Annotated in this window: 50 protein-coding genes, 4 tRNA genes and 1 pseudogene (1 of these 55 running past the window's edge); 30 read left to right on the forward strand and 25 right to left on the reverse strand. The window is 72.5% G+C overall.

Annotated features, from left to right (window positions below):
• Positions 1-808: pseudogene (locus ACODR5_RS04335) on the forward strand (hypothetical protein); the annotation flags it as partial.
• 36 nt (positions 809-844) lie between these two features.
• On the opposite strand, the gene sucB reads toward ACODR5_RS04335, so the two are convergent.
• From sucB to ACODR5_RS04350, 3 genes are all read right to left on the reverse strand, one after another.
• The gene (gene sucB / locus ACODR5_RS04340; RefSeq protein ID WP_488982850.1) at positions 845-2,617 is read right to left on the reverse strand and encodes a 2-oxoglutarate dehydrogenase, E2 component, dihydrolipoamide succinyltransferase; all 1,773 of its coding nucleotides are present in this window, start codon (positions 2,615-2,617) and stop codon (positions 845-847) included.
• Positions 2,618-2,716: 99 nt separating this feature from the next.
• Positions 2,717-4,090 (reverse strand): dihydrolipoyl dehydrogenase, encoded by a 1,374-nt coding sequence (gene lpdA, locus ACODR5_RS04345; protein WP_460818228.1) that lies wholly within the window; start codon positions 4,088-4,090, stop codon positions 2,717-2,719.
• Between the two features lie 28 nt (positions 4,091-4,118).
• A complete protein-coding gene (locus tag ACODR5_RS04350; RefSeq protein WP_488982851.1) occupies positions 4,119-5,606 on the reverse strand; it encodes a leucyl aminopeptidase in 1,488 nt (495 codons plus the stop codon).
• Positions 5,607-5,740: 134 nt separating this feature from the next.
• Between ACODR5_RS04350 and ACODR5_RS04355 the strand changes: the two genes are divergently transcribed.
• The 3 genes from ACODR5_RS04355 (at position 5,741) to ACODR5_RS04365 (ending at position 8,859) form a co-directional block, all read left to right on the forward strand.
• Entirely contained in the window at positions 5,741-6,679 is a 939-nt protein-coding gene (locus tag ACODR5_RS04355) for a PAC2 family protein (RefSeq protein WP_460818225.1), read from the forward strand.
• A 150-nt stretch (positions 6,680-6,829) separates the two neighbouring features.
• Complete coding sequence (locus ACODR5_RS04360; protein ID WP_449854143.1) at positions 6,830-8,164, forward strand: RNA polymerase sigma factor; 1,335 nt, start codon at positions 6,830-6,832, stop codon at positions 8,162-8,164.
• Positions 8,161-8,859, forward strand: a complete 699-nt coding sequence (locus tag ACODR5_RS04365; protein WP_488982852.1) for a coenzyme F420-0:L-glutamate ligase — start codon at positions 8,161-8,163, stop codon at positions 8,857-8,859. Before ACODR5_RS04360 ends, ACODR5_RS04365 begins: the two co-directional genes overlap by 4 nt.
• A gap of 70 nt (positions 8,860-8,929) precedes the next feature.
• Here ACODR5_RS04365 and murJ read toward each other — a convergent pair whose 3' ends face one another.
• Positions 8,930-10,525 (reverse strand): murein biosynthesis integral membrane protein MurJ, encoded by a 1,596-nt coding sequence (murJ, locus tag ACODR5_RS04370; RefSeq protein ID WP_488982853.1) that lies wholly within the window; start codon positions 10,523-10,525, stop codon positions 8,930-8,932.
• On the reverse strand, positions 10,518-11,573 hold the full coding sequence (locus tag ACODR5_RS04375) for a sugar-transfer associated ATP-grasp domain-containing protein (protein ID WP_488982854.1): 1,056 nt from the start codon (positions 11,571-11,573) through the stop codon (positions 10,518-10,520). The genes murJ and ACODR5_RS04375 overlap by 8 nt, the downstream gene beginning before the upstream one ends.
• A gap of 128 nt (positions 11,574-11,701) precedes the next feature.
• Here ACODR5_RS04375 and ACODR5_RS04380 point away from each other — a divergent pair, with 128 nt between their 5' ends.
• Positions 11,702-12,736: a sugar-transfer associated ATP-grasp domain-containing protein gene (locus ACODR5_RS04380; protein ID WP_449854147.1), complete on the forward strand. Its 1,035-nt coding sequence runs from the start codon at positions 11,702-11,704 to the stop codon at positions 12,734-12,736.
• Between the two features lie 10 nt (positions 12,737-12,746).
• Positions 12,747-14,201 carry an alanine racemase gene (locus ACODR5_RS04385; protein ID WP_488982855.1) on the forward strand — a complete coding sequence of 485 codons (1,455 nt, stop codon included), beginning with the start codon at positions 12,747-12,749 and terminating at the stop codon, positions 14,199-14,201.
• Positions 14,202-14,254: 53 nt separating this feature from the next.
• On the opposite strand, the gene ACODR5_RS04390 is transcribed toward ACODR5_RS04385, so the two are convergent.
• Positions 14,255-14,461, reverse strand: a complete 207-nt coding sequence (locus tag ACODR5_RS04390; protein ID WP_449854149.1) for a DUF7455 domain-containing protein — start codon at positions 14,459-14,461, stop codon at positions 14,255-14,257.
• A 194-nt stretch (positions 14,462-14,655) separates the two neighbouring features.
• Between ACODR5_RS04390 and ACODR5_RS04395 the strand changes: the two genes are divergently transcribed.
• Entirely contained in the window at positions 14,656-16,734 is a 2,079-nt protein-coding gene (locus tag ACODR5_RS04395; protein WP_488982856.1) for a DNA gyrase/topoisomerase IV subunit B, read from the forward strand.
• 103 nt (positions 16,735-16,837) lie between these two features.
• On the opposite strand, the gene ACODR5_RS04400 is transcribed toward ACODR5_RS04395, so the two are convergent.
• Both ACODR5_RS04400 and ACODR5_RS04405 read right to left on the reverse strand, forming a co-directional pair.
• Positions 16,838-17,470: an SRPBCC family protein gene (locus ACODR5_RS04400; RefSeq protein WP_488982857.1), complete on the reverse strand. Its 633-nt coding sequence runs from the start codon at positions 17,468-17,470 to the stop codon at positions 16,838-16,840.
• Positions 17,471-17,573: 103 nt separating this feature from the next.
• The gene (locus ACODR5_RS04405) at positions 17,574-17,819 is read right to left on the reverse strand and encodes a hypothetical protein (protein ID WP_488982858.1); all 246 of its coding nucleotides are present in this window, start codon (positions 17,817-17,819) and stop codon (positions 17,574-17,576) included.
• Between the two features lie 149 nt (positions 17,820-17,968).
• Here ACODR5_RS04405 and ACODR5_RS04410 point away from each other — a divergent pair, with 149 nt between their 5' ends.
• Positions 17,969-18,178 carry a methyltransferase gene (locus ACODR5_RS04410; protein WP_449854153.1) on the forward strand — a complete coding sequence of 70 codons (210 nt, stop codon included), beginning with the start codon at positions 17,969-17,971 and terminating at the stop codon, positions 18,176-18,178.
• 25 nt (positions 18,179-18,203) lie between these two features.
• Here ACODR5_RS04410 and ACODR5_RS04415 read toward each other — a convergent pair whose 3' ends face one another.
• Positions 18,204-20,648, reverse strand: coding sequence for a DNA gyrase/topoisomerase IV subunit A (locus ACODR5_RS04415; protein ID WP_449854154.1), 2,445 nt, complete (start codon positions 20,646-20,648; stop codon positions 18,204-18,206).
• 136 nt (positions 20,649-20,784) lie between these two features.
• Here ACODR5_RS04415 and ACODR5_RS04420 point away from each other — a divergent pair, with 136 nt between their 5' ends.
• Positions 20,785-21,867, forward strand: a complete 1,083-nt coding sequence (locus tag ACODR5_RS04420) for an alkaline phosphatase family protein (RefSeq protein ID WP_449854155.1) — start codon at positions 20,785-20,787, stop codon at positions 21,865-21,867.
• Here ACODR5_RS04420 and sepH read toward each other — a convergent pair.
• Entirely contained in the window at positions 21,864-22,901 is a 1,038-nt protein-coding gene (gene sepH / locus ACODR5_RS04425) for a septation protein SepH (RefSeq protein ID WP_449854156.1), read from the reverse strand. The two genes, ACODR5_RS04420 and sepH, sit on opposite strands and share 4 nt — an antisense overlap.
• A 225-nt stretch (positions 22,902-23,126) precedes the next feature.
• Here sepH and ACODR5_RS04430 point away from each other — a divergent pair, with 225 nt between their 5' ends.
• Positions 23,127-23,420, forward strand: coding sequence for a DUF4193 domain-containing protein (locus ACODR5_RS04430; RefSeq protein ID WP_449854157.1), 294 nt, complete (start codon positions 23,127-23,129; stop codon positions 23,418-23,420).
• A 68-nt stretch (positions 23,421-23,488) separates the two neighbouring features.
• Here ACODR5_RS04430 and ACODR5_RS04435 read toward each other — a convergent pair whose 3' ends face one another.
• Positions 23,489-23,965 carry a DUF3093 domain-containing protein gene (locus tag ACODR5_RS04435; RefSeq protein WP_449854158.1) on the reverse strand — a complete coding sequence of 159 codons (477 nt, stop codon included), beginning with the start codon at positions 23,963-23,965 and terminating at the stop codon, positions 23,489-23,491.
• Positions 23,966-23,977: 12 nt separating this feature from the next.
• Here ACODR5_RS04435 and dut point away from each other — a divergent pair, with 12 nt between their 5' ends.
• The 5 genes from dut to dxs all read left to right on the forward strand — a co-directional run bounded on the left by dut (position 23,978) and on the right by dxs (position 30,924).
• Positions 23,978-24,427, forward strand: coding sequence for a dUTP diphosphatase (gene dut / locus ACODR5_RS04440; protein WP_449854159.1), 450 nt, complete (start codon positions 23,978-23,980; stop codon positions 24,425-24,427).
• Between the two features lie 32 nt (positions 24,428-24,459).
• Positions 24,460-25,056, forward strand: a complete 597-nt coding sequence (locus ACODR5_RS04445; protein WP_488982894.1) for a DUF3710 domain-containing protein — start codon at positions 24,460-24,462, stop codon at positions 25,054-25,056.
• A complete protein-coding gene (locus ACODR5_RS04450) occupies positions 25,053-25,817 on the forward strand; it encodes a DUF3159 domain-containing protein (RefSeq protein WP_460817729.1) in 765 nt (254 codons plus the stop codon). Before ACODR5_RS04445 ends, ACODR5_RS04450 begins: the two co-directional genes overlap by 4 nt.
• Positions 25,818-25,955: 138 nt before the next feature.
• On the forward strand, positions 25,956-28,829 hold the full coding sequence (locus ACODR5_RS04455) for an aconitate hydratase (protein ID WP_488982859.1): 2,874 nt from the start codon (positions 25,956-25,958) through the stop codon (positions 28,827-28,829).
• Positions 28,830-28,968: 139 nt separating this feature from the next.
• The gene (gene dxs, locus ACODR5_RS04460; RefSeq protein WP_488982860.1) at positions 28,969-30,924 is read left to right on the forward strand and encodes a 1-deoxy-D-xylulose-5-phosphate synthase; all 1,956 of its coding nucleotides are present in this window, start codon (positions 28,969-28,971) and stop codon (positions 30,922-30,924) included.
• Between the two features lie 59 nt (positions 30,925-30,983).
• Here dxs and ACODR5_RS04465 read toward each other — a convergent pair whose 3' ends face one another.
• The 4 genes from ACODR5_RS04465 to ACODR5_RS04480 form a co-directional block, all read right to left on the reverse strand.
• Entirely contained in the window at positions 30,984-33,125 is a 2,142-nt protein-coding gene (locus ACODR5_RS04465; protein ID WP_488982895.1) for a 3-hydroxyacyl-CoA dehydrogenase NAD-binding domain-containing protein, read from the reverse strand.
• An 8-nt stretch (positions 33,126-33,133) separates the two neighbouring features.
• A complete protein-coding gene (locus ACODR5_RS04470) occupies positions 33,134-34,339 on the reverse strand; it encodes a thiolase family protein (protein WP_460817733.1) in 1,206 nt (401 codons plus the stop codon).
• Between the two features lie 74 nt (positions 34,340-34,413).
• A complete protein-coding gene (locus ACODR5_RS04475; protein ID WP_488982861.1) occupies positions 34,414-35,613 on the reverse strand; it encodes an HRDC domain-containing protein in 1,200 nt (399 codons plus the stop codon).
• Positions 35,606-36,187 (reverse strand): DUF3000 domain-containing protein, encoded by a 582-nt coding sequence (locus ACODR5_RS04480; protein ID WP_488982862.1) that lies wholly within the window; start codon positions 36,185-36,187, stop codon positions 35,606-35,608. The genes ACODR5_RS04475 and ACODR5_RS04480 overlap by 8 nt, the downstream gene beginning before the upstream one ends.
• Before the next feature lie 25 nt (positions 36,188-36,212).
• On the opposite strand from ACODR5_RS04480, the gene ACODR5_RS04485 reads away from it, so the two are divergent.
• From ACODR5_RS04485 to ACODR5_RS04520, 8 genes are all read left to right on the forward strand, one after another.
• On the forward strand, positions 36,213-37,415 hold the full coding sequence (locus ACODR5_RS04485) for an alpha/beta hydrolase (protein WP_488982863.1): 1,203 nt from the start codon (positions 36,213-36,215) through the stop codon (positions 37,413-37,415).
• A gap of 54 nt (positions 37,416-37,469) precedes the next feature.
• Positions 37,470-38,495, forward strand: coding sequence for a cell division protein ZapE (gene zapE, locus ACODR5_RS04490; protein ID WP_488982864.1), 1,026 nt, complete (start codon positions 37,470-37,472; stop codon positions 38,493-38,495).
• Positions 38,496-38,686: 191 nt separating this feature from the next.
• The gene (locus ACODR5_RS04495; protein ID WP_488982865.1) at positions 38,687-39,928 is read left to right on the forward strand and encodes an ammonium transporter; all 1,242 of its coding nucleotides are present in this window, start codon (positions 38,687-38,689) and stop codon (positions 39,926-39,928) included.
• 128 nt (positions 39,929-40,056) lie between these two features.
• Complete coding sequence (locus ACODR5_RS04500) at positions 40,057-40,614, forward strand: type II toxin-antitoxin system PemK/MazF family toxin (protein ID WP_488982866.1); 558 nt, start codon at positions 40,057-40,059, stop codon at positions 40,612-40,614.
• A gap of 106 nt (positions 40,615-40,720) precedes the next feature.
• Positions 40,721-40,794 (forward strand) — tRNA-Val (locus ACODR5_RS04505).
• A gap of 159 nt (positions 40,795-40,953) precedes the next feature.
• Positions 40,954-41,026, forward strand: a tRNA-Gly gene (locus tag ACODR5_RS04510).
• Positions 41,027-41,084: 58 nt separating this feature from the next.
• A tRNA-Cys gene (locus ACODR5_RS04515) sits at positions 41,085-41,155 on the forward strand.
• A 25-nt stretch (positions 41,156-41,180) separates the two neighbouring features.
• A tRNA-Val gene (locus ACODR5_RS04520) sits at positions 41,181-41,252 on the forward strand.
• 84 nt (positions 41,253-41,336) lie between these two features.
• Here the strand turns inward: ACODR5_RS04520 and ACODR5_RS04525 are convergent.
• The 6 genes from ACODR5_RS04525 to ACODR5_RS04550 all read right to left on the reverse strand — a co-directional run bounded on the left by ACODR5_RS04525 (position 41,337) and on the right by ACODR5_RS04550 (position 46,379).
• Positions 41,337-41,819, reverse strand: coding sequence for a DUF4383 domain-containing protein (locus ACODR5_RS04525; RefSeq protein ID WP_449854170.1), 483 nt, complete (start codon positions 41,817-41,819; stop codon positions 41,337-41,339).
• Positions 41,820-41,924: 105 nt separating this feature from the next.
• Positions 41,925-43,061 (reverse strand): baeRF2 domain-containing protein, encoded by a 1,137-nt coding sequence (locus ACODR5_RS04530; protein WP_488982867.1) that lies wholly within the window; start codon positions 43,059-43,061, stop codon positions 41,925-41,927.
• Positions 43,054-43,275 (reverse strand): hypothetical protein, encoded by a 222-nt coding sequence (locus ACODR5_RS04535; RefSeq protein ID WP_449854172.1) that lies wholly within the window; start codon positions 43,273-43,275, stop codon positions 43,054-43,056. Before ACODR5_RS04535 ends, ACODR5_RS04530 begins: the two co-directional genes overlap by 8 nt.
• Before the next feature lie 125 nt (positions 43,276-43,400).
• Positions 43,401-44,525, reverse strand: a complete 1,125-nt coding sequence (locus tag ACODR5_RS04540; protein ID WP_488982868.1) for an FAD-dependent oxidoreductase — start codon at positions 44,523-44,525, stop codon at positions 43,401-43,403.
• The gene (locus ACODR5_RS04545; protein ID WP_488982869.1) at positions 44,522-45,235 is read right to left on the reverse strand and encodes a methyltransferase domain-containing protein; all 714 of its coding nucleotides are present in this window, start codon (positions 45,233-45,235) and stop codon (positions 44,522-44,524) included. The genes ACODR5_RS04540 and ACODR5_RS04545 overlap by 4 nt, the downstream gene beginning before the upstream one ends.
• Before the next feature lies 1 nt (position 45,236).
• On the reverse strand, positions 45,237-46,379 hold the full coding sequence (locus tag ACODR5_RS04550) for a type III polyketide synthase (RefSeq protein WP_488982870.1): 1,143 nt from the start codon (positions 46,377-46,379) through the stop codon (positions 45,237-45,239).
• A 188-nt stretch (positions 46,380-46,567) separates the two neighbouring features.
• Between ACODR5_RS04550 and ACODR5_RS04555 the strand changes: the two genes are divergently transcribed.
• Positions 46,568-46,954, forward strand: coding sequence for an ankyrin repeat domain-containing protein (locus ACODR5_RS04555; protein ID WP_488982871.1), 387 nt, complete (start codon positions 46,568-46,570; stop codon positions 46,952-46,954).
• A gap of 34 nt (positions 46,955-46,988) precedes the next feature.
• Here ACODR5_RS04555 and ACODR5_RS04560 read toward each other — a convergent pair whose 3' ends face one another.
• Positions 46,989-47,750, reverse strand: a complete 762-nt coding sequence (locus ACODR5_RS04560) for an SDR family oxidoreductase (protein ID WP_488982872.1) — start codon at positions 47,748-47,750, stop codon at positions 46,989-46,991.
• Positions 47,751-47,852: 102 nt separating this feature from the next.
• Here ACODR5_RS04560 and ACODR5_RS04565 point away from each other — a divergent pair, with 102 nt between their 5' ends.
• From ACODR5_RS04565 to ACODR5_RS04575, 3 genes are read left to right on the forward strand one after another with little or no spacing between them, the layout of a single operon-like run.
• Positions 47,853-48,719: a helix-turn-helix transcriptional regulator gene (locus ACODR5_RS04565; protein WP_488982873.1), complete on the forward strand. Its 867-nt coding sequence runs from the start codon at positions 47,853-47,855 to the stop codon at positions 48,717-48,719.
• 54 nt (positions 48,720-48,773) lie between these two features.
• The gene (gene thrS / locus ACODR5_RS04570; RefSeq protein ID WP_488982896.1) at positions 48,774-50,735 is read left to right on the forward strand and encodes a threonine--tRNA ligase; all 1,962 of its coding nucleotides are present in this window, start codon (positions 48,774-48,776) and stop codon (positions 50,733-50,735) included.
• Positions 50,732-51,292, forward strand: a complete 561-nt coding sequence (locus ACODR5_RS04575; protein ID WP_488982874.1) for an HIT family protein — start codon at positions 50,732-50,734, stop codon at positions 51,290-51,292. Before thrS ends, ACODR5_RS04575 begins: the two co-directional genes overlap by 4 nt.
• A 4-nt stretch (positions 51,293-51,296) precedes the next feature.
• On the opposite strand, the gene ACODR5_RS04580 is transcribed toward ACODR5_RS04575, so the two are convergent.
• Entirely contained in the window at positions 51,297-52,652 is a 1,356-nt protein-coding gene (locus ACODR5_RS04580; protein WP_488982875.1) for an aminotransferase class I/II-fold pyridoxal phosphate-dependent enzyme, read from the reverse strand.
• A 76-nt stretch (positions 52,653-52,728) separates the two neighbouring features.
• On the opposite strand from ACODR5_RS04580, the gene pdxS reads away from it, so the two are divergent.
• Together pdxS and pdxT are read left to right on the forward strand one after the other, a co-directional pair.
• On the forward strand, positions 52,729-53,616 hold the full coding sequence (gene pdxS / locus ACODR5_RS04585) for a pyridoxal 5'-phosphate synthase lyase subunit PdxS (RefSeq protein WP_449854180.1): 888 nt from the start codon (positions 52,729-52,731) through the stop codon (positions 53,614-53,616).
• On the forward strand, positions 53,610-54,200 hold the full coding sequence (gene pdxT / locus ACODR5_RS04590; protein ID WP_449854181.1) for a pyridoxal 5'-phosphate synthase glutaminase subunit PdxT: 591 nt from the start codon (positions 53,610-53,612) through the stop codon (positions 54,198-54,200). The genes pdxS and pdxT overlap by 7 nt, the downstream gene beginning before the upstream one ends.
• 176 nt (positions 54,201-54,376) lie before the next feature.
• Here the strand turns inward: pdxT and pdxY are convergent, their stop codons facing one another.
• Positions 54,377-55,228, reverse strand: coding sequence for a pyridoxal kinase PdxY (pdxY, locus tag ACODR5_RS04595; RefSeq protein WP_488982876.1), 852 nt, complete (start codon positions 55,226-55,228; stop codon positions 54,377-54,379).
• Positions 55,229-55,254: 26 nt separating this feature from the next.
• On the opposite strand from pdxY, the gene ACODR5_RS04600 reads away from it, so the two are divergent.
• Positions 55,255-56,157 carry a L,D-transpeptidase gene (locus ACODR5_RS04600; protein WP_449854183.1) on the forward strand — a complete coding sequence of 301 codons (903 nt, stop codon included), beginning with the start codon at positions 55,255-55,257 and terminating at the stop codon, positions 56,155-56,157.
• Positions 56,158-56,166: 9 nt separating this feature from the next.
• Here the strand turns inward: ACODR5_RS04600 and ACODR5_RS04605 are convergent, their stop codons facing one another.
• Positions 56,167-56,588, reverse strand: partial view of an SOS response-associated peptidase gene (locus ACODR5_RS04605; protein ID WP_449854184.1) — the 3' portion only. The gene runs 286 nt beyond the window's last position; the window shows 422 of its 708 coding nt (coding positions 287-708); the start codon falls outside the window, past its right edge — the gene reads right to left on this strand; the stop codon is at positions 56,167-56,169.

Below are 56,588 nucleotides of genomic sequence, written 5' to 3' on the forward strand. Positions count from 1 at the left end.
CCGGACGCGGCGCGAGCTGCGCGCGGCGCGCGGGGCGCGGCGGCGCGCGACGCCGGGCACGCGCGGCTCCGGGGGTGCCACCGCGCGCCTCGACCTGAGGGAGGCGATCGACGCGGCCCTGGCCGGGCGGGTGGCGGAGGGCGTGTCGGACGGCCTGGCCGAGGCCCGTCGGCGCCTCAGGGCCCTGCGCGATCGCCGGGGAGCGCCGTTCGTGCTCGGCGCCGTCGCCGCGGCGGCGGTCGTCGTCGGCGGGCTCCTGTGGCCGAGCGACGAGACGCCCGCGGCCGCCGAGCCCGGAGCGCAGACCGCCGCGCGGGAGGGCGGGTCGCGCGCGGACGAGGACGCCGGAGCGCCCGCGTCGCCCGCCGCCGCGACGGGCGCCGTACCCGAGACGGGCGAGGACGACGACCCTCTCGAGCCTCCATCCGGGCCCGAGGAGGAGGCTCCGGGCGGCGCGGGCGGAACGGCGCCGGGCGCGGAGGATCCGGTCGCCGCGGCCGAGCGGCTCCTCGACGGTCTCGCGGTCTGCCGCGCCGCCGAGGACGACGCGTGCGCCGCGGTCCGCGCGCCCGGCTCCGCTCCGCTCGAGCTGGCGGACGGGGCGGCGGCATCGCTGCCGGCCGACGAGCGCCGCGTCGTGCTGCTCGACGACTTCGGCGATCTGGCGGTGCTGCGGGTCGAGTCGCCGGAGGGCTCCGCCGCGCCTCAGTCCCTCGTGATCGAGCGGGCATCGACCGACGAGCGCTGGATCGTGCGCGACGTGCACGACGGCGCATCCGCGCCCGGAACGACCGAGGGGGACGGATGACGCGTGGTCACCCGTCCCCCTCGGGGAGCGCTCGGATCAGATGCCGAGGTCGCCCGCGAAGTCCGCCGCCTCGAGACGCGCCTTCACGGCCGACAGGTAGCGCGCCGCGTCGGCGCCGTCGATCGTGCGGTGGTCGTACGAGAGCGCGAGGTAGACGTACGAGCGGATGCCGATCGCCTCGACGCCGCCGTCGGTCTTCACCACGCCGGGGCGCTTGAAGACGATGCCCGTGCCGAGGATCGCCGACTGGGGCAGGAACACGACGGGCGTGTCGAACAGCGCGCCGCGCGAACCGGTGTTGGTCAGCGTGAACGTGCCGCCGGCGAGCTCGTCGGGCTTCAGCTTGTTGTCGCGCGTGCGCGCGGCCAGGTCGGCGATCTCGTGCGCCAGCTGGGCGAGGTTCTTCGTGCTCGCGTCGCGGACGACCGGCGTGAGCAGGCCGCGCTCGGTGTCGACGGCGATCGAGAGGTTCTCGGACGGCGGGTACACGATGTTCTCGCCGTCGAGCGTCGAGTTGATGATCGGGTACGCGCGCAGCGCCTCGGCCGCGGCGAGGGCGAAGAACGGCAGGAACGACAGCTTGTCGCCCGTCTTCGCCTGGAAGTCGCCCTTCACCTGGTCGCGGAACGCCGAGAGCTTCGTCACGTCGACCTCGACGACCGTCGTGAGCTGAGCGGTCGACGTCATCGACTCGACGGCGCGCTTGGCGAGCACCTTGCGCAGGCGCGACATCGGCTGCGTGGTGCCGCGCAGCGGCGAGTCCTCGAGCTTCTCGGCGGGGGCCGCGGCGGGAGCCGCCGGGGTCGCGGCGGCGGCCGGGGCCGCCTTCGCCGACTCGGCGGCCTTGAGGACGTCCTCCTTGCGGATGCGGCCTCCCACGCCCGTGCCCTTCACCGTGGCGAGGTCGACGCCCTGCTGGGCGGCGAGCCGGCGCACGAGCGGGGTCACGTAGACCTTCTCGTCGTCGGTCGGCAGCGTGAGCTTCGGGGAGGCCGGCTCGGCCGCCTTCGGCTGCTCCGCCGCGGCGGGAGCGGCCTGCTGCGGCTGCGCCGGCTGGCTCGGCGCGGCGGGCGCCTCGGCCGGGGCCTGGGCAGGTGCCGCGGGGGCGGGCTGCTCGGCCGGGGCCTCAGCCTGCTCGGCCTGCGCGGGCGCGGCGGGTGCCTCGGCGGGCTTCTCGGCCGGGGCGGCGGCGCCGGAGCCGACGCGGGCCAGGACGGCGCCGACCTCGACGGTCTCGTCCTCGGCGGCGAGGATCTCGGTGATCGTGCCGGCGACGGGCGAGGGGACCTCGGTGTCGACCTTGTCGGTGGAGATCTCGAGCAGCGGCTCGTCGACCTCGATGGTGTCGCCGACCTGCTTGAGCCAGCGGGTGACGGTGCCCTCGGTCACCGACTCGCCCAGCTCGGGCAGCACGATGTCGGTCGCGTCGCCCGATGCGGCCGGAGCCGGAGCGGCCTCGGCGGCGGGGGAGTCCGCGGCGGGCGTCGTGGACGCCTCGACCGCGGGGGCGGGAGCGGCCTCGGCGGCCGGAGCGGCCTGGGCGGGGGCCTCGGGCGCGGCGGACGCTCCGCTGCCGTCGCCGATCTTGGCCAGGACAGCGCCCACCTCGACGGTGTCGTCCTCCTGGAAGAGGATCTCCTCGATCACGCCGCTCACGGGCGACGGGATCTCCGTGTCGACCTTGTCGGTCGAGACCTCGAGCAGGGCCTCATCCGCCTGCACGGTATCGCCCACCTGCTTCAGCCAGCGGGTGATGGTGCCCTCGGTGACGCTCTCGCCGAGCGCGGGGAGGACTACGGAAGTGCTCATGTCGAAGTCTCCTTCGTAAATGTCGATGACATGCCTAGCTTAGTGATCCGTCCCGCAGGTGCGGCACGCGCACGCGGGCGCGGGGCGGATCGGGGACGTTCAGAGTGTGTGGAGCGGCTTTCCCGCGAGGGCGAGGAACGCCTCGCCGAGGGCCTCGCTCTGCGTGGGATGCGCGTGGATGAGGGGCGCGATGTCCTCCGGATGCGCGTCCCACGCGACGGCCAGCTGCCCCTCGGTGATGAGCTCGCCCACGCGATCGCCCGCGAGGTGCACGCCGACGACGGGGCCGTCGACGCGACGCACGACCTTCACGAGCCCGCGCGTGCCGAGGATCTCGCTGCGCGCGTTGCCCGCCAGGTCGAACTCGGCCACCGCGACGCCCTCGGCGCCGTACCGCTCCTCGGCCGCCGCCTGCGTGAGGCCGACGGAGGCGAGCTCGGGGCTCGAGTACGTGACCCGGGGGATGTGGTTCTCGTCGATCGGCGCCGGCTCGAGGCCCGCGATCCGCTCGGCGACGAAGATGCCCTGCTGGAACCCGCGGTGAGCCAGCTGCAGGCCCGGGGTGATGTCGCCCACCGCCCACAGACCGGGCACGCTGGTGCGCAGCTGCGCGTCGACGGCGACGAAGCCGCGATCGAGCGCCACGCCTGCCTCCTCGAGACCGAGGCCCGACGTCGACGGCCCACGACCCACGGCCACGAGCAGCACGTCGCCCTCCAGCGTCTCGCCGCCCTCCAGGGTGACGGTGACGCCGGACGCCGACTCGACGGCCGAGGCCACGCGCGCGGCGAGGCGCGACGCGATGCCGCGGCGGCGGAAGGCGCGCCCGAGCGCGGTGCTGAGCGCGGCGTCCTCGTTCGGGACGAGGCGGTCCAGGCCCTCGACGATCGTGACCTCGGCGCCCAGCGAGCGCCAGGCGCTGGCGAACTCGACGCCGATCACGCCGCCGCCCAGCACGACGGCCCGCTCCGGCACGCGGTCGAGCGCGAGGGCGCCCTCGCTCGTGAGGATGCGCTCGCCCGGCTCGATCCCGGGGACCGAGCGGCTGTGCGAGCCGGTCGCGAGCACGATGTCCGTGCCGCGGTACAGGTCGTCGCCCACGGCGACCGCGCGGTCGGCGGTGAGGGTGCCCGATCCCGAGACCACGGTGATGCCGCGCCGCGCGATGAGCCCCTCGAGGCCCTTCGTCTTCTTCTCGACGATCGCGCGGCGGTGCGCGAGCATCGCCGCGCCGTCGACCCCGTCGAGGCTCGCGGACACGCCGGACGCCGAGGCCGAGCGCACGGTATCGGCGATCTCGGCGGCGTGCAGCAGGGCCTTGGTCGGGATGCAGCCGCGGTGCAGGCACGTGCCGCCGAGGCGGTCGCGCTCCACGAGCGCCACGGTCTTGCCCAGCTCGGCCGCCCGCAGCGCCGCGGCGTAGCCGCCGCTGCCGCCGCCCAGCACGACGATGTCGAAGGCGTGCTCTGTCATGCGGTCTCCGTCCGAGCGGTCACGGCGGTCACCGCAGCTCGCCGCCCGCCGCGACGAAGTCGATGAGCGTGCGCACGGTGGCGCCCGTCGGCCCCTTGTCGGTGTAGCCGTAGGCGCTGCCGGCCGACATGGCCGAGCCGGCGATGTCGAGGTGCACCCAGGGGATGCGCGGCGCGTCGTCGCCCTCACCGGTGCGGCCCACGAAGCGCTGCAGGAACAGGCCGGCGAAGAGCGAACCCGCCTCGCGGTTGCCGACGTTCGCGTTCTGCATGTCGGCGATGCGCGAGTCGAGGTGCTCGTTGAGGTACTCCGGCAGCGGCAGTGCCCAGACCGGCTCGCCCGTGCGGTCGGAGGCGCGCAGGAAGGCGTCGACGGCCTCCTGATCGCCCATCACGCCCGTGTAGCGCGTGCCCAGCCCGATGACGATGGCACCGGTCAGGGTGGCGACGTCGACGATGACATCGGGCTGCTCACGGCTCGCGGCGACGAGGCCGTCCGCCAGCACGAGGCGCCCCTCGGCGTCGGTGTTCGTGACCTCGACCGTCTGGCCGTCGAGCATGCGCAGCACGTCGCCGGGGCGGATCGCGCGCCCCGACGGCATGTTGTCGGCGAGGCACATCCATCCCGTCACCCGCACGGGCAGCTCGAGCTGCGCGGCGGCGCGGACGGCGGCCAGCACCTCGGCGGCGCCGGTCATGTCCTCGTTCATGCCCACCATCGATGCGGCGGGCTTGAGCGAGAGGCCGCCCGTGTCGAACGTGATGCCCTTGCCCACGAGCGCGACGTGGCGCTGCGCGCCCTCCGGCGCCCACTCCAGGCGCACGAGGCGCGGCGGGCGGTCCGATCCCTTGCCGACGCCGAGGATGCCGCCGAAGCCGCCCTCCTCGAGCGCCGCCTCGTCGTACACCGTGACGTCCACGGCCAGGCCCTCGACGGCGGCCACGGCCGACTCCGCCAGCTGTGCGGGGCTCTGCCACTCCGCGGGCGTCGAGACGAGGTCCTTCACGAGCGCCACGGCGTCGGCACCGGCGCGCACCGACGCGAGGTCGCCGTCGCTCGCGCCCTCGGGGGCGTGCACGACGATCCGCTTCGCGCGGCGCTTCTCGGCCGCCTTCTCGGCGTCGCCGGTCTTGTAGGTGTCGAAGCGGTAGGCGCCCAGCGCCGCGCCCTCGGCGGCCGCGCGCCACGCGTCCTCGACGTCCGACAGCACCGCCACGGCCACAGTGTCGAAGCCGGTGAGCTGGCGGGCGCCCGCGCCCACGGCCTGCCGGATCGTCTCGAGGTCGGGGGAGGAGCCGAGGCCCACGACGGCGAGCGGCTTGGCCGCGACCTCGGGCACGTAGGCGCGCGCCCAGCTGCGCGCCGCGCCCGTGAATCCGACGGCCTCCAGCGCGTCCGCGAGGCCGGGGTAGGCGCCGAGCTCGGCCTCCTCGAGCGCCGGGATCGCGAGGATCAGCGCGTCGGCGTCATCGGAGGGGAAGGGGGCGTGCGTCAGCGAGAGCTCGGGGTGGGCCATGCGATCCATCCTAGGTACGCCGCGTGCGCCACGGCCGTCGCCCCCGGGGGTCGCGGTTTTCGCCTCTGGCGTAAGGCGGCTCCCGCGCGGGCCGGGGCGGCGACGGCGTCGCGCGCGCCTCGTAGCATGGACGCATGCCCCCCTTCGGTCCCCTGTACGAGCGAGTCGCCAATGCCCCGGTGGTGCCCGCCGGGCTGCCGCTGGTCGTGCTCATGACGGGCTTCACCGACGCGGGAGGCACCGTCTCGGGCGTCATCGAATACGTGCGCGAGGAGCTCGATCCGCGGCCGCTCGTGTCGTTCTCGAACGACGCGCTGCTGGACTACCGCGCCCGGCGGCCGATCGTCACGTTCGATCAGGACCACCTCACGGATTACCGGCCGCAGCGGCTGGAGCTCTCGCTCGTGCGCGACGCGCTCGGCCAGCCGTTCCTCGTGCTGGCCGGGTACGAGCCGGACTTCGGCTGGGACGCCTTCGCGGAGGCCGTGCTCGACCTCGGCGAGGAGTACGACGTGTCGTCGGTCACGTGGGTGCACGCGATCGCGATGCCGGTGCCGCACACGCGCACCCTCGGCGCGACGGTGAGCGGCACGCGCGGCGACCTCGTCGAGGCGCACTCCATCTGGCGCCCGCACACGCAGGTGCCCGCCACCGTGGGCCACCTGCTCGAGATCCGGCTGAGCCAGGCCGGCGCGACGGTCACCGGCTTCGTGCTGCTCGTGCCGCACTACCTCGCCGACACCGACTACCCGGGCGCCACCGCGGCCGCGCTCGAGAAGCTCATGTCGGCGACGGGGCTGGTGTTCGCGCTCGACGACCTCCGCGAGGAGGACCGCGACTACGTGGAGCGCGTCGAGGAGCAGATCACCTCGAACGAGGAGCTCGAGCGGATGGTGCGCGGGCTCGAGGAGCGCTACGACGCCTACGCCGCCCGGCTCGCGAGCGGCGCGGCGCCGTCGGGCACGGGCACGTTCGACGAGGCGGCGCTGCCGAGCGCCGACGAGCTGGCCGCCGAGCTGGAGCGCTACCTCGCCTCGCGTCCGGCCGAGGACGACAAGGGCGCCTCCTCCTGACGAGCGGGGAATGTTCTCTAGGGCGCGCGGGTTATAATGTCAAGACGGACCCGATGTCGAGAGGCGCCTGACGCCACTTGACAAGGGTCCTACTAGTGCCCGAGAACATCCGGGGGCGTCGCGCACAGCGCCGTCGGTGAAAGGCGAGACGTGACCACTGCCACGAAGACTCCGCGCAAGAGCGCGGCCAAGACCACGGCGAAGGCGAGCGAGGAGGTCGTCGCCGACGAGACGACCGACGCCGCCGAGGCCGCTCCGAAGAAGGCGCCCGCCAAGCGCGCCGCCAAGAAGACCACCGCGGCGAAGGCACCGGCGAAGAAGACCGCCGCCAAGAAGACCGCGCAGAAGGACGAGCCCGAGGACGTCGACGACGTCGCGACCGAGGAGGACGTCGTCGACGTCGCCGCCCCCGACACCGCCGCGGTTCCGGTCGTCGCCGAGGGCGAGGCCGACGACGCCGAGGACGACGCCGCCCCGAAGCCGACCACCGAGCCGCTGCCGACGGGCGCGATCGTCATCTCCCAGGCCGACGAGGAGGAGGTGCCGGTCTACTCCACGCAGATCACCGGCGCCACCGCCGACCCCGTCAAGGACTACCTCAAGCAGATCGGCAAGGTCCCGCTGCTGAACGCGGCGGAGGAGGTCGACCTCGCCATGCGCATCGAGGCGGGCCTGTTCGCCGAGGAGAAGCTGTCGAAGATGTCGGCGGCCGAGAAGTCGAGCCAGCTCGGCCTCGACCTGCAGTGGGTGGCCCGCGACGGCCAGCGCGCCAAGAGCCACCTGCTCGGGGCGAACCTGCGTCTGGTCGTCTCGCTCGCCAAGCGCTACACGGGCCGCGGCATGCAGTTCCTCGACCTGATCCAGGAGGGCAACCTCGGTCTCATCCGCGCGGTCGAGAAGTTCGACTACACCAAGGGCTTCAAGTTCTCGACGTACGCGACGTGGTGGATCCGCCAGGCGATCACCCGCGCCATGGCCGACCAGGCGCGCACGATCCGCATCCCGGTGCACATGGTCGAGGTCATCAACAAGCTCGCCCGCGTGCAGCGCCAGATGCTGCAGGACCTGGGCCGCGAGCCCACGCCCGAGGAGCTGTCGAAGGAACTCGACATGACGCCCGAGAAGGTCGTCGAGGTGCAGAAGTACGGCCGCGAGCCGATCTCGCTGCACACCCCGCTCGGCGAGGACGGCGACAGCGAGTTCGGCGACCTCATCGAGGACACCGAGGCGGTCGTGCCGGCCGACGCGGTCGGCTTCACGATGCTGCAGCGTCAGCTCGAGAGCCTGCTCGACTCGCTCTCGGAGCGCGAGGCCGGCGTGATCCGCATGCGCTTCGGCCTGGGCGACGGTCAGCCGAAGACCCTCGACCAGATCGGTGACACGTTCGGCGTCACGCGCGAGCGGATCCGCCAGATCGAGTCGAAGACCATGGCCAAGCTGCGTCACCCGAGCCGCTCGCAGTCGCTGCGGGACTACCTCGAGTGAGCACGGCGGCGAACGAGGGCAAGGCCCTCGAGGTCGTCGTCGACGGCACGACGTATCAGCGCATCCCGCTCAAGACCCGGGTCATCATGCCCGGCGACGAGCTCGACGAGGTCATCGCGAGCTACGCCGCGGATCACGTGCGGGACGGCGACATCCTCTTTGTGACGGAGAAGATCGTCGCGATCATGCAGGGCCGCTCGTACCAGATGAGCGAGATCCAGGCGCGCCCGCTCGCGCGGTTCCTGTCGAAGTACGTCACCAAGACCGCGTACGGCATCGGCCTCGGCATCCCCGAGACGATGGAGTTCGCGCTGCGCGAGGTCGGCACGCCCCGCATCCTCTTCGCCGCGGCCGTGTCGGCCGTGACGAAGCTGTTCGGGCGCAGCGGTGACTTCTACCGCATCGCCGGCGACAAGGCGCGCGCGATCGACGGGCCCACGCCCGGCACGATCCCGCCGTACAACACGGCCGTCGTGCTCGGGCCCGAGCGTCCGCGCGAGGTCGCCGCGCACGTGCGCACGCTGCTGAAGGCCGATGCGCACGTCGCCGTGGTCGACATCAACGACCTGGGCGGCAACATCCTCGGCTCCACCCTGGGCCGCGAGGGCGAGAGGCTGCTCGTGCGGATCCTCAAGGACAACCCGCTCGGCCAGGGGCACCAGTCGACGCCGCTGGGCATCATCCGCACGGCGTGATCTTCGACGAAACCGGCCGGCTCCCTCGGGGGCCGGCCGGTTTCGCGTGCGGCGGGTGAGCGCCCTGCTGCTAGCGGCGGACGAGCCTGCGCACCATGTCGAACGCGGGTGTCAGCTCCGGCGTGCGGAACAGCGCGAGGATGGCGAGGTACACGCCGCCGACGACGGCCCCGATCGTGCACGTGCCGAGGACGCCCTGCAGCATGCCGGCCAGCATCCAACCGGACGTGCCGCCGCTGAGCAGGAAGACGCCCACTCCGGCGGCGGCGGCAGGCACGGCCGCGAGGCTGAACCGCACGATGGCCCAGATGGTCTCGGACATGCCGATCGTGCCGAGGCGGCGGTGGAGCAGCCAGCTGGCGAGGACGACCTGCACCATGCTCGACACCGCCTGCGCGAGCGCCACGCCCGCCGCGAGCAGCTCGGCCGGCAGCAGCCACTGGGCGGCGAGCGTCAGCAGGACCGCGACGCCGGCCTGGGCGAGCGTGAAGAAGAAGGGCGTGCGGGTGTCGCCGTACGCGTAGAACGTGCGCTGCACGATGAACTGCACCGCGAGCGGCACGAGGGCGAGGATGAAGGCGATGAGCACGGGCGCGCCCGCCACCGCGTCGGCGCGCGTGTCCGCCACGATCCGGACCGCCGGGATCGAGGCCGCCATCACGACCGCCGCCGACACCACGGCGAAGAGGCTGAGCACGCGGGTGCTGCGGCGGATGTCGTCGCGCACGAGATCGTCCTGACCGGCGGCGGCATGCCCGCTGAGGCGCGTGAAGTACGGCGTCCCGATCGACATGATCACGAGCGAGTACGGGAGCATGTACAGCAGCCAGCCGTTGTACCAGATGGTCGCCGACGCGTGCTGGCCCGAGGCGCCGGAGATCACCATCTGCTGCACCGTCGAGACGCCGAGACCCACGAGCAGCATGAGGAACGTCCAGCTGGCCAGGTGGCCGAGCCGCCCGAGCCCCATGCCGCGCCACCGGAAGTCGGGCCGCAGGTGCAGGCGGGTGCGGCGCCAGAACGCGACGAGGACGACCGTCTGCACGACGATGCCGAGCGTGGCGACGCCGGCGAGGACGGCGATCATCGCCGGGTCCCAGTCGGCCACGTCGTTGCGGCGCGCGCCGAACATCTGGATGAACAGGAGGAACCCGGCGATGGAGACGATGTTGTTCGCGATGGGCGCCCATGCGTACGGGCCGAAGACACCGCGCGCGTTGAGCGTCTCGCCGATCAGCGCGAACATGCCGTAGAAGAACACCTGCGGCAGGCACCAGTAGGAGAAGGCGGTGGCCAGGGCGTGCTGATCGGCCGACCACTGCGCGCCGAACACCTGCACGAGCAGCGGCGCGGCGACGAGCGAGAGCGCCGTGACGGCGAACAGCAGCACCGCCGCCAGCGTGAACAGCTTCGACAGCTGCGCGCGACCGCCGTCCTCGTGACCGCTCCACTGCACCACCTGCGGCACGATCACCGCCGTGAGCACGCCCGCGGAGATCACCTGGAAGACGTAGTTGGGCAGCTGGTTGGCGATCGTGAACGCGTCGGAGGCCTCGCCGATCGCGCCGATCGCCGTCACGAGCACCATGGCGCGCAGCAGCCCGGTGACGCGCGAGACGAGCGTCCCGACGGCGATCAGGGCGCTGGCGCGGCCGAGGCTAGCCATTCGCGTCGGAGCGGGCGCGGCGGGAGTCGACGATGTCGGCCCCGATCGCGTCGCGATAGCGGTGCAGCAGGCCCGTGCGCACGCCAGAGACCGAGGGCTTCATCTGGAACACGCTCGAATTGTGGTTGGCCTCGATGATCGCGGGCCCCTCCGGCGTGATCGCGATGTCCCAGCCGACGTAGGGCACGGTCGGCAGGCGACGGGCGGCGTCGTCGATCATCCGGAGCACCTCGTCGTACTGCGGCACGGCGAAGCCGCGGATCTCGGTGCCCGTCACGGGGTGGCGCTCGAAGACGTTGCTGTTCTTGTCGACGGCGGGGTACAGCGCCACGCCGTCGTCGTCGAGCATCGTGAACATGCCGCCGCCGGCGAAGTTGTCGATCACCGAGCCGTTGCCGATCCGCAGCACCGAGGCGATGACGTGGAGCGTGTCCTGCGGGTCGCGGTAGGTGATGAGCCGCACGGTGTTGACGCTCTCGGGGTACAGCGCGGCCATGCGCTCGTCCTGGCGCAGGAACTCCTCGACGAGCGTCTGGCCGCGCCCGACGAGCTCGTCGCGCCAGGCGCCCGCGTCGGCGATTCCGGCCGTGTCGTGCGCCGTGATGCCCGCGCCGCCGAAGCCGTCGGCCGGCTTCGCCAGCACGCGCGCGTGGCGGTCGAGGAACGCGGCCACCTCGTCCGGCGTCGCGGTGCGCAGATCGAGCCAGTCCCGGCGGATGAGGTCGGCGAAGTCGCGGTAGAAGCGCGGCTTGTCCTCGAGCAGCGCGCGGGCCTGCATGCCGTTGAGCGTGCGGTTGAGGCGGAAGCCCTTCGGGTGCGTCATCCACGTCGCGCGCTCGCGCGCATTGAGCGTGCGGATGTCCCACACGGCGTAGTCGCGGAAGCCCATCTCGTAGCGCGCGGCGCACCACAGCATGTCGGCGATGATGACCGGCAGCGGGGCGCGCGAGACCTTCTGCGACTGCCGGGCGAACTCGATCAGATTGCCCGGCTTGAGGCGGCGGGCCCGGTTCAGGAGGTAGCCGATCCGCAGGCCCGTCTGACTCATGGATGTCACGGTAACACGGGGCTCTCGGGGATCTTCGGAGCACCTCCTCGGTATAGTTGGCCCTTGCTCGCGTCGGCCGCCCGAGCCGCTCGCGGGGCCGCGAGAACCATCGAAGGAAGGTCGTCCGCTTGCCCATCGACATCGCCCTGAAGGCACGTGCCTCCTACTTCGCGCGGCGCATCAAGGCCTTCAGCCCGGCGCGCGTGGCGACGTTCGCGCGACAGATCGCCGAAGAGCAGGGCAAGTGGATGCCGGCCGTGTTCGTCGACATGGTGTGGTGGGCCGCGTTCCACGACACGGCGTTCATCGACTACTACGAGGCCGACTTCGCGCTGCTGACGAAGGCCGAGCGCAAGACGTTCATGACCTCGGTGCTGCAGCACCACCTGGCCGTGGCGCTGAACGACCGCGAGGCCTCCCGCGAGCTCGAGAACAAGATCGCGTTCAACAAGCGCTTCGCGAAGTTCCTCGGGCGCGAGTGGATCGACCTGGGCGAGGTCGGCGCCGACGGGCTGCGCGAGTTCGCCTCGCGGCACCCCGTGATCATCGCCAAGGTGCCGGTGAGCCGCGAGGGCCACGGCGTGTTCCGCTACGACACCGCGGGCACAGACGACTGGGACGCGTTCCACCGGCGCCTGACCGAGGCGGGGCAGGTGCTCATCGAGCAGCCGATCGTGCAGCACCCGTACCTGGCCGGGTACTGCGCCGACACCGTGAACACCACCCGCGTCGCGACGTACTTCGACGGCACCGACGTGCACGTGCTCGTCGCGGTGCAGAAGTTCGGCCGCGGCTCCGTGAGCGACCAGTTCAGCTGGGGCGGCTTCTTCACGATGCTCGACGAGAACGGCCGCTCGCGCGGCCCGGGCTACACGGGCAAGAAGCTGAGCCGCTACGAGGTGCACCCCGACTCGGGCGCCTCGATCGTCGACTTCCAGGTGCCGCTGTGGGACCAGGTCGTCGCGCTCGTCGACGAGGCCGCACGCGTGGTCCCCGGCGTCCACTACGTCGGATGGGACGTCGCCGTGGGGCCCGAGGGACCCGTGCTCATCGAGGGCAACTGGGTGCCCGGGCTGTACGAGAACCGCGTGTCGGCCACCGGCATCCGGCAGGGCACGCGCCCGCGTCACGAGGCGGTCATGCCGGCCGCCCGGCGTCGCTGAGAGGACCCGCATGTCGCGATCCGGATCGGGTGCCGGCGCGCACGCCGATGCCGGTGTGCGGCTGAGCGGGCGCGTGCTGCAGACGAAGCCGCTGCTCGCGGGCGAGGGCGTCTCGTACGGCTACCGCTTCCGCGCGACCCGCGACACGCGCGTCGCGCTCGTGACGGGCGGCTACGCCCAGGGCGTCGTGCGCGCGCTCGGCGGCCACGCGACCGTGATGATCCGCGGCCGCGAGCTGCCGATCGTCGGGCGCGTGGCGATGGACGTGTGCGTCGTCGAGATCGGCGACGCCGAGGTCGAGGCGGGCGACGAGGCGGTCTTCCTCGGCCCGGATCACTCGGGAGCGCTGGCCGCGTGGGCGCGGGCCACGGGCCTGACCGAGGACGAGCTCGCGGCGGGGGTGGCGCCGGGCGCGGGCGCGCCGCGCACGGCGGTCGAGCTGCGCGTGGACCTCGGCCGCCTGCGGCGCAACATCCGCGCGGTGCGCGAGCGGATGGCGCCGGCGGAGCTGATGGTGGTCGTGAAGGACGACGCCTACGGGCTGGGCGTCGATGCCGTCGTGCCGGCCGCGGTGGACGAGGGCGCGTCGTGGTTCGGCGCCATCGACATCCCGAGCGCGCTGCGCGCCAAGCGGCTGCGGCCGGCCGCGCGCGTCTTCGCGTGGGCGACCGCGACCGACGTCGATGCCGCGCGGGCGCTGGAGGCCGGCCTCGAGCTGGGCGTGGGCGACACCGACTACCTGCAGCGGGTCGCGGCCCTCGCCGGCGGGCGAGGCGCCCCCGCCGCGGTTCACCTCAAGATCGACACGGGGCTGCACCGCAACGGCATCCGCCCCGAGGCCTGGCCCGAGGCCGTCGCCCTCGCGGCGCGCATGGAGGCCGAGGGGCTCATCCGCGTCGCGGGCGTGTGGACCCACATCGCGGAGGCCAGCGACGCGGAGGACGACGCCTCCCGCGCCGCGTTCGAGCGCGCCGTCGCGCAGGCGAGGGAGGCGGGGCTCGCGCCCGAGGTGCGCCACCTCGCCGCCAGCGCCGCCGCCTGGCACCGCCCCGAGTTCCGCTACGACCTCGTCCGCGTCGGCGCGTTCTGCTACGGCGTGCGCTCGGCCGACGGGCCCGAGCTCGAGGGCATCGAGCCCGTCGCGACGCTCGTCGCCCGCGTGACGAGCGTGACCGACGATCGGGTCACGGCGGGCGTCGGCGCGACGGATGGGCTGCTGTCGACGCTGGCCGGCCGCGTGCGTGTCGCGACGCCCGCCGGCCCGCGCGCGCTCCTGACGGTCGGGCCCGCGAGCATCGAGATCGAGGGCTGGGACGGCGCGGCCGTCGGCGACGAGGTGCGGATCTTCGGCGCGCCCGCCGACGGCGTGCCGAGCGCGACCGACCTTGCCGAGGCGATCGACACCGTGGGGGAGGAGCTGCTGCTGCGCATCTCGCCCCTCGTGCCCCGCGTCTACGAGGACTGAGACGAGAAGGCGCCCATCCGGATGATCCGGATGGGCGCCTCGTCTGCCTGGTCTCAGGCCTGAAGTCGCTCGGTCTCGTCGTGCCAGCTGGTGGCGACGGCGCGCAGCTTCTCCTCGTACTTGCGGCCGTGGTGCGCGCAGAACAGCAGCTCGCTGCCGTTGACCTCGGCGGCGATGTACGCCTGGGCGCCGCACGAGTCGCAGCGGTCGGCCGCCGTGAGGCGGTGGAGGACAGGAGCTTCAGCGGTTGCGGTTGTCATTGGTCTGCCTCCTCGTTTCGTGCCTGCACCGATGTTCCGATGCCTCACATATAACCACGCGACCCTGGGGATCCTGCCCGTTCGTCGGCATGTTTCGCTCAGCGCGTACGGGCGCGCGGATCGTGCGTGACGAGCGCGTGACGCGGGGAGTGTCTGCGAGGCCAGAGGGCGCGGCGCGGATAGCATCGAAGATTGTGACAGCCGAGTACTCCGCCCACCATCTGCAGGTCCTCGAAGGGCTGGAGGCCGTCCGGAAGCGCCCCGGAATGTACATCGGCTCGAACGGCTCCCCGGGCCTCATGCACTGCCTGTGGGAGATCATCGACAACTCCGTCGACGAGGCCGTCGCCGGCAACGGCGACCGGATCGACGTGATCCTGCACGCGGACGGCAGCGTCGAGGTGCGCGACCGCGGGCGCGGCGTGCCGGTCGACGTCGAGCCCCGCACGGGCCTGAGCGGCGTCGAGGTCGTGTACACCAAGCTCCACGCGGGCGGGAAGTTCGGCGGCGGCTCGTACGCGGCCTCGGGCGGACTGCACGGCGTCGGCGCCTCGGTGGTCAACGCGCTGAGCGAGCGCCTCGACGTCGAGGTGGACCGCGGCGGCAAGACCTACGCGATGTCGTTCCACCGCGGCGAACCCGGCGTGTTCGCCGACAAGGGCGAGAAGCGCCCCGACGCCCCGTTCCGCCCGTTCGAGCAGTCGAGCGAGCTGAAGGTCGTGGGCAAGGTCGCCAAGGGCGTGACCGGCACGCGCGTGCGCTACTGGGCCGACCGCCAGATCTTCACGAAGGACGCGGCGTTCCAGCTCGACGACCTCATGACCCGCGCCCGCCAGACGGCGTTCCTCGTGCCGGGCCTCGAGATCGCGATCCGCGATGAGCGCGGCGACGAGCCCGTCGACACGTCGCTCCGGTACGACGGCGGCATCGCCGAGTTCGTCGACTACCTCGCGACCGACGCCCCCGTGACCGACACGTGGCGCCTGGAGGGCGCCGGCACCTTCACCGAGACCGTGCCGATGCTGCAGGCCGACGGATCCATGCGATCCACCGAGGTGGAGCGCGAGTGCCGCGTCGACATCGCGCTGCGCTGGGGCACGGGCTACGACACGACGATCCGCTCGTTCGTCAACATCATCGCCACGCCCAAGGGCGGCACGCACCAGCAGGGCTTCGAGCAGGAGATGCTCAAGCAGCTGCGCGCCGAGGTGGAGAAGAACGCGCGCCGCCTGAAGGTGGGAAACGACAAGCTCGAGAAGGACGACGTGCTCGCCGGCCTCACGGCCGTGCTCACGGTCGAGCTGCCCGAGCCGCAGTTCGAGGGCCAGACCAAGGAGGTGCTCGGCACGCCCGCCGCGCGCCAGATCGTGGCGAAGGTCGTGCGCGAGTCGCTCAAGCAGCGCTTCGCCTCCACCAAGCGCGACGACAAGAGCCAGGTGTCGATGCTGCTCGACAAGGTCGTCGCGGAGATGAAGGCGCGCATCTCGGCACGCACGCACAAGGAGACGCAGCGCCGCAAGAACGCGCTGGAGTCGTCGACCCTGCCGACCAAGCTCGTGGACTGCCGCACCAAGGAGACGGAGCGCAGCGAGCTGTTCATCGTCGAGGGCGACTCGGCGCTCGGCACCGCGCGCAAGGCCCGCGACAGCGAGTACCAGGCGCTGCTGCCCATCCGCGGCAAGATCCTCAACGTGCAGAAGGCCTCGATCAGCGACATGCTCTCGAACGCCGAGTGCGCCTCGATCATCCAGGTCGTCGGCGCGGGATCGGGACGGTCGTTCGACATCGAGGCCGCCCGCTACGGCAAGGTGATCATGATGAGCGACGCCGACGTCGACGGCGCGCACATCCGCACCCTGCTGCTCACGCTCTTCTACCGCTACATGCGCCCGCTCATCGAGCACGGCCGGGTGTTCGCCGCCGTGCCGCCGCTGCACCGGGTGATCGTGATCAACCCCGGCTCCAAGCCGAACGAGACGATCTACACCTACAGCGAGCGCGAGCTGCACGCCCTGCTCGCCAAGCTCCGCAAGGCCGGCAAACGGTGGCAGGAGCCGATCCAGCGCTACAAGGGCCTGGGCGAGATGGACGCGGATCAGCTGGCTGAGACGACGATGCAGAAGGACGGGCGCCTGCTGCGTCGCGTGCGGCTGGAGGACGCCGAGGCCGCCGGCCGCGTCTTCGAGATGCTCATGGGCAACGAGGTCGCCCCGCGGCGCGAGTTCATCGTCGACTCCGCCGACCGCCTGGACCGCGAGGCCATCGACGCTTGACGCGCGGCGGGTCAATGCCGCGCAGCGGCGTTGATGCGCCGCGGGTCAACATCGAGCGGAGCGCCCGCAGGGCGCGGAGTCGAGATGAAGACCGGTGTGGGGATCAGTGCCGCAGGGCGCGGCTGATCCCCGCGGCCGTGTTCTGCGCCTGCTGCCACACGAACAGGCGCGTGAGGGGGCGCAGGAGCACCGGCAGCAGCGGCACGCGCCGCGCTGCCGGGTTGCGCTCCCAGCCCGCCGTGACGCTCAGCTGCGAGCCCGAGGCGGCCGCCTCCACGGCGATCTCGATGCGGCGCGCGTTCGCGCGAGGCAGGTCGGGGAAGGTGAAGCGCCACGCGACGCTCTCCGCATCGCGCCCGCCCAGGAACTCCGCGACGACGCGCGCGGTCTCGTGCCGGCGCCGGATCGGACGTCCGTCGGGGTGCTCGGTCGGCGACCACGCCGTCCACCGCGCGCCCGGCGCCGCGGCCGCGCCCTCCGCGCCGTCGGCGCGGGCGATCGCGGCGTCCCACTCGGGCAGCCGCGCCGGATCCGTCAGCAGCCGCCGGACCTCCTGGGGCGAGGCGGGCACGAAGGCGGCTACGGTCGCCGCGAGGCGGTCGCGCGCGGCCGGGCGGGCGGTCGGGAGCCGGTCGGCCTCGTCCAGGCGTGCCGCGACCTGGTCCGCCGTCGTGCCCAGTCGCCGCAGCACGGCCGCGATCATGCCGCTCGGCTCGCGCAGGAGCTCGCGCAGCACCGCGCTCGCGTCGCCGCCCCGCGGGCGCGGGAGGCGCGGTCGATGACGGCCATGGCCCGATCGGACCAGCGGTAGCCGTCGGTCTCGGGGAAGGTGAGGCGGGTCATGCGGTCCTCCTGGGCACGTCGATGGTCGGATCGATGCGGCGCGCGTACTTCTTGTGCACCGCCTGGCGCGTCACGCCCAGCGCGTCGGCCACGTCCTGCCAGCGCAGGCCGGCGCGCAGCGCCGCCTCCACCTGACGCAGCTCCAGCGCATCGGCCAGGGCGCGCAGCGAGGCGACGGCGCGCAGGCCGGCGCGGGGGTCGCTCGTGTCGGCCGCGACATCGGCGATCTGTCGGGATTCCATGCTGTCAACGCACGTTGCTCACGGGCCCGCTGTCAACCTGAGTTGCTCGTCCTGGCTCGCGTCGCCGCAGGGGTGGATCGGCGCCGCGCGGCGGCGTACCCTCGGGCGTGCGCGGTCGACGAGGACCGCGCGGACGGAAGGGGGAGCGGATGTCCATGACGCAGACCCGGTCGCTGTGGGTGGCCTACGGGCAGGCCGGCGCGGTCGGCACGATCCGGCGCGACGACGAGGGCTTCGTGGTGACGATGGCGGGACAGGACGAGCCGGTCGGCGCCTACCCGACGCTCGACGTCGCCAAGGGCGCCCTGTGCTCGCACCTGAAGCCGGGAACCGCGCGACCGGAGTTCCGCCGCCACTGAGCCCGGGGCGGCGATCCGCGCCGCGTCAGACGACCGTGCGGCCGATCGACGCGACCACGGCCTCGAGCGGCTGACCCGAGGCGTCGCGACGGGCGAGGGTCTCTGGCAGCTTGCGCGCCGAGCCCTGCGCGTCGACCGCGAGCGCCGGATCGGGGCCGACCCACGCGAGCGTGAGCCGGTCCTCGCCCTTCAGGAACGCGTGGGCGCGCACGCCGCCCGTGGCGCGGCCCTTCGCCGGGAACTCCGAGAAGTCGGTGATCTTCGCGCGCCCCGGATCCGTGCCCGCGAGGATCGCATCGGATCCCGACACCGTCACGACCACCGAGTCGTCGCCCGTGACGGCGCCGAAGAACACGACGCTCGACCCGGCGCCCAGCTTGATGCCGGCCATGCCTCCGGCCGCCGCGCCCTGCGGGCGCACGCTCGAGGCGGCGAAGCGCAGCAGCTGCGCGTCCTGGGTCACGAACACGAGCTCGGCCTCGTCCGGCGCGACGCCGGCACCCACGACCGCGTCGCCCGGCTTCAGCCCGATCACCTCGACCTCGGGCTTGGGCGCAAGTGCCGACGGCACGATGCGCTTCACGACGCCCTGCGCGGTGCCGAGCGCCACCGGCGTGTCGGAGTCGAGCGCGAGGATCGACACGATCTGCTCCGACTTGTCGACGAGGCCGATGTAGTCGCGCAGCTTCACGCCGCCGCCCAGCTGGATCGAATTGGTCGGCACGGAGGGGATGTCGATGGGGGAGAAGCGCATGACGCGACCGCGCGAGGTGAGGGCGCCGAGCTCGCCGCGGATCGTGCCCGCCGCGGTCGCGAGGACCGCATCGTGCTTGCTGCGACGGGCCGGTGCCGTGAGCTGCTGCCCGTCGGCCAGATCCAGTCGCACCGCGCGGCCCGTCGTGGACAGCGCCACGAGCGTCGGCCCGTCGGCGATCTGCAGATCGGGCGCCGCCTTCGACGAGCGCGGCGCGGCGGGCTTGGCGTTCATGAGCAGCGTGCGGCGCGGGGTGCCGAGCTTCTCGGCCGTGGCCTCGAGCTCCTCGGCCACCTTGCGGCGCAGCAGCACGTCCGATCCCAGCAGCTCCTCGAGCTGGGCGATCTCGGCCAGCAGCGCGTCGCGCTCCTGCTCCAGCTCGATGCGCGAGAACTTCGTGAGCCGGCGCAGGCGCAGCTCGAGGATGTACTCGGCCTGCACCTCGTCGAGGTCGAACACCTGGCACAGCCGGGTCCTGGCCTGCTCCGAGGTGTCGGACGAGCGGATCACCTGGATGACCTCGTCGATGTCGAGGATCGCGACGAGCAGTCCCCGCACGAGGTGCAGGCGCTCCTGGCGGCGGGCGAGGCGGAAGCGGCTGCGCCGCGTGACCACCTGGAGGCGGTGGTCGATGTAGACGCGCAGCAGCTCCTTCAGGCCGAGGGTGCGCGGTTGCCCGCCGACGAGGGCGACGTTGTTGAAGTTGAACGAGTCCTCGAGCGGGGTGAGCCGGTAGAGCAGCTCGAGCACGGCAGCGGGGTCGAAGCCGGTCTTGACGCTGATGACGAGGCGCAGCCCGTGGTGCCGATCCGTGAGGTCCTGCACATCGGCGACGCCCTGCAGCTTCTTCGACTGCACCGCGTCCTTCATCTTCTCGATGACGCGCTCGGGGCCGACCATGTACGGCAGCTCGGTGATGACGATGCCGGTGCGGCGGGGCCCGATCGGCTCGATCGACGCCTTGGCGCGCACCTTGATGGCGCCGCGGCCGGTCTCGTACGCGTCCCTGACGCCGTCCAGGCCCATGACGACGCCGCCGGAGGGGAAGTCGGGGCCCGGCACGAACTCCATGAGCTCGGCCGTCGTCGCCTCGGGGTTCTCGAGCAGGTGGATGGCGGCGTTCACGACCTCGATCAGGTTGTGCGGCGCCATGTTGGTCGCCATGCCGACCGCGATGCCGCTCGCGCCGTTGACGAGCAGGTTCGGATAGGCGGCCGGCAGCACGTCGGGCTGCTGGAACTGGCCGTCGTAGTTGGGGACGAAGTCGACGACGTCCTCGTCGAGGTCCGCGGTGAGGGCGAGGGCCGGGGAGGCCAGGCGCGCCTCGGTGTAACGCGCGGCGGCGGGGCCGTCGTCGAGCGATCCGAAGTTGCCGTGCCCGTCGACGAGCGGCACGCGCATCGCGAAGTCCTGTGCCAGGCGCACGAGCGCGTCGTAGATCGCGGTGTCGCCGTGGGGGTGGAGCTTTCCCATCACCTCGCCGACGACGCGCGCGCTCTTGACGTGGCCGCGGTCGGGGCGCAGGCCCATCTCGGCCATCTGGTAGAGGATGCGGCGCTGCACCGGCTTGAGCCCGTCGCGCGCGTCGGGAAGGGCGCGGGAGTAGATGACGGAATACGCGTACTCGAGGTACGAGCCCTGCATCTCGGTCTCGAGGTCGATGTCCTCGATGCGCTCCTCGACCGGCTCGGCGGCGGGTGCCTGCTTGCGCGCCATTCAGCCCTCTCCTCGTGCGGTGGCGGCCGCGGATGCGCGGCGGGGGCCGGAAGTCCCGTTCGGGTGCTGTGCGAGACTGGCCCGGATGTCATCGATCGTACCTTCGGGTCCCGCGGCAGCCCGGAGCCTCACCGGGGTGGCGCCGGACCTGCTGGCGTCGCTGACCGGCCGCCCGTCGGGGCTGCCGGCGGCGCGATCCGCCGTGCTCTTCGTCGTCGACGGGCTCGGCGCGATCCCGCTGCGCGCGCACCGCGCGCACGCGCGCTTCCTCGCCGGGGCCATGGCGCGGCGCGACGTCGCGCGCACCGTCTTCCCCTCCACGACCGCGGCCGCGCTGACGAGCCTGCTGACGGGAGCCTGGCCGGGCGAGCACGGCCTGGTCGGCTATCGCGTGCTCGATCCCGAGCGCGGTGCGCTCGCGAACCAGCTGAACGGCTACGAGCGCGACGGCCTCGACCCGGATGCGTGGCAGCGCTGCGAGACCGTCTTCGAGGCCGCGGCCGCGGCGGGGCTGCGCCCCTTCGCCGTGAGCCTCGACAAGTACGCAGGCACCGGACTCACGCGCGCGATCATGCGCGGTGCGGAGTTCGTGGGGGAGAAGGACCTCGCCCAGCGGGTGCGCGTGTCCCTCGCGCTGGCCGAGCGCCACGAGGGCGGGCTCGTCTACTGCTACCTGCCGGAGCTCGATCAGGCCGGGCACAAGCACGGCGTCGCCTCGGACCGCTGGGTGGACGCTCTCGAGCGCGTCGACGGCGCGCTGCGTGCGGCCGAGCGGCTGCCGGACGGCATCGGCGCCGTCGTCACCTCCGATCACGGCATGGTCGACGTGCCGCGGCATCGTCACGTGCTGCTGCGCGACGGCGACCCGCGCCTCGACGGCGTGGCGCACCTCGGCGGCGAGCCGCGCATGCTGCACGTCTACGCCGAGCCGGGGCGCGACGTCGCGTCGCTGGCCGAGGCCTGGCGCGCGGGATCGGAGGGGACCGCGGACGTCGCGACGCGCGACGAGGCACTCGCCGCCGGGCTGTTCGGCCCCGCGGTGGCGGATCACGTGCGGGGCCGGATCGGCGACGTGCTCGTCGCGGCGCGCGGTACGTGGGCGTTCTACGACGACCGCCTCGCCGACAAGAAGCCGCAGGACATGATCGGCCAGCACGGATCGACGAGCCCTGAGGAGATGACAGTCCCGTTCATCCGCCTCGGCGCGTTCGCCGGCTAGTCGTCGCTGCGGGCGCCGAAGACGATCTCGTCCCACGACGGCATGGCGGCGCGACCGCGGCGGCGCGGCGACTCGGACTCGCGCTCCGGCTCGGGCTCCGGATCGCGCTTCTCGGGAGCCTCGGCCGGGCGGGTGGCCTCGTCCATGGCCTCGAACAGCGCGACCGGCGCGCTGCCCCTGGCGGGGTGCCGCGCGGCGCTCTCGTCCAGCTCGCTCATGGGGGCCGTCTCGCGCTGGCCGCGGCGGCGGCGCAGCGCCTCGAGCAGGTCGGCCGTCTCGGGCGACGTGCTGTGCTCCTCGGGCGCGCGGCGCGTGGCGGTGTCGCGCACCTCGCGGCTCGAGACGGCCGCGAGCGGCGCCGTTGCCTCGGGCTCGGCGTCGGGCAGGCGGCGCGGGCCGAACGCGTCGGTGTCGAACCGGCTGTCGTCCTTGGAGGGCGTGTCGAGCGCGCGCAGGCGCGGGATCAGTCCCTCGGGCAGCGGGCCCTGCCGCGACAGCTGGGTGGCGTCGGAGTTGAGCGGCGACAGCGCGCTGCGGCGGGGCTCGAACGACCAGCGGGCGTCGTGCTCGACCTCGCCGGCCGTGAACTCCAGCTTCACGATCCAGCCGCTGGGCTCCTTCCAGCTGGTCCAGCGCTCGCCCGTCGCGTGCAGGCTCGCGAGCTTGCCGCGGATCGCGACGCCGAACGTCGGGTTCGCGTCGCCGTCGAGCTCGCTGCCGATGAGCACGGGCACGGCGAGCGCCTGGCTCACGATGTGCTCGCGCTCGGCGACCACGGGTCCCTCGAAGCGCCGCACGTCATCGAGGTCGGCGCCGAGCAGCTCGGCCACCTCCTCGGCCGACATGCCGGCGCGGATGTGCTTCTGGATCTCGCGGGGGCTGGCGGCGGTGCGCGGCGCGGGCCGGGTCGTCGTGCTGGCCCGGCGGATCTCGGAGCGCAGCACGTCGTCGACGGCGACGGTGAAGCGCTCTCCCGACTCGTTCGCGAGGACGAGGGCGCCGTCCTCCGATCCGATGACCGTGAGCTGTTCCATGCGTGCTCCTTCCGCGCTCTGCGGTGACTCACATGCTGTCACGCTGCGGGCCCAACGCCGGGAATACCGTGGGCGTGCCGCGGGTTTCACCGGCAGCGATTGCTGTGGGTCCGCGGGGAGCCGCGTGTGCGTTTGCGAATCCGTTCCCGCTCATGCAGACTATCGCCGCCCCGCCGCACGGTTCGGGGCGCCTGAGCTCCAACGAAAGAAGTGTGACGCCCTCCGATGGCAACCGACTACGACGCCCCCCGCAAGTCCGAAGACGAGAGCAACGAGTCGATCGAGGCGCTCAAGGCCGCGCGGAACAACCCGCAGCCGGGGTCGGCCGACACGGAGGATGCCGACAATCCCGGTTTCGAGCTGGGCGGCGCCGATCTGTCCAACGTCGAGCTCGACGTCGTCGTGCTTCCCCCGCAGGAGGATGAGTTCACGTGCATGAACTGCTTCCTCGTGAAGCACCGCTCGCAGCTCGCCGAGGACGGCCCCAACGGCCTCATCTGCAAGGACTGCGCGGCCTGACCCGCGAACGCGAAACGCCCGGCGCCTCCTCGGAGGCGGCCGGGCGCTTCGCCGTTGCGGGGACCGGATCAGGCGTGCTGGGCGAGCCGGATCGCGGCGGCCAGGCGCTCGGGCGTGCGCGACGAGATCGTCCACGAGCCCACGGGGTCGTCCGGGTCGGTGTTCGGCACGACGACGAGACCGTCGATCCCGCCGCGGATCAGGTGCCACCCGTGCGCGTCGATGTCGCGGCCGCGCGCCGCCTGGGCATCCGCGCCGGTGAGCGCCACGGGCTCGCCGAGGAAGCGCGCCTCGATGCGGGCGCGGCCCGCGCGCAGCTCGGTGCCGCGCACCTCGACGACGGGGGCGAGCCCCACGAGGAGCGCGACGACCGCGATCGCGACGGCGATGCCGATGCCCAGCGCCAGGGCGCGGTCGATCTGCACGAAGACAAGCGACGCCATCGGCGCGACGACGGCGGCCCCGCCCAGCAGCCGGAGCGAGGGGGAGAGGCGTTCGCGGTACGTCGCGCGCGACGACCGGGTCGGCGTTGATGTGATCTGCATTACCCTCGTTGCGTGACCGAAACCGTGGACGTGCCTATTGTCGCACCCGTGATCCCGGCCTACGCCCACCCCGACGACGCCGGCGCCGATCTGGTCGCCGCCGAGGCGGTGCGGCTGGAGCCGGGCGAGCGCGCGCTCGTGGGCACCGGGGTGCGCATCGCGCTGCCGGAGGGCCACGCGGCGTTCGTCGTGCCGCGCAGCGGGCTGGCGGCCAAGCACGGCATCACGATCGTGAACGCGCCCGGCACCGTCGATGCCGGCTATCGCGGAGAGATCAAGGTCGCGCTGCTGAACACCGACGCCCGCGAGGCGTACGACATCGCCGTGGGCGACCGCATCGCGCAGCTGATCGTGATGCCGGTGCCGCGGGCGCGCTTCGTGCCCGTCGAGGAGCTGCCGGAGAGCGGGCGCGGCGAGGGCGGGTTCGGATCCACCGGCTACCAGACAGGGGAGACCAAGTGAGCGACGACAACGCGGCCGAGGACGTCACGCCGGTGGCGCCGGCCGATGCCGAGGCGAGCGCCAAGTCGGCGCCGGTCGGGCGCGCCCAGAGCGGGCCGTTCGACGAGTCCGAGGCGAACGCGGTGCGGCCGTACATCGACCTGGGAGGGCTGAAGGTGCTGCCCCGCGAGGGCCTGAACCTGCGGCTCGAGGTCGAGGAGAAGACGAAGCGGATCGTCGCCATCGGCCTGGACTACGCGGGCTCGACGCTGCAGGTGCAGCCCTTCGCCGCGCCGCGGTCCACGGGCCTGTGGGGCGAGACGCGCGACCAGATCCGCGAGCAGGTGCGCCAGCAGGGCGGCCGCGTCGAGGAGCGCGGCGGCCCCTTCGGTCCCGAGCTGCTCGCCGAGGTGCCCACGGCCGACGCCGAGGGCGGCAAGGCGATGCGCCTGGCCCGCTTCGTGGGAGTGGACGGGCCGCGCTGGTTCCTGCGCGGCGTGATCGGCGGCGCGGCCGCGAGCGACCCCGCCGCGGCCGAGCAGGTCCAGGTCCTCTTCCGCTCGCTCGTCGTGGTGGGGGGGGGCCCCACCCCCCCCCCCCCCCGCGACCTCATCCCGCTCAAGATGCCGCAGGCGCCGGGCGCGGCGTGAGCGATCCCGCAGCGCCGCGCGACCGCGACACGGCGGCCGGTCGGGAGTCCGCCGATCTCACCCCGCCGCCCGCCGCCTCGGATCTGCTGGGGCAGGCGTTCGGCGAGGCGGCGCGCCGCGCCGGCATCGACCCCGCCGAGGAGGCCACGGCCGGGGGCGTCGTCTGGAAGGCGATGGGCGGCTTCCGGGGGGTGCTCGAGTCGGTGCTGCCGAGCCTCGCGTTCGTGCTCGTCTACACGGTCCGCCCCGAGCCGCTGTGGCTGTCGCTGGCGGTGTCGGTGGGTCTCGCGGCGCTGTTCACGATCGTGCGCTTCGCGCAGCGATCCACGCCGGCAGCCGCCCTCGGCGGGCTCGTCGCGGCGGGCTTCGCGGCCGCGCTGGCCCTGTTCACCGGCCAGGGCGAGCAGAACTTCCTGCCGGGGCTCGTCACCAATGCGGTGTACGGAACCGCCATCCTCGTCTCCGCGCTCGTCGGCTGGTCGGTGATCGGCCTCGCGGGCGGGTTCCTCATGGGGGAGGGCACGGCGTGGCGCGCCGACCGGCGCAAGCGCCGCGCCTACTTCTGGCTCGCGATCGCGTGGGCGGCGCTGTTCTACGCCCGGCTCGCCGTGCAGCTGCCGCTCTACCTGTCGGGCGCCGTGGTCGAGCTCGGCACGGCGAAGCTGCTCATGGGGCTGCCGCTGTTCGCGCCCCTCGTGGCGGTCACGTGGCTCGCCGTGCGCGCCCTGTATGCGCGTGCCGACCGCGACGATCGTGCATAATGGATTTATCTTGACGTCAAGATAAATCGTCCCCCTCGTCCGGCGACGACTGTTAGGTGCTCCTTGCTAGCCGCGGAGCCCTCGCAGGGGCAGGATGGGGAGGGAATTCCGCGGTCGATCCCGAAGGAGACGGAACCGGTGTCCACGGTGAACAGCTTCGGTGCCAAGAGCACCCTGACGGTCGGCAGCACCGACTATGAGATCTACCGCATCGATGCGGTCGAGGGCTACGAGGCGCTGCCCTTCAGCCTCAAGGTCCTCCTCGAGAACCTGCTCCGCACCGAGGACGGTGCGAACATCACCAAGGAGCAGATCAGCGCCCTCGGATCGTGGAATGCCGCGGCCGAGCCGAGCACGGAGATCCAGTTCACGCCCGCCCGCGTCGTGATGCAGGACTTCACGGGCGTGCCCTGCATCGTCGACCTCGCCACCATGCGCGAGGCCGTCACGGAGCTCGGCGGCGACCCCGACAAGATCAACCCGCTCTCGCCGGCCGAGATGGTCATCGACCACTCGGTGATCGCCGATCTGTTCGGCACCGAGAACGCGCTCGAGCGCAACGTCGAGATCGAGTACGAGCGCAACGGCGAGCGCTACCAGTTCCTGCGCTGGGGCCAGACCGCGTTCCAGGACTTCAAGGTCGTTCCCCCGGGCACCGGCATCGTCCACCAGGTGAACATCGAGCACCTGGCCAAGGTCGTCTACGACCGCCAGGTCGACGGCGTGCTGCGCGCCTACCCCGACACGTGCGTCGGCACCGACTCGCACACGACCATGGTCAACGGCCTCGGCGTGCTCGGCTGGGGCGTCGGCGGCATCGAGGCCGAGGCGGCCATGCTGGGCCAGCCCGTGTCGATGCTCATCCCGCGCGTGGTCGGCTTCAAGCTCACGGGCGACATCCCCGCTGGCGTGACCGCGACCGACGTGGTGCTCACGATCACCGACATGCTCCGCCAGCACGGCGTGGTCGGCAAGTTCGTCGAGTTCTACGGCGAGGGCGTCGCATCGGTGCCGCTGGCCAACCGCGCCACCATCGGCAACATGAGCCCCGAGTTCGGCTCGACCGCCGCCATCTTCCCGATCGACGACGTCACGCTCGACTACCTGCGCCTGACCGGCCGCGACGAGCAGACCGTCGCGCTCGTCGAGGCGTACGCCAAGGAGCAGCACCTCTGGCACGACCCGTCGCGCGAGCTCGTCTTCAGCGAGTACATGGAGCTCGACCTCTCGACGGTCGTCCCCTCGATCGCCGGCCCGAAGCGCCCGCAGGACCGCATCCTGCTGTCGGAGGCCAAGTCGCAGTTCGAGAAGGACATCCTCAGCTACGCGGGGATGCCGGACGACTCCGTCGAGGTCGAGGGCACGTTCCCCGCCTCCGACCCCGGCACCACCCCGGGCGTGGAGCACGAGCACATGCCGTCCAACGGCGTCTCCCACCAGCACGACGGCGAGCGCGAGCACCAGCACGTGGAGTCGATGCTCGTCAGCGGCGCGCCGCACGCCGCGTCGAAGCCCGTGAAGGTGACCACGCCCGAGGGCGAGTCGTACCTGCTCGACAACGGCGCCGTCACGCTGGCCGCCATCACGTCATGCACGAACACGTCGAACCCGTCGGTCATGATCGCCGCCGGCCTCCTCGCCCGCAAGGCGCGCGAGAAGGGCCTGACGCGCAAGCCGTGGGTCAAGACGACGCTCGGCCCCGGCTCGAAGGTCGTCACCGACTACTACGAGAAGTCGGGCCTTGACAAGGACCTCGAGGGCCTCGGCTTCTACACCGTCGGCTACGGCTGCACGATCTGCATCGGCAACTCGGGCCCCCTCATCGAGGAGGTCTCGGAGGCCATCAACGAGAACGACCTGGCCGTCACGGCCGTTCTCTCGGGCAACCGCAACTTCGAGGGCCGCATCAGCCCCGACGTGAAGATGAACTACCTCGCCTCGCCGCCGCTCGTCGTGGCGTACGCGCTGGCCGGCTCGATGAACTTCGACTTCGAGACCGACCCGCTGGGCAAGGACGCGGACGGCAACGACGTGTTCCTCAAGGACGTGTGGCCCGCGCCCGACGAGGTGCAGGAGATCATCGACTCCTCGATCTCGCGCGACCAGTTCATCAAGCAGTACGCCACGGTGTTCGACGGCGACGAGCGGTGGAAGTCGCTCGACACCCCGAGCGGCCCGATCTTCGAGTGGGACGAGAACTCGACCTACGTGCGCAAGGCGCCGTACTTCGAGGGCATGACGATGGCCCCGGAGCCCGTCTCCGACATCACCGGTGCCCGCGTGCTCGCGGCTCTCGGCGACTCGGTGACGACCGACCACATCAGCCCCGCGGGCTCGATCAAGGCCGGCACCCCCGCCGCGCAGTACCTCATGGAGCACGGCGTCGCCCAGCGCGACTTCAACTCCTACGGCTCGCGACGCGGCAACCACGAGGTGATGATCCGCGGCACGTTCGCGAACATCCGCCTCAAGAACGCGCTCGTCAAGGCGGTCAACGACGGCCAGCAGATCGAGGGTGGCTACACCCGCGACTTCACGCAGCCCGAGGGCCCGCAGTCGTTCATCTTCGATGCCGCGCAGAACTACGCCGCGCAGGAGACCCCGCTGGTCATCTTCGGCGGCAAGGAGTACGGCTCCGGGTCGTCGCGCGACTGGGCGGCCAAGGGCACGCGCCTGCTCGGCGTGAAGGCGGTCATCACCGAGAGCTTCGAGCGCATCCACCGCTCGAACCTCATCGGCATGGGCGTCGTGCCGCTGCAGTTCCCCGCCGGCGAGAGCTGGGAGTCGCTGGGCCTCGACGGGACCGAGATCGTCTCGATCTCGGGCCTCGAGCAGCTCAACGAGGGCGTCACGCCCAAGACGGTGCACGTCGTCGCCGAGCCGAGCGAGCACTCGGCCGAGGGCAAGCAGACGATCGAGTTCGACGCGATCGTCCGCATCGACACGCCCGGTGAGGCCGACTACTACCGCAACGGCGGCATCCTGCAGTACGTGCTGCGCAGCCTCGTCTGATCGCCCCGCGCGACGCACGCCCCGCTCGGCCTCGGCCGGGCGGGGCGCGCTGCGTCGCGGGAGAATTCGGGTCTGCCCCCTTGCGTTTTCGGCGGCTCCGTTCAGCCTGCGGGGAGGGCCCGCGGCGTAGGCTTTGCGCATGAGTCTTCTCGACGCGATCGGCGGGCCGCGCGATCTCGACGCGCTCTCCGATGCGCAGCTCGCGGAGCTCGCCGGCGAGATCCGCGAGTTCCTCATCGCGAATGTGGCCCGCACCGGCGGACACCTCGGCCCGAACCTCGGCGTGGTCGAGCTGACGATCGCGCTGCACCGCGTGTTCGACTCGCCGGACGATCCGATCATCTTCGACACCGGCCACCAGTCGTACGTGCACAAGCTGCTCACGGGCCGCAAGGACTTCGCGAACCTTCGCGCCCGCGGGGGACTGGCGGGCTACCCGCAGCGCTCCGAGAGCCCGCACGACGTCGTGGAGTCGTCGCACGCCTCCAGCTCGCTGAGCTGGGCGGACGGCATCTCCCGCGCCTTCACGCGCACGGGGCGGGCGGATCGCCACGTCGTCGCCGTCGTGGGCGACGGCGCGCTCACGGGCGGCATGACGTGGGAGGCGCTCAACAACATCACCGACGACAACGACCGCAACCTCGTGATCGTCGTCAATGACAACGGCCGTTCGTACGCGCCCACGATCGGCGGGATGGCGCGCTATCTCAACCGCGTGCGCACGGGCGGCGTCTACCGCGACCTGGACGCCAAGTCGAGCCGGCTGGCCGACCGCCTGCTGGGCCCGGCCGGCCGCGCGCTCTACCGGGGCCTGCGCGGCGGCACGCGCGGCTTCCTCTCGCGCTTCACGAACAACCGCGCGCTGTACTCGCAACTCGACATCAAGTACCTCGGGCCCGTCGACGGGCACGACGTGAAGGCGCTGCGCGAGACGCTCGAGCTGGCGAAGTCGTACGGCGCCCCGGTGCTCGTGCACGCCATCACGGAGAAGGGCCGCGGCTACCAGCCGGCGCGCGACGACGAGGCCGACCAGTTCCACGCCGTCGGCCGCATCGACCCGCACACGGGCGAGCCGGTCTCGTCCTCGTCCTCGCAGAGCTGGACCGATGTCTTCGCCGACGAGCTCGTGCGGGTGGGGGAGCAGCGCCCCGAGGTCATCGCGATGACGGCGGCCATGCTGCGGCCGACGGGACTCGCGCCGTTCGCCGAGCGCTTCCCCGATCGCGTGTACGACGTGGGCATCGCCGAGCAGCACGCCGTCGCGTCGGCGGCGGGCCTCGCGTACGGCGGCCTGCATCCCGTCGTCGCGCTGTACTCGACCTTCGTGAACAGGGCGTTCGACCAGGTGCTCATGGACGTCGCGCTGCACAAGGCGGGCGTCACCTTCGTGCTCGACCGCGCCGGCGTGACCGGACCCGACGGGCCGAGCCACCATGGCATGTGGGACCTGGCGCTGCTGCACATCGTGCCGACCATCCGGATCGCCGCCCCGCGCGACGCCGAGCGGCTGCGCGAGGAGCTGCAGGAGGCCGTGGCGGTCTCGGACGCCCCCACCGTCGTCCGGTTCCCCAAGGGAAGCGTGGCGGCCTCGATCCCGGCCCTCGAGCGCCTGGACGACGGCGTGGACGTGCTCGCGCGCGGCACCGCGGAAGACGTGCTCATCGTCGGCATCGGTCCGTTCGCCCAGATCGGACTGGATGTGGCCACGCGGCTGCGCGCGCAGGGGATCGGCGCGACCGTCGTCGACCCGCGCTGGGTCGTGCCGGTGCCGGACTCGATCGTCGAGCTCGCGGCGCGGCACCGTCTCGTCATCACGCTGGAGGACGGCCTGCGCGTCGGCGGCATCGGCACCCGCGTGCGCCAGGTGCTGCGCGAGGCCGGCGTCGACACAGCAGTGGACGAGCTCGGCCTGCCCGACGCGTTCCTCGACCACGCGTCCCGAGAGGAGATCCTCGAGGACGCCGGCCTGAGCGCGGCGAAGATCGCGCACGATGTCGTCTCGCAGGTGCTGGGCACCCGCATCCCCGTCGCGCGCCCCGAGGGCGCGAGCGGCCTGCCGGCTGTCACGGGCCCGGTCGAGAAGTCCCGGCAGTAGTTTTCTCGGAAACGCGAGACGGGAGGGATCCGTCGATCCCTCCCGTCTCGCGCGTGCGGTCAGCGCGATGCGATGCCGCGGATCGGGGGCGTGTGGAACGTCGAGCCGAAGACGCGCTCCGAGGCGCCGACACGGTCCAGGTAGACCGTGGCGCCGCCGTCGATGAACGGCCAGCCGGCGCCGAGGATGAGCGCCAGGTCGATGTCCTCGACCTCCGGCACGACCTTCTCCTCGAGCATGATGTGGATCTCGCGGGCCAGCTCGTCCTCCACGCGTCGGAGGATCTCCTCCTCCGACGCCGGGCTCTTGCCGACGGTGAGCGCCTTCTGTGCCTGCTTCGTCCAGCCCGTGACGCGGCCGCCCTTGTCCTTCTCGACGACCTCGTCCAGCTCGGCGAGGGCGTGCAGGTTCGCCGACGCGTGGAAGCGGTCGGGGAAGTGACGCGCCATCGTGTCCTGCACGTGCGCGGCGACCTTCCAGCCCACGAGGTCGATGAGCTGGAACGGCGTCATCGGCAGGCCGAGCGGCGCGAACGCCTTCTCGACCGTCATGAGCGGCGTGCCCTCGTCGATCGCGCGCGCGGCCTCGCCCATGACCTTCGCCAGCAGGCGGTTCACGATGAAGCCCGGCGCGTCCGTGGTGCCGATCGCGTTCTTCTTCAGGTTCTTCGCGACGACGAAGCCCGTGCTGATGGCCTCGTCGCTGGCCTGCGGCGTGCGCACGACCTCGACGAGGGGCATCACGGCCACGGGGTTGAAGAAGTGGAAGCCGATGAGGCGCTCGGGGTTGGACAGCACCGAGCCGATCTCCTCGACCGACAGCGACGACGTGTTCGTGGCGAGGATCGCCTCGGGCGAGACGATCGCCTCGATCTCGCGGAAGACGTCCTGCTTGACCTTCGTCTCCTCGAACACCGCCTCGATCACGAAGTCGCAGTCGGCGTACTCGCTCTTGTCGACGGTGCCGCGCACGAGCGCGCGCAGGCGGTTGGCCTCGTCGGCGTCGATGCGGCCCTTGCCCTCGAGCTTGCCGATCTCGTCGCGGATGTACGACAGGCCCCTGTCCACGCGCTCCTGCGACACGTCGGTGATGAGCACGGGCACCTGCAGGCGGCGCACGAACAGCAGCGCGAACTGGCTGGCCATGAGGCCCGCGCCGATGACGCCGACCTTGGTGACCTTGCGCGCGAGCGCCTTGTCGGGCGCGCCCACCGGGCGCTTCGCGCGCTTCTGCACGAGGTCGAAGGCGTACATCGAGGCGGCGAACTGGTCGCCCGTGACGAGGTCGGCGAGCGCCTCGTCCTCGCGGGCGAAGCCGTCCTCCTTCGAGCCCGAGCGCGCCTTGTCGAGCAGGTCCAGCGCCCGGTACGGCGACCGGGGGACGGTGCCGATGCGGCTCTCGAGCATGCCGCGCGCCATCTTGATGGCGATCGGCCACTTCGTGAGCTTCTCCATCTTGCCCGGCACGTTGCGCCGCTCGACCTTGACCGTGCCCTCGAGCACGCCGTCGGCCCAGTTCAGCGAGTCCTCGAGGTAGTTCGCCGGCGAGAACATGGCGTCGAAGATGCCCATCTCGTACGCCTGCGCCGCCTTGAGCGTGCGGTTCTGCTTGAGGGGGTTCGAGATGATCACCTCGAGCGCGTTCTCGATGCCGATGAGGTTCGGCAGCAGGTACGCGCCGCCCCAGCCGGGGATGATCCCGAGGAACACCTCGGGCAGCGCGATCGCCGCGGCGGACGAGTCGACGGTGCGGTACGTGGAGTTCAGCGCGATCTCCACGCCGCCGCCGAGCGCGAGCCCGTTCACGAACGAGAACGAGGGCACGCCCAGGTCGCTGAGCTTGCCGAGCACCTGGTGCCCGCGCTGAGCGATGAGGAGCGCGCTCTCGCGCCCGTCGAGCGCCGTGATCTGCGAGAGGTCGGCGCCGGCGGCGAAGATGTACGGCTTGCCGGTGATGGCGACGGCCTGGATCTCGCCGGCGGCGGCCCGGTGCTTGAGCTCCTCCAGCACGCCGTTCAGCTCGGTCAGCGTGCGCGGCCCGAGGGTGTTCGGGCGGGTGTGGTCGCGGCCGTTGTGCAGCGTGATCAGCGCGAGCACGCGTCCGCTGGGAAGGGTCACATCACGCACAAGCGAGTGCGTGACGACCTCCTCCTCGGAGGCGGCGTCGAGCGTCGAGAAATCGATCGATTCGTAGTCGGTCATGCGTCCGGTCACTTCCGCTTCTTGCCGGTGTAGTGGGGGTTCTCCCAGATCACGGAGCCGCCCTGGCCCAGGCCCACGCACATGGCCGTGAGGCCGTAGCGGACGTCGGGGCGCTCGGCGAACTGGGCCGCGAGCTGGATCATCAGGCGCACGCCGGACGCGGCCAGCGGGTGACCGAGGGCGATCGCGCCCCCCCACTGGTTCACGCGCGGGTCCTCGTCGTCGATCCCGAAGTGATCGAGGAACGACAGCACCTGGATCGCGAAGGCCTCGTTCAGCTCGAACAGGCCGATGTCGTCGATCGCCAGGCCCGCCTTGGCGAGCGCCTTCTCGGTCGAGGGGATCGGGCCGATGCCCATGATCTCGGGCTGCACGCCGGAGAACGCGAACGACACCATGCGCATCTTGGGCGTCAGGCCCAGCTCCTTCACGGCGCTGCCGCCGGCGAGCAGGCTGATCGTGGCGCCGTCGGTGAGGGGCGACGAGGTGCCGGCCGTCACGCGGCCGTGCGGGCGGAACGGCGTCTTGAGGCTCGCGAGACCCTCGAGCGTCGTCTCGGGGCGGCGGCCCTCGTCCTCGGTCGCGAGCGCCCAGGCGCCGTCGGCGCCGGTGGTGGCCACGGGCACGAGGTCGGGCTGGATCTTGCCGGCCTCGTAAGCGGCCTGCACCTTCTGCTGGCTGCGCATGCCGAACCGATCGGCGCGCTCCTTCGTGAGGTGCGGGAAGCGGTCGTGGATCCGCTCGGCCGTGACACCCATGTTGAGCGCGCCCGGGTCGACCATCCGCTCCGCGACGAAGCGCGGGTTGGGGTCGGCGTTGGCGCCGATCGGGTGGCGACCCATGTGCTCGACGCCGCCCGCGAGGGCGAGGTCGTACATGCCGACGCCGATCGAGGCGCCCATGGTCGTGACGGCCGTCATGGCGCCGGCGCACATGCGCTCGATCGCCAGGCCGGGCACGGTCTGGGGGAGACCCGCGAGGATCGCGGTGCTGCGCCCCAGCGTCAGTCCCTGGTCGCCCGTCTGCGACGTCGCGGCGATCGCCACGTCATCGATCCGGTCCTTCGGCACATCCGCGTTGCGCTCCATGAGCCCGATCATCGCCTTCACGACGAGATCGTCCGCGCGGGTGTTCCAGTACATGCCCTTCTCGCCGGCGCGCCCGAAGGGCGTCCTGACACCGTCGACGAAGTAGACATCCGAGAGCTCGGCCACTCTGCCTCCCAAGATTCGAGTGATCCCAGCCTATGGGGATCCTGCAACGCCGGGGCCAACCGGTTGGGGAGTACCTACGAAGCCGCGTCCGCCGGTTCGGGGGCCTCTTGCACCGGATGGACAAACGCCTCCGCGATGATGGGCGCGGTGAGTTCCACCTGCCACGGCCGCGCGCCGAGCGCCCGCAGCGCGTCGGCGACGGCGTCGGCCGTGATCGGCGTCGGCGGCTCCCACGCCACGCGCCGCAGCACCTCGGGCGTGAGCAGGTTCTCGGTGGGCATCTCGATGCGCTCGGCGAGCTCGGCGACGGCCGGGCGGGCCGAGCGCAGCCGCGCGTCGGCCTCCGGGTTGCGGTCGCGCCACGCCTTGGGCGGCGGCAGCGTGTCGGATCCCGGGAGGCGGTCCGGCGGCACGTCGCTCGTCGTGCGGCCCGCATCGAGCGCCGCCCACCAGCGATCGAGCTGGGTGCGGCTGGCGCGGCCGGTGAAGTCCTTCAGGGCCGCGAGCTGCGCCTTCGAGGTGGGCGCGGCGAGCACCGCGGCCACGAGGGCGCGGTCGGGCACGAGGCGCCCGGGTGCGACGTCCTGCTCCTGCGCCAGCCGCTCGCGCGAGAGCCACAGCTCGCGGGCGATCGCCAGGCCGCGGCGGCCGCGCACCTGGTGCAGGCCGCTGAGGCGCCGCCACGGATCCGCGCGCGGCGGCTTGGGCTCGCGCAGGCGCACCTCCTCGAACTCCTGGCGCGCCCACTCGGTCTTCCCCGACGCCTCGAGAGCCTCGACGAGGACGTCGCGCACGTCGACGAGGTGCTCGACGTCGAGCGCCGCGTACTCGAGCCAGGCCTGCGGCAGGGGGCGCGTGGACCAGTCGGCGGCGGAGTGCTCCTTCTTCAGCACGACGCCGATGGCCTGCTCCGTGACCGCGGCGAGCCCCACGCGGGGCCAGCCGAGCAGGCGCGCCGACAGCTCGGTGTCGAAGATCGACGGCGGGCGCAGGCCCAGCCCGGCGAGCGAGGGCAGATCCTGACTCGCGGCGTGCAGCACCCACTCGACGTCGCCGATCGCCGCCTGCAGCGCCGAGAAGTCGCCGATCGGCGGCGGGTCGAAGAGGAACAGCCCCGCGCCGCGACGGAACATCTGCACGAGATAGGCGCGCTGGGAGTAGCGGAAGCCCGATGCGCGCTCCACATCCACGGCCACAGGGCCCTCGCCGCCGGCGATCCGCTCGGCCGCGTCCGTCAGTCCCTCCGGGGTGTCGATCACCCGGTAGTCAGTCACGTTCCGCCTTCCTGGCCCCGAAGACCGCGATCTGCTCGGATCCCGGGGGCAGACCGGCGAGCATGCACACGAGCTCGGCCCACGCCTCGATGTGATCGCGCGGGTCGCCCTCGGGGGTCCACGACGCGCGCAGCTCGATCTGCGCGCCGTCTCCCTCCTCGGCGAGCCCGCCGAACCCCGTCGAGAGGATCTTCGTGGCCGTGCCCGATGCCGAATGGTACGCCGCCCCGCGCGTCTCCAGCGCATCGATGAGCCAGGACCACGTCACATCCGCCAGCAGGGGATCCGTCCCGATCTCGGGCTCGAGGGGCGCCTGCGCGAACGAGACGATGCGGAACGGGCCGCCCCAGGACGACGGCTCGGCGGGATCGTGCAGCAGGATGAAGCGGCCGGTGCCGTACGGGGAGTCGCCGTGCGCGTCGGGGCGGACGTCGCCGGCGACGGCCAGCGAGAACGGCGCGACCCCCTGCGGGGAGGGGATCTCGCGCACCGCGAAGTCGCTGCGGAACGCGGCGGCCCGCAGGCGCGCCTCCGCGTGGGCGAAGGCGTCCGGAACCGGACCGTGGTCTGTCACGCCGACAGATTAGAGTGAGGGGGTCATGAAGCACTCCAGGCGCGCCGCACCCCTCGGCGTCGGGCTGCTGCTCGCCGCGACCGGCATCGGGCTGGTCGCCGGGGCGATCGGCACCGTCGCCGCGCGCATCGCCCGCGTGGCGCGCGTCGTCGTGACCCCGGCCATGCGGGTGGCCGACGTCGAGGTTCACGCCGTCGACACCGCGGCCCAGACCATCACGCTCTCGCGCACGCCCGACACGGAGCTGCCCGGCCGCTACGGGCTGTTCACGAGCGGCACGACCGACTACCTCAAGATCGGCGCCGTGCTGCGCAGCGACGAGGAGACGGTGACGCGCAAGCTCCTCACGCACATCGGGCGAGGGGCGTCGATCGGCCGGCCCGCCGCGTTCAGCGGGTGGTACTTCGAGTCGCCGGCCGAGCTGCACGTGCCATACCGGGAGGTCGAGGTGACCACGCCGATCGGCGACGCCCCGGCGTGGCTCGTGCCCGCGGGCGTCGGCGAGGAGGGCACCGGCGAGACGTGGGCGGTCGTCGTGCACGGTCGGGGCACGCAGCGCGCCGAGACGATCCGCGCCGTTCCCGCATTCCGCGAGGCGGGCATCACGTCGCTGCTGATCTCGTATCGCAACGACGGCGTCGCGCCGAAGAGCACGACAGGCCTCTACGGGCTCGGCACGACCGAGTGGCCCGACGTGGAGGCCGCGATCGAGTTCGCGCTCGCGCACGGCGCCCGGCGCATCGTTCTGATGGGCTGGTCGATGGGCGGGGCCATCGCGCTGCAGACGCTCGTGAACACGGCGCACCACGACGCGATCGCCGGTCTCATCCTGGAGTCCCCGGTCGTCGACTGGCGCACCGTGCTGCGCTTCCAGGCGCGCGCCATGGGCATGCCGCCGCTCGCCGCCAGCGCGACGATGGGCATGCTCGAATCGGGCATCGCGTCGCGCGTGCACCGGATCGGGCGGGTCATCGACTTCGATGCGCTCGACATGGTCGCCCGCGGCGTGGAGCTGGACCGTCCGATCCTCATCCTGCACAGCGACGACGACGGATACGTGCCGGCGGACGCCTCGCGGCGCCTGGCGGAGCTGCGTCCCGACATCGTGACGCTCGTGCCGTTCACGACCGCACGCCACACCAAGCTCTGGAACTACGACGAGGCGCGCTGGAACACCGCGATCCGCGACTGGCTGGCCGCGAACGCCCTCGCGCCTGAGACGGACTGAGCGCGCCGGCTCCCGCGCACCGGGGGAGCCGTGCCCCCGGTAGACTCGGGCATCATGACCCAGGCCCCCGCCGGCATCGCCACCGTCCGCCTCGCGGAGCGTCAGCCTCAGCTGACGGGGGAGGAGATGCTCGGGAGCCTCGTGCCCCCGCCGCAGTTCGACGACGCGACGTTCGAGTCCTACCGCGTCGACGCCGACCACCCCTCCCAGCAGGAGGCGAAGGAGCTGCTGTCGGCGTTCGCGATGGGCGCCCAGCCCGCCAAGCGCGGGCTCTTCTCGCGCAAGCCGAAGGCGCCCGAGACGAAGCCGGGCGTCTACCTGGACGGCGGCTTCGGCGTGGGCAAGACCCACCTGCTGGCCGCGATCTATCACGCCGTGCCCGCCCGCCGGAAGTACTTCGGATCGTTCATCGAGTACACGGCCCTCGTGGGCGCGCTCGGCTACAAGAACACCGTCGAGCTGCTGCGCGGCTCGGCGCTGCTGTGCATCGACGAGTTCGAGCTCGACGACCCGGGCGACACGATGGTCATGACGCGCCTGCTCGGCGAGCTCGTCGCGACCGGCACGCGCCTGGCGGCCACGAGCAACACCCCGCCGAACGCGCTGGGCGAGGGCCGCTTCGCCGCGCAGGACTTCCTGCGCGAGATCCACGCGATGGCCGACAGCTTCCAGACGATCCGCATCGACGGCGTCGACTTCCGCCAGCGCTCGCTCGACGGCGAGGCGCGCGTGCTGGGGGATGACGAGTACGCCCCGACCCTCGCGGCCGTCGGCGGCACCGTCTCGGACGACGGCTTCGAGGAGCTGATCGCGCACCTCGCGCACGTGCACCCCTCCCGCTACATCCGGCTCATCGACGGCATCCGCGCCGTGGGGCTGCGAGACGTGCGGCGCATCACGGATCAGTCGGAGGCGCTGCGCTTCGTCGCGTTCGTCGACCGCGTGTACGACGCGCAGCTGCCGATCCGCGCCACCGGGGCGCCGCTGCACGAGGTGTTCAGCGACGAGATGCTCGCCGGCGGGTACCGCAAGAAGTACCTGCGCGCGATCTCGCGCCTGGTCGCCTCCACGCATTCCTGAGCGATCCGGGAGCGGATGCGCGGCGGTGCGAAACGTGGAATTAACGTGCGGGCGGGTGACGTAACAGGCCCGTAACCCGCGCGGGTGCCCGGTGGTAAAGCGGGCGGGACAGGATCGGAGCGATCCGGTCGAGCGCTCCATATCGACCTCAGCTCACCGGTGTCCTGCTACCCGAACCACTAAGGAAACACATGAGCGACGGACAACTCGCCTGGACGATGATCGCCACGGCGCTGGTGCTTTTCATGACGCCCGGTGTGGCGTTCTTCTACGGCGGTCTGGTCAAGGCCAAGAGCGTCGTGAGCATGATGATGATGAGCTTCGGCGCGCTGGGTCTCATCGCCGTGCTCTGGGTGCTGTACGGCTTCAACATGACCGCGGTCGACAGCCCGTGGGCGTTCGCCGGCAACCCCTTCTCCGACTTCGGCCTCGCGTCGCTGGCCACGACCGACACGACGGGCGAGGGCCTCGTGCTCTCGGCGTTCGGCGCGACGCTCGCCATCATCACCGTCGCCCTGATCTCGGGCGCGATCGCCGACCGCGCAAAGTTCTGGTCGTGGATGCTCTTCGCCGGCCTGTGGGCCACGATCGTGTACTTCCCCGTCGCGGCCTGGGTGTGGGGCGGCGGCTGGATCTACAGCCTCGGCGAGATGATGTTCCCCGAGTCGGGCGTCGCCGTCATCGACTGGGCGGGCGGCACCGCGGTGCACATCAACGCGGGTGCCGCGGCCCTGGCGCTGGCGCTCGTGCTCGGCAAGCGCGTCGGCTTCCAGAAGGGCATCAACAAGCCGCACAGCGTGCCGCTGGTGATGCTCGGCGCCTCGGTGCTGTGGTTCGGCTGGTTCGGCTTCAACGCCGGCCTCACGGCCGCGCCCCTCGGTGAGGACGGCAACGTCGGCACGGGCCTGATCATCGTCAACACGCTCGTGGCCCCGGCCGCGGCGGTCATCGGCTGGATCGCAGTCGAGAAGTTCAAGGACGGCAAGTCCACCTCCGTGGGCGCCGCCTCGGGCGCCGTCGCCGGTCTCGTCGCCATCACCCCGGCGTGCGCCAACCTGACGCCGCTCGCGGCGATCATCCTCGGCCTCATCGCCGGCGCCGTCTGCGCCCTCGCGATCGAGCTCAAGTGGAAGCTGGGCTACGACGACTCGCTCGACGTGGTCGGCGTGCACCTGGTCGGCGGCCTCATCGGAACGCTGTACCTCGGCTTCGCGGCGATCGACACCGGCCTGTTCACGGGCGGCGGCTTCGAGCAGCTCGTGGTGCAGTTCATCGGCGCCGTCGGCACGCTCGTCTACTCGTTCGTCATCGCCTGGATCCTGGGCTTCGCGATCGAGAAGACGATCGGCTTCCGCATCAAGAACGAGGACGAGCTCGCCGGTGTCGACACGGTCGTGCACGGCGAGGAGGGCTACGCGTACGAGGTCAAGTGACCTCCTCCGCCAGCGATTCCCGAGCGAGGGCGTCCCGGTTCCGGCCGGGGCGCCCTCGCTCGTGCGTGCGCCGCGGCGGCGCGCACGCGACAGCCGCCGCGGTGCGGGGGCGACAGTAGGCTCTCGGCATGGCCCGCAACGGAATCCTCGGCGCCCTGGCCGGCGCCGCGCTCGACCTGCTCGCCTCCGCGCTGCGCAAGGACGGCGGGGGCGGTGCGCGGCGCGCTCCCACCCGGCGACGCCGCACCTCCGAGGAGCTGCCGTCGCTGTCGACGACCGACACCGTCGAGGTCAACCCGCACGGGGTGCCCGACCTGCGCCTGAGCTACGCGCCGGACCGCGACGGCGCGCCCGACGCCGGCGAGGTCGTGTGGACATGGGTGCCGTACGAGGAGGGCGACGGCCGCGGCAAGGACCGCCCCGTGCTCGTGATCGGCGCTCACACGGCCGATCGCGTCTACGCCATCAAGCTCACGAGCCGCTCGCACGACGGCGATCGGGAGTTCCTGCCGCTCGGATCCGGGCCGTGGGATGCGAAGGGGCGGCCGTCGTGGGCCGACCTCGACCAGCTCTACAGCGTGCACGTCGGCGGCATGCGCGGCGAGGCGGCCGCGCTCGATCTCGAGCGCTTCACCCTCGTCGCGCGGCGGCTGCAGCAGCGCTACGGCTGGTCGGCGGGGGAGTGAGCGCGTCGCCGTGACGCGCGCGGGATCCGCCCGTGTGGGGAGTCGCGTCGCGGATCGGGTAGTATCGATGTCGGCCCGCTCGCGGGCCCCCTCCGCATCGCGGATCGGGCGATTGGCGCAGTTGGTTAGCGCGCTTCCTTCACACGGAAGAGGTCGTGGGTTCGAGTCCCGCATCGCCCACCGAAACCTTGGAAACCCCCTGGCCACCCGGCCGGGGGGTTTCTCGTTGCGGCGGCGCAGGTGAACGGAGCGTGACGCGCCCGAGATGCGGGCTCGGTTTGGAGCCGCGACGGGAATCGCCTATAGTCATATGAGTCGCCGGGGAGATCCGGAGACAACGCGGATGTAGCGCAGTTGGTAGCGCATCACCTTGCCAAGGTGAGGGTCGCGAGTTCGAGTCTCGTCATCCGCTCGAGTGCAGGGCCTCCTTCGGGAGGAGCCCGGCATGCGGGTAAATTCGAATCCCCCGCGGTGGCGTGGCCGAGAGGCTAGGCACCGGCCTGCAAAGCCGTTTACACGGGTTCGAATCCCGTCGCCACCTCGTTAAAATTGAACAGCTCTCTTGAGCGCGATTAGCGCAGCGGTAGCGCGCTTCCCTGACACGGAAGAGGTCACTGGTTCGATCCCAGTATCGCGCACCGAACGAAACCCCCGGCCCGCCGGGGGTTTTCTGCGTTGCGGGGCTGAGGATGCGGGGAGGGGACGATCCCTCCCCGCATCGCTCAGACGGCCAGGTGCTCGTCGCCGCCGCGCCGGCGCGAGGCGTGCGAGCGGCCGAGCAGCACGCCGAGCGCGATCATGGTGACCGCGAGCACGAGGTGCAGCCAGTTGTCGGCCGTGTTGAGGGGCACGAAGTTGGCGCCGTGGTCGTGCGGCACGAACAGGCCGTACAGCCAGATCACGGCGTACACCGCGCCGCCCCAGATGAGGTACTGCTTGGAGGCGCCGAACGCGCGCGCCACGGCGACGCCGGCGACGCCGTACAGCAGGTGGACGATGTTGTGCAGGATCGAGACCTGGAAGATCCCGAGCAGCATCGCCTCCGACTCGTGCCCGGCGAACTGCATCGTCTCCATGCCGGTCGTCAGACCGGGGATGAATCCGCCGATCCCGACGATCAGGAAGACGACCCCGTAGACGAGGGCGACCTTCTGCACGGGCGTCTCCGCGAAGCGCCCGGTTCCTGCGTTCCGTGCCGTGGTCATGATGTGTCCTCTCTCGCTCGCGGCCGATCCGCGGTAGCTCAGGCAAGCACCGCCGGGCGGGCACCGGCGAGGGCCTTGACGCGGATGGTCGCTTCGGGCAGGGCCTCAGTCGGCGCGCGCATCGCCGTCGCTCCAGCGCAGCGCGGCCAGCGGGGGCGGCGTCTCGAGCTGCGGCCGCGGGGCGTCGTCGGGCAGGCCGTTCTCCTCCACGACGAGCACCCGCGCGCCCGAGAGCAGCGCCGCGCGGGCGAGCGCCTCGGCGAGGGGGACGGGCGCGATCCGCTCGGCGCCGACCGCCTCCCCGTCGGCCACCCACGGCGGGCCGTCGAGGGCGTCGAGCGTCTCGGTCGCGTCGAGCATCCGGGCATCGAGCAGCAGCGTGTCGACCCGCGCCTGCTGCAGGGCCGCGATCACGTCGGCAGTGCCGCGGGCGCCCGAGGCGCCGCCGCCGGCCGATGCCCGGTCGACGACCGCGTCCAGATCCGCGCGCATCGCGCGATCGATGGCCTCGGCGATGGCGGTGTCGCGCGCCCCGCCGTCGGCGCCCGCCGCCCGCGTGTGGGCGTCGACCTCGACCACGCGACCGGTCAGCGCGGGGCCGAGCTGGTCGCGCAGCAGCTGCCGCGCGCGCACGTCGCCCGCGATCACGACGAACCGTGGCGCGTGCTCGCGCGCGAGGCGCTCGACGGCCTCGGCCACCTCGCCCTGGGTCTGCGCCCAGATCTCCTCGGAGTGCTGCTGGTACCGCAGGTGCGACCAGCCGCCGGCCTGCACCTTGGGCAGGCTGTCGGTGCGGCCCTCGACGTCCTCCGACGCCTCGATGCGCGCCCGGCCCGCGCGCTCCACCCGCACCTGCGCGCCCTCGCGGCCCGTCTCGACGACGAGGTAGCGCAGATCGGCGGCGCGATGGCGCAGCAGCGGCAGCACGCACGGCAAGGGGCCGTGCCCGATGAGCTCCGGCCCGAGGCGGGGCCCCAGGAATCGCTCGTCCGCCTCGATCCGTCCGTCCCGCGCCAGCAGGTAGCGCACCGAGGGGCTGGGCAGCCCGCCGTCCTCGTCGAGCGCCTCCTGGATCGCCTCGACATCGCGCGGGGGTGCGGCGCACTCGGCGAGCCGATCCGTCACGGTGCGCCGGCGGGATCGTTCGGTGGGCTGCGGCTCGTCGCCGTGCCCCTCGACGTAGGCGTACGTCCACGGCCCCTGCTGGGCCAGCAGCGCGGCGAGGTCGACGCCGTCAGTCATCGGCCGCCTCCTCGTCGCCGCGCTCGCCGGCGTCGTCGCCGCGGAAGGCCCGCTCCACCTCCGGGTCGTCGGTGTCGTCGGGCAGCGGCTCGCTCTCGCGGAACGGCTCGGCGTGCGGGCTGCCGTGGCCCTGCACCATGCCGCGCGTCTCCTGCTCGAGCTGCTCGTCGACCCGGGGACCGTGCGTCGTGTTGCCACGCTGGGCGTCGCTCATGTCGTCTCCCTTCGTCGGTGTCCCTCGACGCTAGGTCGGGGGCGGCAGCGGGAGCGATCGGGTTGACGGCCCGAGGGGCGGTCGCTAGGCGTGTCGGCGCGGACGGGGAGGCGGTGGCGGTCGGGTCAGATGCCCTGCATCGTGAACGCCCGCGCGAGCGCGGTGCGCGCCGGCGGCCGGGCCAGCACGCGGACGGCCGCGTCCCGGGCGAGCCGGCGCGTGCCGCTGACCGGGGCGCCCATGGCCATGTTGAAGGCCGCGCGCCGCATGGCGACGCCGGCCGCGCGTCGTCGCCGCCCCTCGTAGCCGAGGAACGGGGCCGGCGGCGCGCCGCGCTCGAGGGCGTCGAGGAGGGTCGCGGCGAGGTCGACGGCACCCACCCAGCCGAGGTTCATGCCCTGCCCGCCGATCGGGCTCACCTCGTGGGCCGCGTCGCCGACGAGCGCCACGCGACCGAGAGCGAGCCGCTCGCTCACCCGCTGGCGCGCCGTGAACGGGCTGGGCGCGCTGAGGCGGCGCTCCGCCACGCGCACACCGACGCGCCGACTCAGGAGCGCGGCGAACGCCTCGGCGTCGTCGGGGGCGGCGGCGCGCGGCACCCGGATCACCCAGCGGCGCAGCCCGCCGGGCAGGGGGAACGACTCGACCACGCCGTCGGGCTCCAGGTGGATGACGGCCTCGTCCTCGGCCGCCCCGCGCCACCCGTAGGCGTCGGCCATCACGTAGTCGGCCGCGCCGCCGCGGGGCCGGGTGGTGATGCCCAGCATGTCGCGCACCGGGCTGCGCACGCCGTCGGCTGCGACGACGTAGCGGGCCGCGAGCGGATCGGATCCGGTGAGGTCGAGTCGGACGTCGCCGGCGGACTGCCGCAGGCCCGTCACGGCCCGGCCGCGCCGCAGCGCCCCGGGAGCCAACGCGGCCAGCCGCTCCTCGAGCAGCGCCTCGGTGCGGTCCTGCGGCAGCGAGAGTACGGGCCGTCCCTCGAACCGCAGCCGGCCGAGTTCGCGCTCACCGCACAGCGCCAGCCCGCGGCGGATCGGTGCGGCCTCCGCGCGCACGGCACGCCCCACACCGGCGCCGTCGAGGGCGGCCAGCCCCGGCGGATGCACACCGATCGCGCGCGGCAGCCCCGCCGGGCGCTCTCGGCGCTCGCAGACGGCGACGTCCACGCCGTCGCGCGCGAGCAGGCACGCGAGCAGCAGGCCGACGGGCCCGGCTCCGACGACGGTGACGTCGGCGGAGCGGCTCACGTCGCGCCCCACACGAGCTCCCACCGCGAGGGGAACCCGCGCCGCACGCGCCATCCCCGGGGCGCCAGCGCGGCGGCCTCGTCGGCCGTGCGGCTGCGGCGGATCGAGGTGAGCCCGTCCGGGCGGATGTAGGTGCCGCGCAGCGGGCCCGCCTGCAGCGGCCAGGTGGCGGCGGCGAAGGCGGCGTACGCGAACCGCGAGCGCTCGATGTCGGCGTGCACCGCGATGCCGCCGGGGGCCACGAGCGCCGCGGTGTCGTCGAGGAGCCCCTCGACCTCGTGGTCGCTGAGGTGGTGCAGCACGTGGTTCGACACGACGACGTCGAACCGCTCGCCCGCCACGCGCAGATCGCGCGTGGACGCGGCGCGCAGCTCGAGGCCCGGCGCGGCGGCGCGGCGACGGGCGTAGGCGATGGCGCGCGGATCGGGATCGATCGCGACGACGCGCACCTCGCGGTCGTCGCGCCGCGCCCAGCGCACCAGGCGGTGCGGCAGGTCCGCTCCTCCCGTGCCGACGTCCAGCACCCGGCAGGGGCGATCCCGAGGCAGCCGCGGCCGGATCCACCGCCGGTAGATGGCGCGCTGGCCGGAGACGACCGCGTTGACGAGCGGAAAGCGCCGGTAGGTGCGCTCGAGGGCGCGGAGGTCGCAGGCAGGATCGTCCATGAGCTCGCGGGCCTCCGCGTCGCGCTCGGCGAGGAAGGCTGTCACCTCAGCCCCGCACGGTCAGCAGCGCGGACTCGACCGTGAGGCCGGGGCCGAACGCCATGGCGGCGACGCGGTCACCATCGGCGGCGGGGGAGTCGAGCACGCGGCGCAGCACGAACATCACGGTCGCGCTCGACATGTTGCCGTACTCGCGCAGCACCGCGCGCGGCGGCGCGAGCTGATCCTCGCGCAGCCCCAGGGCCGATTCCACGCGATCGAGGATGCTCCGCCCGCCCGGGTGCACGGCCCAGTGCGCGATGGCGTCCGCGGCGGTGCCGGCCTCGAGCGCCGACGCGAGCTCGCGCTCGTGGGCGAAAAGGGGCTCGACGGCGCCGATGACGTGCTCGCCGATGATCGAGGGCACGGCGTTCGACAGGCCGATCTCGAAGCCGTGGTCGCCGATCCGCCAGGCCATGTCGCCCTCGCCCTCCGGCGTGATCCGCGTGGCGAAGCGATCCAGCCCCAGCACGCGGGTGCCGGGCACGGGCGGGCAGCTCGTGACGACGCCGGCGGCGGCACCGTCGGCGAAGAGGGAGGTGGCGACGATCGTGTCCGGATCGTCGGACGCGCGAAGGTGCAGCGTGCACAGCTCGACGCTGATGACGAGCACGACGGCCCGCGGATCGGCCTTGCACAGCTGCGCCGCGAGCCGCAGGGCCGGCATGGCGGCGTAGCAGCCCATGAAGCCCAGGTGGTAGCGCTGCACCCCGGGGCGCATGCCGAGTTCCCGTGCCACCTGGAAGTCGGGGCCGGGCGCGTAGAAGCCCGTGCACGAGACGGTGATGACGTGGGTGACGCGATCGGCCTCGAGCCCGGCCGACTCCAGCGCCGCCCGGCCGGCGTCGACGTAGAGGCGGCTCGCGTGCGCCGCGTAGACGTCGTTGCGGGCGCGGGTGCCCGGCAGCAGCAGCTCGCCGGAGGCCTGGTCGAAGAACACCGGCGCCTCGCCGTCCTCTCGGGGGCGCCTGCTCAGCTCCTCGAGCACCGTGTGCCGCGTCTCGATCCCCGATTCCCGGAAGGCGGTGGACACGATCCGGCTGCCGAGTCGGCTCAGTCCGGGTTGGGCGGCGAAGACGTCGCGCACCTCGTCCTGGACGAGCACGGTCGGGGGCACGACGGTGGACAGTCCCTGGAGCGTCACGGTCATGCCCGCGAGCGTAGTGAGCGGCCGGCGGGGTCGGCAGGGGCTTGCATCCCGGCGGCCGACCTGGTTGGCGGGCGTCGCGCCCACGTGCCGCCCGCGATCCACTGATGAGCCCGCGGCGGGGCGCCGATCTCGTTACCCTGAAGGGACGGGCCGCCACACCGGCCGGCGCGAGGCGAGCGGAGGACGAGATGAGCGACGAGACGCGCGACGACGAGCTGCCCGACGACGTGATCGAGTTCGCGAACCGCCTCTTCGACCTCGCGCGCGAGGGCGACGAGCGCCTGCTCGGCTACATCGACGAGGGCGTGAGCGCCGACCTCACCAACGCGGCCGGCGACACGCTCCTCATGCTCGCGGCGTACAACGGGCACCTCGCCCTCGTCGAGGGGCTCATCGCGCGCGGCGCCGACGTGAACCGCCTGAACGACCGCGGCCAGTCTCCCGTGGCGGGCGCGGTGTTCAAGGGCCACGACGAGGTCACCGCCGCGCTCGCCGCGGCCGGCGCCGACCTCGACGCCGGCACGCCGAGCGCCCGCGCCACGGCCGACATGTTCGGCCGCCAGCTGCCCGGCTGATCCGCTCAGTCGCGGGTCTGCCCGGCTGATCCGCTCAGTCGCGGGCGTGCGGATCGGTGGCGTTGACCGCCTCGACCGCCTGGTCGTACTCGCCGCGCACCTCGGCGAACCGCAGGAACTTCACGCGCTCGACGAGGATCTCGTGCGCCTCGGGCTGCGTCTCGAGCAGCGAGAGCACCTCGTCGGCGAACTCGTCGAGCGGCATCGCGAGCGGGTTCTCGGCCTGGCCGGGCATGAGATCGGTCTGCACCGAGGGCGGCACGACCTCGGTGACCGCCACGCCCGTGCCCTCCAGCTCGAGGCGGATCGACTCGCTCAGCATGTGCACGAACGCCTTGCTCGCGTTGTAGGTGGGCGTGGGCCGCAGCGGCACCGAGGCCAGGCCGCTCGAGACGGTGACGATCGTGGCGGCGGGGCGGGAGCGCAGGTGCTCGACGAACGCGGCGATGAGCCGGATCGGGCCGAGCACGTTCGTCGTCACGATGCGCTCGGCGGTGTCGAGGAACGCCGGCGTGCGCCAGTCCTCGGGGACCATGATGCCCGCCATGAGGACGACGGCGTTCACCTCGGGCCAGCGCGCGATGACCTCGGCCGAGGCGGCGCGGATGCTCTCGGGGTCGGTGGTGTCGATCCGCACGGTGCCGAAGCCGTGCTCGGCGGCGAGGCGGCCGAGCAGCTCCTGCCGCCGGCCGCCGATGATCACGGTGCTGCCGCGGTCCTGCAGGCGGCGCGCGAGGGCGAGCCCGATGCCGCTCGTGGCGCCGGGGATGAAGACGGTGTCTCGTGTGATGTCCATGCGCTCCAGCGTGCGCGCGCCGCGCGAGCGGCGGGAGAGACCCGCGGATCGGGGGATCGGCGATCCCTGGCTCGCGGCGGCCGCGGCGCGCATGATGGACGGATGGAACGCACCGAGCTGGCCGACTTCCTGCGCCGCCGCCGCGGACAGCTGCAGCCGGGCGATCTCGGACTGCCACCCGGTGCCCGCCGCCGCGCGACCGGGCTGCGGCGCGAGGAGGTGGCGCAGCTCACGGGCATGTCGGTCGACTACTACACGCGCCTCGAGCAGGCCAGGGGACCGCAGCCCAGCACCCAGATGCTGCAGGCGCTCGCCCGCACGCTGCGGCTCACGGCCGACGAGCGCGACTACGTCTTCCGCTTGGCCGGGCACGCGGCGCCGGATCGGTCCGGCGACGCCGGGCACGTCGCGCCCGGCCTGATGCGCGTGCTCGACCGCCTCGACGACACGCCCGCGCTCATCCTGACGAGCCTGGGCGAGACGCTCGTCGCCAACCGGCCGGCGGTCGCGCTGTTCGGCGATCACACCGCCCGCACGGGCTGGGACCGCAGCGACATCCATCGCTGGTTCGCCGATCCGGCCTCGCGCACCCTGTATCCCGAGGACGATCGCGAGCGGCAGTCGCGCGCGCTCGTGGCCAACCTGCGCGCGGCGTACGGGCTCGGGGGCGCGCGCTCGCGGGCGGGCGAGCTCGTGTGCGTGCTGCGCGCGACGAGCGAGGAGTTCGCCGGCCTGTGGGAGCGGCACGAGGTGGCGCGCCGCTTCGAGGACCACAAGACGCTCGTGCATCCCGAGCTGGGGCCGATCGACGTGGATTGCCAGGCGCTGTTCACCGAGGACCAGTCGCAGACGCTCCTCGTGCTCACGGCGCCGCCGCGCACCGAGGCGTGGGAGAAGCTGCGCCTGCTCGCCGTGCTGGGCCAGCAGCGCTTCGCGGGCGCGCCGGGCGCGACCCCCGCCGCGCCGTAGGATTGACGGGTGAGCACCGGATTCGATCTGTTCCCCGACAAGAACGTCGTCGCCATGCGCGTCGACGGCGACCTCAAGGACCTCGCGACGGAGGTCACGGACACGCAGACGGTCGAGCCGGTGACGATCGACAGCGAGGACGGCCTGAACATCCTGCGCCACTCGACGGCGCACGTGCTCGCGCAGGCGGTGCAGACGATCAACCCCGCCGCGAAGCTGGGCATCGGGCCGTTCATCCAGGACGGCTTCTACTACGACTTCGGCGTGGACGAGCCCTTCACGCCCGAGGACCTCAAGGCGATCAAGCGCGAGATGCAGCGCATCGTCAAGGAGGGCCAGCGCTTCGTGCGCCGCGCCGTGACCGACGACGAGGCACGCGCCGAGCTCGCCGACGAGCCGTTCAAGCTCGAGCTCATCGGGCTGAAGGGCGGCACGAAGGAGGCCGCGGAGGGCGCCTCGGTCGAGGTGGGCGCCGGCGAGCTCACGATCTACGACAACGTCGACGCCAAGACGGGCGAGACGAAGTGGAAGGACCTCTGCCGCGGCCCGCACGTGCCCTCCACCCGCATGGTCGGCAACGGCTGGGACATCCTGCGCATCGCCGGCGCCTATTGGCGCGGCAGCGAGAAGAACCCGCAGCTGCAGCGCATCTACGGCACCGCGTGGCCAAGCAAGGACGAGCTCGTCGCGTACAAGAACCGCCTCGAGGAGGCGGCTCGCCGCGATCACCGCAAGCTCGGGCGCGAGATGGACCTGTTCTCGTTCCCGGACGAGATCGGCTCGGGGCTGTCGGTGTGGCACCCCAAGGGCGGCATCGTGCGCGGCGAGATGGAGCAGCACGCCCGCCGCCGTCACATCGAGAACGGCTACAGCTACGTCTACACGCCGCACATCACGAAGAAGGATCTCTTCGTCACCTCGAACCACCTCGTCACGTACGGCGAGGGGATGTGGCCCCCGATCCGCATGGACGAGGAGCGCGACGACGAGGGCAACGTCACCAAGCAGGGCGTCGACTACTACCTGAAGCCGATGAACTGCCCCATGCACATCCTCATCTACCGCGAGAAGGCGCGCTCGTACCGCGAGCTGCCGCTGCGCCTGGCCGAGAACGGCACGGTCTACCGCAACGAGCTCTCGGGCGCGCTGCACGGCCTCACGCGCGTGCGCGGCTTCACGCAGGACGATGCGCACATCTTCGTCACGCGCGAGCAGATCGCCGAGGAGGTCGCCCACGTGCTGGCCTTCGAGATCGACCTGCTGAAGGACTTCGGCCTCACCGACTTCCGGCTCGAGCTGTCGATGCGCGACGACGAGAAGGAGAAGTGGATCGGCGACGAGGAGATCTGGGCCACCGCCACCGACGCGCTCCGCGACGTCGCGCGGTCCACGGGCCTCGACCTCGTCGAGGAACCGGGCGAGGCCGCGTTCTACGGCCCGAAGATCGACCTCAAGGTGACCGACGCCATCGGCCGCTCGTGGCAGCTGTCGACCGTGCAGCTGGACTTCAACCTGCCCGAGCGCTTCGGGCTGGAGTACACGGCCGCCGACGGATCCAAGCAGCGCCCGATCATGATCCACCGCGCGCTGTTCGGATCGATCGAGCGGTTCTTCGCGATCCTGCTCGAGCACTACGCCGGCGACTTCCCGGTGTGGCTCGCGCCCGTGCAGGTGATGGGCGTCCCCGTCGCCGACGAGTTCGGCGACTACCTGCAGGACGTCGTGAACCGGCTCAGGGCGGCCGGCGTGCGCGCCGAGGTCGACCACTCGGACGACCGCATGCAGAAGAAGATCCGCACGCACACGACGAGCAAGGTGCCGCTCATCCTCATCGCGGGCGAGCAGGACCGCTCGGCAGGCACGGTGTCGTTCCGCTTCCGCGACGGATCGCAGCGCAACGGCGTGCCGGTGGATGAGGCCGTCGCGCTCGTGACGGGGCTCATCGCGGCGAAGAAGCTCGTGCTGCGCGACGAGGACGCGACGCTCGCCGACGCGACGCTCGAGGGCGCGGCGTGACGGACGATCCGCGCGAGGAGTTCACCCAGCTCGAGCCGGAGAGCGACTTCGGCCGCGTGCCCGACGCGTTCCAGCGGCTGTGGACGCCGCACCGCATGGCGTACATCAATGCCGGCGCCGACGTGAACCGCGGCAGCGGCTGCCCGTTCTGCGCCGCGCCGGATCGCTCGGACGAGGACGGGCTCATCGTGCACCGCGGCGAGCACGCCTTCGTGCTGCTGAACCTCTTCCCGTACAACTCCGGTCACCTGCTCGTCTGCCCGTACCGGCACGTGGGTCAGTACGACGAGGCCACGATCGAGGAGACGGCGGAGATCGCGTACCTCACGCAGGTGGCGATGGGCGTCCTGCGCACGACGTCGCGCTGCGACGGCTTCAACATCGGCATGAACCAGGGCCAGGTGGCCGGCGCGGGCGTGGAGGAGCACCTGCACCAGCACATCGTGCCGCGCTGGGCCAGCGACGCGAACTTCTTCCCGATCATCGCGAAGACGAAGGCGCTGCCGCAGCTGCTGGGAGACGTCCGCACCGCGATCGCCGACGCCTGGCCCGCCTGATCCCTCAGCCGCGGGAGGCGGCGGCGATGCCGGCCGCGAGTCGCTCCTGGGCGGCGTCGTCGAGGTGGTGCGCGGTCACCCGCAGGTGGCGGGACGGGGCGGCGGCGCCGAGCGCGAACTCGTCGCCGGACCGGACGAGCCAGCCGCGCGCCCGCAGGCGCTCGGCGGCGTCGCGCGCGGGCGCGCCGACCGGCACCCACAGGCTCAGCCCGTCGCCGGGCGTGACCGCCATGCCGTGCGCGCGCAGGCGGGCGGCGAGGGCGGCGTTGCGCGCCGCGTAGTGCGCGCCGGCGCCCTCGATCGCCTCGCGGGTGGCGCGTTCGGACAGCAGGACGTGCGCGAGACGCTGGAGCAGGTGGCTCACCCAGGTCGTGCCGGGGCTGAGGCGCAGGGCGAGGCGGTCGGCGGTGTGCGGATCGGACGCCACGATCGCGAGCGACATGTCGGGGCCGAGGAACTTCGACACCGAGCGCACGAGCGCCCACCGGCGGTGGTCGGGACCGATCATCGAGCGGTACGGGTGCCGCGAGAGCAGCGAGTAGTGGTCGTCCTCGATGACGACCACGTACGGGTGCTCCGTCAGCACCTCGCGCAGCGCCGCGGCGCGCGCCTCGGACAGGCTCGCACCGGTCGGGTTCTGCGCCCGCGGCGTGCACACGACGGCCCGGGCGCCGTCGGCCAGCGCGGCGCGGAGCCCGTCGACGGTCATGCCCTCGTCGTCGACCGGAACCGGGATGGGCCGGTAGCCGGCGAGCCGCGCCGTGCGGATGGTCGCGAGATAGCAGGGGTCCTCGAGCGCGACGGCGTCGTCGCGCGTGAGCGCCTGCGCGAGCAGCCGCTCGACGGCATCGAACGCGCCGTTCGTGATCGTCAGCCGCATCGGATCCGGCACGTCGGGCGCGAGCCACTCCCGCGCCCACGCCTCGAGGCCCGGATCGATCACGCCATCGCCGTAGAGCACCGGGCGCGGCGCGAGGCGGGCGAGCGCGGGCTCGAGGCTCGGCAGCAGCGCGGGGTCGGGGTTCGCGGCGCCGACGTCGCGCAGCTCCGGGGCGCCCGGGCCCGGAACCGCCGAGGCGAACCCCTCCTGGGCGACGGGCGGGGCGCCCGCGATGCGGGTGCCGCCGCGGCCCTGCGAGACGACGAGCCCGGCCTGGGCGAGCTGGCGGTAGGCGGCGACGGCGGTGTTGCGGTTCACGCCGAGCTGCGCGGCCAGCGTGCGGACGGGCGGCAGGGCGTCGCCGGCGCGCAGCTCGCCGCGCTCCACGAGTCCGCGCACCGCATCGGCGATCTCGCCGGCCGTGCCACCCGTGATGCGCGGCGCGGTGGCCGCCGCGCCCGAGATGTCGCCGTGTGTCATCGTCGCCCAGCCTATGCGCCGCACGGTGCTACGTTATGGCCTAGGCCAAATCGGCCGGAGCGTGAGGAGAAGCAGGATGTCGGAGACCACCGGAACCGCGCGGGTCAAGCGCGGACTCGCCGAGATGCTCAAGGGCGGGGTCATCATGGACGTCGTCACCGCCGACCAGGCGAGGATCGCCGAGGACGCCGGCGCCGTCGCCGTGATGGCGCTCGAGCGCGTGCCCGCCGACATCCGGGCGCAGGGCGGGGTGGCCCGCATGAGCGATCCGGACCTCATCGACGGGATCATCGAGGCCGTCTCGATCCCCGTCATGGCGAAGGCGCGCATCGGGCACTTCGTCGAGGCGCAGGTGCTGCAGCAGCTCGGCGTCGACTACATCGACGAGTCCGAGGTGCTCTCGCCCGCCGACTACGCGAACCACATCGACAAGTGGGGCTTCACCGTGCCGTTCGTCTGCGGCGCGACGAACCTCGGCGAGGCGCTGCGGCGCATCACGGAGGGTGCGGCGATGATCCGCTCGAAGGGCGAGGCCGGCACGGGCGACGTCTCCGAGGCCACCCGCCACATCCGGCAGATCACCGGCGAGATCCGCGCGCTGGCGGCCAAGAGCGACGACGAGCTGTACGTCGCCGCGAAGGAGCTGCAGGCGCCCTACGAGCTGGTGGCCGAGGTCGCGCGCACCGGATCGCTTCCGGTCGTGCTGTTCACCGCCGGTGGCGTCGCCACCCCCGCGGACGCGGCGATGATGATGCAGCTCGGCGCGGACGGCGTGTTCGTCGGGTCCGGGATCTTCAAGTCGGGCGACCCGGCCGCCCGGGCGGCGGCGATCGTGAAGGCGACGACGTTCCACGACGACCCGTCGGTGATCGCCGAGGTCTCGCGCGGGCTGGGCGAGGCGATGGTCGGCATCAACGTGGCCGACGTGCCGGCGCCCCACCGGCTCGCCGAGCGCGGATGGTGAGCGCACCCGTCGTCGGCGTGCTCGCGCTGCAGGGGGATGTGCGCGAGCACGAGCGCGTGCTCGAGGGGCTCGGCGCGCGCGTGGTGCGCGTGCGCCGAGAGCCGGAGCTGCGCGAGGTCGGCGGGCTCGTGATCCCGGGCGGCGAGTCGAGCGTCATCGACAAGCTCGCGCGCTCGTTCGGCGTGCGAGACGCGATCGTCGAGCGGATCCGTGCCGGGATGCCCGTGTACGGCACGTGCGCGGGTCTCATCCTGCTGGCGGATCGGATCGCGGACGGCATCGAGGGACAGCAGACCTTCGGCGGCCTCGACGCGACGGTGCGGCGCAACGCGTTCGGGCGGCAGACGGAGTCTTTCGAGGCCGCGCTGGAGGTGCCCGCGCTGGGGGAGGCGCCCGTGCACGCGGCCTTCATCCGCGCGCCCGTGGTCGAGGGGATCGGCGCGGGCGTCGACGCGCTGGCGAGGACGCCGGACGGGCGGATCGTCGCGGTGGAGCAGGGGCCGTTGCTCGGCACGGCCTTCCACCCCGAGGTGACGGGTGACACGCGCTTCCACGCGCGGTTCCTCGAGCGCGTGCGGGTTTAGCGCCGTGGCTCGACGCGGATGCGGGCGGTTGCGGTGGTCGCTTCAGCTCCGGCGCTGCGCGCCTCCGTACAGCAACCGTGGGGTAGGCGTCGGTTGACGCCGATCGGTTGCTGAACGGAGCGGCCGGAGGCCGCGGAGATGAAGCGACCAGTCGAACCCGGGCGCCGAGGGCGCGATCAGCGGACCCGACGGACCTCGAACTCCAGGCGCGGGCTCGCGTAGTGCTCCTGCGCCTCGACGAGGTGGAGCTCCTTCGAGCCGGCGGCGTGCGTCTGCTCCAGCAGGCCGAACACGCTCGAGGCCGTGCGGGCGAGGGCGTCGGCCGCGTCGCGCGTGCGCACGTAGTGCGAGGTGAACAGCGCGGCCGTGACGTCGCCCGATCCGTTCGCCTTCATCGGCAGGTACGCCGTCTGCACGATCCACGCGCCGGCGTCGTCGATCGCCATCATCTCGATCGTGCCGTCCTCGCGATCCGGGCGCTCGACGCTCGTGACCAGCACGGTCCGCGGCCCCATCGCGCGGGCGAGGTCGGCCGAGGCGAGCGTCGACTCGATCGTGTCGGGCTCGGTGCCGGTGAGGAAGCCGAGCTCGAACTGGTTGGGCGTGATGATGTCGGCCACGGGCACGACCTTGTCGCGCAGCAGGTCGGGGATCGCCGGGGCGACGAAGCAGCCCGACCGCGCGTTGCCCATGACCGGGTCGCACGCGTACAGCGCCGCCGGGTTGGCGGCCTTCACGCGCGCGACGGCGTCGATGATGACGTCGGCGATGCCCTCGGAGCCCTGGTAGCCGCTCAGCACGGCGTCGAGTTCGCCGAACGCGCCGCGCTCCTCGACGCCCATGATGACGTCGGCGACGTCCTTCGGATCCATCACGGGGCCGCGCCACGCGCCGTACCCGGTGTGGTTGGAGAAGTTCACCGTGTAGACGGGAAGCACCTCCACGCCGATGCGCTGCATGGGGAAGACGGCGGCGGAGTTGCCCGCGTGGCCGTAGGCCACGGCGGACTGGATGGACAGGATCTTCATCCTTCCGATGATGTCACGATGGAGGGGTGACGGATCGCATCTCGACGCGCACGCGGATGATTCTCGCGGCGGTGGGCGTGCTCGCCCTCGTCGCGGTGGCGCTCGCCCTCGTGCTGTGGCCGCGAGCGGCGGAGACCGAGACAGCGCCGACGCCGAGCGCGACGGCGACGCAGGCCGAGACGCCCACTCCCACGCCGACGCCCACCCCCACACCCACAGGCCCGGCGGCGGACACGGCCGCCTACGACCTGACCGGTCTGTCCGCCGCGCAGGTGTTCACCGTGAACGCCCGGATCCCGCTCGACGATGCGCCCTCCGAGCCCACGCTGCCGCTCGTGGCGCAGGCACGCGATGTTGCGCCCGTCTTCGCCGAACCCGGCGGCGAGCCCGTCGCCGTGCTGCCGCGGGAACAGCAGCACGGTGGCGTCGTCGTTCCGGTCGTGAGGCAGGAGGAGCACTGGGTCGAGGTGCTGCTCTCGGGGCGTCAGGGTGTGCCGCCCGAGGGCTCGGCCGCCCAGACCGCCGGCTGGCTGCGCGCGGCAGACGTGGAGATCTCTTCGAACCCCTACGCCGTGGAGGTGAGCATCTCCGGCCAGACCATCGACATCGTCCACGACGATCAGCACGAGCGGGTCGCCGAGTCCTTCGCATGGGGTGTGGAGGCGACGCCGACGCCCCTGGGTCGCTCGTACATCATGACGACGGCTGTGACCGACCTCGCGTACGCCAGGGGCAACCCGATCGTGTACCTCTCGGTGCAGTCGCCGACGCTTGCCCGCTTCGGCGCGTCGGATGCGGCCGTCACGGCCTTTCACTACCACGACGCCAGGGAGGGCGCGATCTCGAACGGCTGCATCCGTGTGGGCGCCGAGACCATCACACGCCTGGCGCAGCTGCCGCCGGGCACACCGGTGCACATCCGCCCCTGACGAGGGCGCTCACACCGGATCGATGAGCGCGGGGGAGTCGTTGCGCACGTTGCCGACCGCGCGGTCGACGGGGTGGAAGGCGAGCGTGTCGGCGATGCGGGGCGCGTCGTCGAGGACGGCGTCGAGCACGTCGCGCGGGCGGTCGACGGCCGGGTCGAGCCACGCGTCGGCGTGGTCGGCGTCGAGGAACACCGGCATGCGCCCGTGGATCGAGCCGAGCGATCCGATCGCGTCACGGGTGAGGATCGTGAAGCTCAGCACCCAGCGGTCCGGATCGTCGTCGGTCTTGGTCTTGTCGCGCCACCACTCGTACAGGCCCGCGAACAGCAGCGGCGAGCCGTCGGCGGGATGGATGAAGTGGGGCACCTTGCCCGTCTGCTGCTCCTGCCACTCGTAGTAGCCGGTGGCCGGGACGATGGCGCGACGCCGGG

This window comes from Microbacterium sp. FG3 (genome assembly GCF_057809335.1).

Bases quoted from the DNA above. Each gene is read 5' to 3' on its own strand.
- murJ (WP_488982853.1), bottom strand. From the start codon at position 10,525: ATGGCTAGCCTCGGCCGCGCCAGCGCCCTGATCGCCGTCGGGACGCTC.
- ACODR5_RS04550 (WP_488982870.1), bottom strand. From the start codon at position 46,379: ATGACCGTGACGCTCCAGGGACTGTCCACCGTCGTGCCCCCGACCGTG.
- ACODR5_RS04485 (WP_488982863.1), top strand. From the start codon at position 36,213: ATGAAGCACTCCAGGCGCGCCGCACCCCTCGGCGTCGGGCTGCTGCTC.
- dxs (WP_488982860.1), top strand. From the start codon at position 28,969: ATGAGTCTTCTCGACGCGATCGGCGGGCCGCGCGATCTCGACGCGCTC.
- zapE (WP_488982864.1), top strand. From the start codon at position 37,470: ATGACCCAGGCCCCCGCCGGCATCGCCACCGTCCGCCTCGCGGAGCGT.
- ACODR5_RS04405 (WP_488982858.1), bottom strand. From the start codon at position 17,819: ATGGAATCCCGACAGATCGCCGATGTCGCGGCCGACACGAGCGACCCC.
- ACODR5_RS04355 (WP_460818225.1), top strand. From the start codon at position 5,741: ATGCCCCCCTTCGGTCCCCTGTACGAGCGAGTCGCCAATGCCCCGGTG.
- lpdA (WP_460818228.1), bottom strand. From the start codon at position 4,090: ATGACAGAGCACGCCTTCGACATCGTCGTGCTGGGCGGCGGCAGCGGC.
- pdxS (WP_449854180.1), top strand. From the start codon at position 52,729: ATGTCGGAGACCACCGGAACCGCGCGGGTCAAGCGCGGACTCGCCGAG.
- ACODR5_RS04350 (WP_488982851.1), bottom strand. From the start codon at position 5,606: ATGGCCCACCCCGAGCTCTCGCTGACGCACGCCCCCTTCCCCTCCGAT.
- ACODR5_RS04525 (WP_449854170.1), bottom strand. From the start codon at position 41,819: ATGACCACGGCACGGAACGCAGGAACCGGGCGCTTCGCGGAGACGCCC.
- ACODR5_RS04535 (WP_449854172.1), bottom strand. From the start codon at position 43,275: ATGAGCGACGCCCAGCGTGGCAACACGACGCACGGTCCCCGGGTCGAC.
- pdxT (WP_449854181.1), top strand. From the start codon at position 53,610: ATGGTGAGCGCACCCGTCGTCGGCGTGCTCGCGCTGCAGGGGGATGTG.
- ACODR5_RS04390 (WP_449854149.1), bottom strand. From the start codon at position 14,461: ATGACAACCGCAACCGCTGAAGCTCCTGTCCTCCACCGCCTCACGGCG.
- ACODR5_RS04375 (WP_488982854.1), bottom strand. From the start codon at position 11,573: ATGAGTCAGACGGGCCTGCGGATCGGCTACCTCCTGAACCGGGCCCGC.
- sepH (WP_449854156.1), bottom strand. From the start codon at position 22,901: ATGGAACAGCTCACGGTCATCGGATCGGAGGACGGCGCCCTCGTCCTC.
- ACODR5_RS04495 (WP_488982865.1), top strand. From the start codon at position 38,687: ATGAGCGACGGACAACTCGCCTGGACGATGATCGCCACGGCGCTGGTG.
- ACODR5_RS04435 (WP_449854158.1), bottom strand. From the start codon at position 23,965: ATGCAGATCACATCAACGCCGACCCGGTCGTCGCGCGCGACGTACCGC.
- ACODR5_RS04410 (WP_449854153.1), top strand. From the start codon at position 17,969: ATGTCCATGACGCAGACCCGGTCGCTGTGGGTGGCCTACGGGCAGGCC.
- thrS (WP_488982896.1), top strand. From the start codon at position 48,774: ATGCGCGTCGACGGCGACCTCAAGGACCTCGCGACGGAGGTCACGGAC.
- ACODR5_RS04530 (WP_488982867.1), bottom strand. From the start codon at position 43,061: ATGACTGACGGCGTCGACCTCGCCGCGCTGCTGGCCCAGCAGGGGCCG.
- pdxY (WP_488982876.1), bottom strand. From the start codon at position 55,228: ATGAAGATCCTGTCCATCCAGTCCGCCGTGGCCTACGGCCACGCGGGC.
- ACODR5_RS04465 (WP_488982895.1), bottom strand. From the start codon at position 33,125: ATGACCGACTACGAATCGATCGATTTCTCGACGCTCGACGCCGCCTCC.
- ACODR5_RS04430 (WP_449854157.1), top strand. From the start codon at position 23,127: ATGGCAACCGACTACGACGCCCCCCGCAAGTCCGAAGACGAGAGCAAC.
- ACODR5_RS04560 (WP_488982872.1), bottom strand. From the start codon at position 47,750: ATGGACATCACACGAGACACCGTCTTCATCCCCGGCGCCACGAGCGGC.
- ACODR5_RS04565 (WP_488982873.1), top strand. From the start codon at position 47,853: ATGGAACGCACCGAGCTGGCCGACTTCCTGCGCCGCCGCCGCGGACAG.
- ACODR5_RS04555 (WP_488982871.1), top strand. From the start codon at position 46,568: ATGAGCGACGAGACGCGCGACGACGAGCTGCCCGACGACGTGATCGAG.
- sucB (WP_488982850.1), bottom strand. From the start codon at position 2,617: ATGAGCACTTCCGTAGTCCTCCCCGCGCTCGGCGAGAGCGTCACCGAG.
- ACODR5_RS04580 (WP_488982875.1), bottom strand. From the start codon at position 52,652: ATGACACACGGCGACATCTCGGGCGCGGCGGCCACCGCGCCGCGCATC.
- ACODR5_RS04415 (WP_449854154.1), bottom strand. From the start codon at position 20,648: ATGGCGCGCAAGCAGGCACCCGCCGCCGAGCCGGTCGAGGAGCGCATC.
- ACODR5_RS04385 (WP_488982855.1), top strand. From the start codon at position 12,747: ATGTCGCGATCCGGATCGGGTGCCGGCGCGCACGCCGATGCCGGTGTG.
- ACODR5_RS04500 (WP_488982866.1), top strand. From the start codon at position 40,057: ATGGCCCGCAACGGAATCCTCGGCGCCCTGGCCGGCGCCGCGCTCGAC.